General features: G+C 62.5%; 41 protein-coding genes. 23 read left to right on the forward strand and 18 right to left on the reverse strand.

Annotated features, from left to right (window positions below):
- Nucleotides 1-99: 99 nt before the first annotated feature.
- Complete coding sequence (rplM, locus tag ACOY6C_RS04320) at nucleotides 100-534, forward strand: 50S ribosomal protein L13 (RefSeq protein WP_420904265.1); 435 nt, start codon at nucleotides 100-102, stop codon at nucleotides 532-534.
- Between the two features lie 35 nt (nucleotides 535-569).
- Nucleotides 570-965, forward strand: a complete 396-nt coding sequence (rpsI, locus tag ACOY6C_RS04325; protein WP_420904266.1) for a 30S ribosomal protein S9 — start codon at nucleotides 570-572, stop codon at nucleotides 963-965.
- Between the two features lie 318 nt (nucleotides 966-1,283).
- Here rpsI and ACOY6C_RS04330 read toward each other — a convergent pair whose 3' ends face one another.
- Nucleotides 1,284-1,766: a hypothetical protein gene (locus ACOY6C_RS04330; protein WP_420904267.1), complete on the reverse strand. Its 483-nt coding sequence runs from the start codon at nucleotides 1,764-1,766 to the stop codon at nucleotides 1,284-1,286.
- A 113-nt stretch (nucleotides 1,767-1,879) separates the two neighbouring features.
- On the opposite strand from ACOY6C_RS04330, the gene argC reads away from it, so the two are divergent.
- From argC to ACOY6C_RS04375, 9 genes are all read left to right on the forward strand, one after another.
- Nucleotides 1,880-2,926, forward strand: a complete 1,047-nt coding sequence (argC, locus tag ACOY6C_RS04335; RefSeq protein ID WP_420904268.1) for an N-acetyl-gamma-glutamyl-phosphate reductase — start codon at nucleotides 1,880-1,882, stop codon at nucleotides 2,924-2,926.
- A gap of 121 nt (nucleotides 2,927-3,047) precedes the next feature.
- The gene (locus tag ACOY6C_RS04340) at nucleotides 3,048-3,308 is read left to right on the forward strand and encodes a YfhL family 4Fe-4S dicluster ferredoxin (protein ID WP_420904269.1); all 261 of its coding nucleotides are present in this window, start codon (nucleotides 3,048-3,050) and stop codon (nucleotides 3,306-3,308) included.
- 411 nt (nucleotides 3,309-3,719) lie between these two features.
- Nucleotides 3,720-4,607, forward strand: coding sequence for a YicC/YloC family endoribonuclease (locus ACOY6C_RS04345; protein WP_420904270.1), 888 nt, complete (start codon nucleotides 3,720-3,722; stop codon nucleotides 4,605-4,607).
- Complete coding sequence (gene gmk / locus ACOY6C_RS04350) at nucleotides 4,604-5,236, forward strand: guanylate kinase (protein WP_420904271.1); 633 nt, start codon at nucleotides 4,604-4,606, stop codon at nucleotides 5,234-5,236. The genes ACOY6C_RS04345 and gmk overlap by 4 nt, the downstream gene beginning before the upstream one ends.
- Nucleotides 5,237-5,270: 34 nt before the next feature.
- Nucleotides 5,271-5,792 carry a DNA-directed RNA polymerase subunit omega gene (rpoZ, locus tag ACOY6C_RS04355; RefSeq protein ID WP_420904272.1) on the forward strand — a complete coding sequence of 174 codons (522 nt, stop codon included), beginning with the start codon at nucleotides 5,271-5,273 and terminating at the stop codon, nucleotides 5,790-5,792.
- 91 nt (nucleotides 5,793-5,883) lie between these two features.
- A complete protein-coding gene (locus ACOY6C_RS04360; protein WP_420904273.1) occupies nucleotides 5,884-8,046 on the forward strand; it encodes a RelA/SpoT family protein in 2,163 nt (720 codons plus the stop codon).
- Nucleotides 8,047-8,366: 320 nt separating this feature from the next.
- Nucleotides 8,367-8,759, forward strand: coding sequence for a RidA family protein (locus ACOY6C_RS04365; protein ID WP_420904304.1), 393 nt, complete (start codon nucleotides 8,367-8,369; stop codon nucleotides 8,757-8,759).
- On the forward strand, nucleotides 8,756-9,181 hold the full coding sequence (locus tag ACOY6C_RS04370; protein WP_420904274.1) for a hypothetical protein: 426 nt from the start codon (nucleotides 8,756-8,758) through the stop codon (nucleotides 9,179-9,181). The genes ACOY6C_RS04365 and ACOY6C_RS04370 overlap by 4 nt, the downstream gene beginning before the upstream one ends.
- Before the next feature lie 113 nt (nucleotides 9,182-9,294).
- Entirely contained in the window at nucleotides 9,295-9,642 is a 348-nt protein-coding gene (locus tag ACOY6C_RS04375; RefSeq protein ID WP_420904275.1) for a hypothetical protein, read from the forward strand.
- Between the two features lie 303 nt (nucleotides 9,643-9,945).
- Here ACOY6C_RS04375 and ACOY6C_RS04380 read toward each other — a convergent pair whose 3' ends face one another.
- From ACOY6C_RS04380 to ACOY6C_RS04410, 7 genes are all read right to left on the reverse strand, one after another.
- The gene (locus ACOY6C_RS04380) at nucleotides 9,946-10,557 is read right to left on the reverse strand and encodes a DedA family protein (protein ID WP_420904276.1); all 612 of its coding nucleotides are present in this window, start codon (nucleotides 10,555-10,557) and stop codon (nucleotides 9,946-9,948) included.
- 349 nt (nucleotides 10,558-10,906) lie between these two features.
- A complete protein-coding gene (locus tag ACOY6C_RS04385; RefSeq protein WP_420904277.1) occupies nucleotides 10,907-11,812 on the reverse strand; it encodes a phosphate ABC transporter substrate-binding protein in 906 nt (301 codons plus the stop codon).
- Complete coding sequence (locus tag ACOY6C_RS04390; RefSeq protein WP_420904278.1) at nucleotides 11,809-14,064, reverse strand: AAA family ATPase; 2,256 nt, start codon at nucleotides 14,062-14,064, stop codon at nucleotides 11,809-11,811. Before ACOY6C_RS04390 ends, ACOY6C_RS04385 begins: the two co-directional genes overlap by 4 nt.
- Nucleotides 14,061-14,210 carry a hypothetical protein gene (locus ACOY6C_RS04395; protein WP_420904279.1) on the reverse strand — a complete coding sequence of 50 codons (150 nt, stop codon included), beginning with the start codon at nucleotides 14,208-14,210 and terminating at the stop codon, nucleotides 14,061-14,063. The genes ACOY6C_RS04390 and ACOY6C_RS04395 overlap by 4 nt, the downstream gene beginning before the upstream one ends.
- A 240-nt stretch (nucleotides 14,211-14,450) precedes the next feature.
- Complete coding sequence (locus ACOY6C_RS04400; protein ID WP_420904280.1) at nucleotides 14,451-15,557, reverse strand: hypothetical protein; 1,107 nt, start codon at nucleotides 15,555-15,557, stop codon at nucleotides 14,451-14,453.
- 9 nt (nucleotides 15,558-15,566) lie between these two features.
- Nucleotides 15,567-16,772, reverse strand: coding sequence for an MFS transporter (locus ACOY6C_RS04405; protein ID WP_420904281.1), 1,206 nt, complete (start codon nucleotides 16,770-16,772; stop codon nucleotides 15,567-15,569).
- A gap of 23 nt (nucleotides 16,773-16,795) precedes the next feature.
- Entirely contained in the window at nucleotides 16,796-17,215 is a 420-nt protein-coding gene (locus ACOY6C_RS04410) for a DUF2782 domain-containing protein (RefSeq protein ID WP_420904282.1), read from the reverse strand.
- Between ACOY6C_RS04410 and polA the strand changes: the two genes are divergently transcribed.
- The gene (polA, locus tag ACOY6C_RS04415) at nucleotides 17,187-20,030 is read left to right on the forward strand and encodes a DNA polymerase I (RefSeq protein ID WP_420904283.1); all 2,844 of its coding nucleotides are present in this window, start codon (nucleotides 17,187-17,189) and stop codon (nucleotides 20,028-20,030) included. The two genes, ACOY6C_RS04410 and polA, sit on opposite strands and share 29 nt — an antisense overlap.
- A gap of 4 nt (nucleotides 20,031-20,034) precedes the next feature.
- A complete protein-coding gene (aat, locus tag ACOY6C_RS04420; RefSeq protein ID WP_420904284.1) occupies nucleotides 20,035-20,724 on the forward strand; it encodes a leucyl/phenylalanyl-tRNA--protein transferase in 690 nt (229 codons plus the stop codon).
- A gap of 51 nt (nucleotides 20,725-20,775) precedes the next feature.
- Here aat and hemW read toward each other — a convergent pair whose 3' ends face one another.
- The 5 genes from hemW to ACOY6C_RS04445 all read right to left on the reverse strand — a co-directional run bounded on the left by hemW (nucleotide 20,776) and on the right by ACOY6C_RS04445 (nucleotide 25,529).
- The gene (gene hemW / locus ACOY6C_RS04425; protein WP_420904285.1) at nucleotides 20,776-21,930 is read right to left on the reverse strand and encodes a radical SAM family heme chaperone HemW; all 1,155 of its coding nucleotides are present in this window, start codon (nucleotides 21,928-21,930) and stop codon (nucleotides 20,776-20,778) included.
- Nucleotides 21,927-22,625, reverse strand: coding sequence for a ribonuclease PH (rph, locus tag ACOY6C_RS04430; protein WP_420904305.1), 699 nt, complete (start codon nucleotides 22,623-22,625; stop codon nucleotides 21,927-21,929). Before rph ends, hemW begins: the two co-directional genes overlap by 4 nt.
- A gap of 118 nt (nucleotides 22,626-22,743) precedes the next feature.
- Nucleotides 22,744-24,243: a sulfate reduction electron transfer complex DsrMKJOP subunit DsrK gene (dsrK, locus tag ACOY6C_RS04435; protein WP_420904286.1), complete on the reverse strand. Its 1,500-nt coding sequence runs from the start codon at nucleotides 24,241-24,243 to the stop codon at nucleotides 22,744-22,746.
- A gap of 70 nt (nucleotides 24,244-24,313) precedes the next feature.
- A complete protein-coding gene (locus ACOY6C_RS04440) occupies nucleotides 24,314-25,027 on the reverse strand; it encodes a respiratory nitrate reductase subunit gamma (RefSeq protein ID WP_420904287.1) in 714 nt (237 codons plus the stop codon).
- 166 nt (nucleotides 25,028-25,193) lie between these two features.
- Nucleotides 25,194-25,529, reverse strand: a complete 336-nt coding sequence (locus tag ACOY6C_RS04445; RefSeq protein ID WP_420904288.1) for a TusE/DsrC/DsvC family sulfur relay protein — start codon at nucleotides 25,527-25,529, stop codon at nucleotides 25,194-25,196.
- Between the two features lie 433 nt (nucleotides 25,530-25,962).
- Between ACOY6C_RS04445 and ACOY6C_RS04450 the strand changes: the two genes are divergently transcribed.
- From ACOY6C_RS04450 to wecB, 3 genes are all read left to right on the forward strand, one after another.
- Entirely contained in the window at nucleotides 25,963-26,271 is a 309-nt protein-coding gene (locus ACOY6C_RS04450; protein ID WP_420904289.1) for a (2Fe-2S) ferredoxin domain-containing protein, read from the forward strand.
- Between the two features lie 122 nt (nucleotides 26,272-26,393).
- Nucleotides 26,394-28,628, forward strand: a complete 2,235-nt coding sequence (locus ACOY6C_RS04455) for an AsmA family protein (RefSeq protein WP_420904290.1) — start codon at nucleotides 26,394-26,396, stop codon at nucleotides 28,626-28,628.
- 404 nt (nucleotides 28,629-29,032) lie between these two features.
- The gene (gene wecB, locus ACOY6C_RS04460; RefSeq protein WP_420904291.1) at nucleotides 29,033-30,145 is read left to right on the forward strand and encodes a non-hydrolyzing UDP-N-acetylglucosamine 2-epimerase; all 1,113 of its coding nucleotides are present in this window, start codon (nucleotides 29,033-29,035) and stop codon (nucleotides 30,143-30,145) included.
- Nucleotides 30,146-30,315: 170 nt separating this feature from the next.
- On the opposite strand, the gene yihA is transcribed toward wecB, so the two are convergent.
- Complete coding sequence (gene yihA / locus ACOY6C_RS04465; protein ID WP_420904292.1) at nucleotides 30,316-30,987, reverse strand: ribosome biogenesis GTP-binding protein YihA/YsxC; 672 nt, start codon at nucleotides 30,985-30,987, stop codon at nucleotides 30,316-30,318.
- 299 nt (nucleotides 30,988-31,286) lie between these two features.
- Here yihA and dusB point away from each other — a divergent pair, with 299 nt between their 5' ends.
- The 7 genes from dusB to atpF all read left to right on the forward strand — a co-directional run bounded on the left by dusB (nucleotide 31,287) and on the right by atpF (nucleotide 36,868).
- Nucleotides 31,287-32,291, forward strand: a complete 1,005-nt coding sequence (dusB, locus tag ACOY6C_RS04470) for a tRNA dihydrouridine synthase DusB (RefSeq protein WP_420904293.1) — start codon at nucleotides 31,287-31,289, stop codon at nucleotides 32,289-32,291.
- A complete protein-coding gene (locus ACOY6C_RS04475; protein WP_420904294.1) occupies nucleotides 32,288-33,367 on the forward strand; it encodes a two-component system sensor histidine kinase NtrB in 1,080 nt (359 codons plus the stop codon). The genes dusB and ACOY6C_RS04475 overlap by 4 nt, the downstream gene beginning before the upstream one ends.
- Nucleotides 33,364-34,881: a nitrogen regulation protein NR(I) gene (ntrC, locus tag ACOY6C_RS04480; protein ID WP_420904295.1), complete on the forward strand. Its 1,518-nt coding sequence runs from the start codon at nucleotides 33,364-33,366 to the stop codon at nucleotides 34,879-34,881. The genes ACOY6C_RS04475 and ntrC overlap by 4 nt, the downstream gene beginning before the upstream one ends.
- Nucleotides 34,878-35,198 (forward strand): AtpZ/AtpI family protein, encoded by a 321-nt coding sequence (locus ACOY6C_RS04485; protein ID WP_420904296.1) that lies wholly within the window; start codon nucleotides 34,878-34,880, stop codon nucleotides 35,196-35,198. The genes ntrC and ACOY6C_RS04485 overlap by 4 nt, the downstream gene beginning before the upstream one ends.
- A gap of 20 nt (nucleotides 35,199-35,218) precedes the next feature.
- Nucleotides 35,219-36,010 (forward strand): F0F1 ATP synthase subunit A, encoded by a 792-nt coding sequence (locus ACOY6C_RS04490; RefSeq protein ID WP_420904297.1) that lies wholly within the window; start codon nucleotides 35,219-35,221, stop codon nucleotides 36,008-36,010.
- 70 nt (nucleotides 36,011-36,080) lie between these two features.
- Complete coding sequence (gene atpE, locus ACOY6C_RS04495) at nucleotides 36,081-36,308, forward strand: ATP synthase F0 subunit C (protein WP_420904298.1); 228 nt, start codon at nucleotides 36,081-36,083, stop codon at nucleotides 36,306-36,308.
- Entirely contained in the window at nucleotides 36,308-36,868 is a 561-nt protein-coding gene (gene atpF, locus ACOY6C_RS04500) for a F0F1 ATP synthase subunit B (RefSeq protein WP_420904299.1), read from the forward strand. The genes atpE and atpF overlap by 1 nt, the downstream gene beginning before the upstream one ends.
- A 204-nt stretch (nucleotides 36,869-37,072) precedes the next feature.
- Here atpF and ACOY6C_RS04505 read toward each other — a convergent pair whose 3' ends face one another.
- From ACOY6C_RS04505 to ACOY6C_RS04520, 4 genes are all read right to left on the reverse strand, one after another.
- On the reverse strand, nucleotides 37,073-38,290 hold the full coding sequence (locus ACOY6C_RS04505) for a TIGR03087 family PEP-CTERM/XrtA system glycosyltransferase (protein ID WP_420904300.1): 1,218 nt from the start codon (nucleotides 38,288-38,290) through the stop codon (nucleotides 37,073-37,075).
- Entirely contained in the window at nucleotides 38,290-38,856 is a 567-nt protein-coding gene (locus ACOY6C_RS04510; protein ID WP_420904301.1) for an RDD family protein, read from the reverse strand. The genes ACOY6C_RS04505 and ACOY6C_RS04510 overlap by 1 nt, the downstream gene beginning before the upstream one ends.
- Before the next feature lie 109 nt (nucleotides 38,857-38,965).
- Nucleotides 38,966-40,321: a GGDEF domain-containing protein gene (locus ACOY6C_RS04515; RefSeq protein ID WP_420904302.1), complete on the reverse strand. Its 1,356-nt coding sequence runs from the start codon at nucleotides 40,319-40,321 to the stop codon at nucleotides 38,966-38,968.
- 231 nt (nucleotides 40,322-40,552) lie between these two features.
- Entirely contained in the window at nucleotides 40,553-41,836 is a 1,284-nt protein-coding gene (locus ACOY6C_RS04520) for a GGDEF domain-containing protein (protein ID WP_420904303.1), read from the reverse strand.
- Nucleotides 41,837-41,984: the final 148 nt, after the last annotated feature.

Below are 41,984 nucleotides of genomic sequence, written 5' to 3' on the forward strand. Positions count from 1 at the left end.
TTTTTTTATTCTGGTTTCCGATCGGGCGACATGTCCTTCAAGCTGACATGATGCCCGATCGGGGACTGAAAAAATCCTTTGAAGGAAGTTCTTGGTTCCATGAAAACCTTCACCCCCTCATCCAAAGAGATCGTCAACGATTGGATTCTCATCGACGCCACGGACAAGGTTCTGGGGCGTGTGGCCAGTCTGGCGGCGCATCGTCTGCGTGGCAAGCACAAGCCGACCTTCGCGCCTCATATGGACGTTGGCGATTTCGTGGTGATCATCAATGCCGACAAGGTACGTCTGACCGGTTCCAAGCTGGAGGACAAGCAGTATTATCGGCACAGCGGTTATCCTGGTGGACTCAAGACCACCAATGCGGCCACGGTGTTGAGTGGCCGGTATCCGGAGCGGGTGTTGCAGAATGCGATCATCGGCATGTTGCCCAAGAACACTTTGGGTCGTCAGTTGGGTCGCAAGTTGAAGATTTACGCGGGTGATGTGCATCCGCACGCTGGCCAGAAGCCGCAACCTCTCGCCCTGGATTGATGGGCGGTTAGACGTTACACGAGGATGGATCGGACATGTCTTTGACCAACGCCACGTATGCCACTGGAAGACGCAAGGAGGCGATTGCCCGGGTTTGGATTCAACCGGGTGATGGCAAGATGCTGATCAACAAAATTGGCATTGATGCTTATTTTGACCGTGCTGGTTTGCGTATCATTGCTCGGCAGCCATTTACGGTCACCCAGACCGATGAGCGTTTTGATGTCACGGTGAACATTGCCGGTGGTGGTGTGTCGGGGCAGGCGGGTGCGATCAAGCATGGTATTGCGCGTGCTTTGGTGGCGTATGATCCGGCTTATCGGGCGGTGTTGAAAAAGGGTGGATTTTTGACCCGTGACTCGCGTAGTGTCGAGCGTAAGAAGTACGGTCGTCACAAGGCCCGCAAGAGCACGCAATATTCGAAGCGTTGATATTGCGGTCGAAGAATCGGGAAGATCGGATGGGGGAGGCGTCGATACGCCTCCCTTTTTTATTGGTGGGGCGGGTTTGAGTTTCTTTGGCGGTTGGGAATCGAACCGTTGCGGGGGACGGGGGGCCGAAGGTCCCCGGCGGAGGTTCGGAGGCAGAGCCTCCGAGGTTTTGGTGGGACGGGTCTGAGTTTCTTTGGCGGTTGGGAATCAAACCGTTGCGGGGGGCGGGGGGCCGAAGGTCCCCGGCGGAGGTTCGGAGGCAGAGCCTCCGAGGTTTTGCTTTTGACTTTATATGATTTTGACTTTGTTTGAGTTCTGCTATTGCTTGTATTTTGATATTGTTTTAGGCGCGTCTTCGAAAGAAATTTTTTCACGGTTTTTGTGAAAAAATTCGCGCCAGCCTTGGCTGCGGTATCGGTTTGCGTCTTTTGCAAACCGATACCGCGAACATGGCCCAAAAAGCAGGCCGCCGGAGGCGGCATGTTTCCAGGCGGGCAATTCGCCATGAGTCGTTGCCCAAAATCGGCAACGACTCATGGCACATGAGACGGCGCGCGCTTGCGCCATTTTTCGCAAAAGGCGCGAAAAATGGCTTATCGTGAAAAGCGCGCGAAAAGCAAAGACAAGAGCAAAGACAAGAGCAAAGACAAGAGCAAAGACAAGAGCAAAGACAAGAGCAAAGACAAGAGCAAAGACAAGAGCAAAGACAAGAGCAAAGACAAGAGCAAAGACAAGAGCAAAAGTCGAAAAAACAAAGAAAAAGTCCCAAGGGCGTTGCCCTTGGATCCCACCAGGGGCCATTGGCCCCTGGACCCCGCCAGTTTGTTTGGGGCCCCGGACCTGCCATCGCAGACCTCTGGACTCCACAAATTGGGGTTCCACAGATCGGATACCTTGCACAAAGGAAGTTAACCATGACCATCGCTGTCGGCATTTTCGGGGCCAGCGGCTACACGGGAGGTGAACTGGTCCGCCTTCTGGCGCGCCATCCCAAGGTCCGCATCGCCTTCGTCACCTCGGAACGCCACGCCGGACGCCCCCTGGCGGAGGTCTTTCCCCACCTCGGCGCCTTGCCCGATCTGATCTGTCGTCCCTTGACCGACTTCAAATCCTCGACGGATTGCGATGTGGCTTTTTGCGCCCTGCCACACCTGACCTCCATGGATGCGGTGCCGGAACTGCTGCAACGGGGCACACGGGTGGTGGATCTCTCCGCAGATTTTCGTTTGCGCGACGAGGATATCTTTCACACCTGGTACGGCGAAGCCCACCGCGCACCCAATCTTTTGACCGAGGCGGTCTATGGCCTGCCCGAGATGACCGGACGCGAGGCGATCAAGAAAGCACGCCTGATCGCCAATCCGGGCTGCTATCCGACCTCGATTCTCCTGGCCTTGGCGCCCCTGCTTAAAGAAAAGGCGATTGAAACCGAAACCCTGATCCTCGATAGCAAGTCCGGGGTGAGCGGCGCGGGTCGGTCGGCCAAGCAGGATTCGCTCTACGCGGAGGTGGCCGAGGGATTCCGGGCCTACAAGACCATCGGTCATCGCCATACCCCGGAGATCGAACAGGAGTTGGGGCGCGTGGCGGGCACGACGCTCAAGGTGCGCTTTTCTCCCCACCTGATCCCGCAAAGCCGGGGAATTTTATCCACCTGCTATGTTCGGCCTCGTCTTCCCTTGACGCAACACGAATGGCGTGATTTGCTGGCTACCCACTACCAGGACGAACCGTTCGTGGAGGTGCTGCCGGTGGGTCAACATCCGTCCACGTTGCAGGTTCGTGGTTCGAACCATTGCGTGTTGGGTGTGGCGTTGGACGAACGAACCGGCTGGCTGGTGGTGATGTCGGTGATCGACAATCTGGTGAAGGGGGCGTCCGGTCAGGCGGTGCAAAACATGAACCTGATGATGGGCGTGGAAGAAACGGCGGGATTGGAGCAGTTGCCGCTCTATCCGTGACCGTGGTGATGCCGGAGCGGTTTTGCTTGCCATGCGGGGAAAAGTCTGCTAACAAGCTTTACTTTCCGGGAGATTTCCGGTGTAGTCTTGCGTTAAGAAACCAATCAAAGGAGTTGCAACCATGGCATTGATTATCACTGAGGATTGCACGAACTGCGACGTCTGCTTGCCCGAGTGCCCCAACGAGGCGATCAGCGACGGTTCGGACGTGAATCGGGACATCTATTTCATTCACTCGGACCTGTGCACCGAGTGCGTGGGCGCTTTTGACGAGCCGCAGTGCGTCGAGGTGTGTCCGGTGGAGTGCATCGAGCCGGACCCGGATCACGAAGAGTCCAAGGAAGCCCTGCAAGCCAAGTACGAAACCATTCACGCCAATTGATGGCGATGCACGATGGATGGCCTGCTGACGCCTGATACGTTCGGCACAGGCAGGCAGATGCGGCGGAAGAAGGGGCGTATCCGGGAGCGAGTGCGCCCCTTTTTTCTTGCGGAGCGGTCGCGGGGTGTGGGCTTGCCAACATGACGGGATGGAAGGCGTGTTGGCCTGACCACGCCCGCATGGCCCATCCAGGCGCGGGACGAACGGGATGGAAGGCCTGACCACGCCCGCATGGTCCATCCAGGCGCGGGACGAACGGGATGGAAGGCCTGACCACGCCCGCATGGCCCATCCAGACGCGGGACGAACGGGATGGAAGGCGTGTGCCCATCCAGGCGCGGGATGGCGTGGAAGGAGCTGCCGGTTCGGGGCGTTTCCGGAAGGGGATGGGAGCGGACGATGCCACGGGGCATGACGGGATTTGCGAGCGGGGAGCGGATGATCGGCGAGGCGCGTATCGCCTGGCGGGTCAAATCGGTGAATCATCGGTTCTTGGATTTGTCGATGCGGCTGCCCGAAGGGTGCGAGGCCCTGGAGATCGAGGCGGGCAAGCGGCTCAAGCAGCGGTTTGCGCGCGGTCATCTGGAGTGCGTGTTCACGGTGGGGGTTGATCCAGGCGCGACCCGGCGCATGGAGATGGATGAGACGTTGTTGAAAGCGCTGCTGGATCTGGAGCGGCGGATGACGGAGCTTGCGGCGCGACCGGGGGTGGAGCGGATGCCGCTGAGTCTGGATCGGCTGCTCTCCTGGCCGGGGATGACGAGCGAGCGGCGGTTGGCCGCGGAGTTGCTCGGCACGGCGGGACAGGAGGCGATTCTGGAGCTGCTGGAGTCGGTTTGCGATGATCTGGATCGGGCCCGCGCCGAGGAGGGACGGGCGCTGGTTGAGGTGTTGCGGCGGCTGATCGAGGCGTTGCAGGGGCGGATCGCGGAGGTGAAGGGGGCGATGCCCGGCGCGCGGGCCGTGGTGGAGCGGAAATTGCGTGAGCGTGTGGCAGAGTTCGTGGGCGGCGCGCGCGAGGGGATGGACGAAGGGTTGGCGCGGGAGTTGGCCTATCTGTTGAACCGCATGGAGATCGCCGAAGAGGTGGAGCGGTTGGGGGTGCATCTGCGTGAGATGGAGAGCCTGCTTGCCGGCGATCAGCCGGTGGGGTTGCGGTTGGATTTCCTGTGTCAGGAGCTGAATCGGGAGGGGAATACCCTGTGTTCCAAGGCGCAGGATCACGCGGTGTCGAAATTGGGGGTTGAGATCAAGGTTCTGGTCGAACAACTTCGTGAACAGGCGCGGAATCTGGAATGATGAAATATGGGGACAAGGGTTTCGTCTTGATTCTGTCCGCGCCGTCGGGCGCGGGGAAGAGTACGTTGGCACGCATTCTCAATGGGCGTCACGAAGGTTTGCTGACCTCGGTTTCGACGACCACGCGCCAGCCCAGACCCGGGGAACGCGAGGGCGAGGCCTATTTCTTCGTGGATGCGGAGAGTTTCCGGGAACGGATCGCTCGAGGTGCGTTTCTGGAGTGGGCCGAGGTGTTCGGCAACTACTATGGAACCTCGCGCGCCTTCGTGGAGGAGGCTTTGTCGCGTGGTCAGGTGGTGGTGCTGGACATCGATTGGCAGGGGGCGCGGCAGGTGCGCGCCAACATGGGAGGCGCGGATGTGGTGAGCGTCTTCATTCTGCCCCCTTCCCACCACCATCTGGTGGAGCGGTTGCGCGCGCGCGGTCAGGATGCTGTCGAGGTCATTGAACGGCGCATGGCCGAGGCCGCCGCCGAGGTATCGCATTGGAACGAGTACGATTACATCGTCATCAACGACGATCTGGATCGGGCCGGAGACGAACTGGCGGCGATCGTGACCGTGGAGCGGTTGCGCCGCGGTCGGGCCAAGGGCCGGATTCAGGATATTCTGGAGACCTTTGGTTTGTGATGTTGTCGTTGCATTGAAATAGAGGAGTGAGAGCATGGCTCGTGTAACGGTGGAGGATTGTCTGAATCACGTCAACAACCGCTTCGATCTGGTGATCATGGCGGCCAAGCGTGCGCGGCAGTTGACGGCGGGCGGTGAGTCGGCGCTGGCGCGGGAGAACGACAAGAATACAGTGCTGGCGTTGCGCGAGATCGCGGCTGGGGTTCTCGACCTGGAAAAACTGATGGCCGAGGAGGAGCGGTTGATGGTCAACGAGCCGGAGGAGGAGCTGATGCTTGTTCCCGAGGAGACCATGGCCATGGCCCGTTCCCTGGTGGGGGATGATCGCGACGAGGATTCGGACGACGAGGGGGATGAGGAGTTGGGCGAGGGCGAGGAGGATCTTGATCTGCTGGCCACGGCGCTGGATGTGCTGGGGGATGAGGATGATTTGGATCCGGACTCGGATGCCCGTGCCCTGATGGCCGAGGAGATGCGCATTCCTGGCGTGGACGAGGAGCGTTTTTCGGGTTTGGGATCCGATTCCGGTCTGATGATCGACGAAGAGGATGGTTGAGCCGCCAACCAGCCCCGATCTGGCTTAATCGGGGTTGGCGGGTGAGGTGGTTGTTTGACCCTTGAGCCTTGGCGGCGGAGGGCGTATTGAGGTGAACGGGGAACAGTGGACCGCGTTGGTGGACCGGATTCTGGGGTATCATCCGGGCGCTGATCAGGCGCTGTTGGAACGTTTGCGTCTTTTTCTGGTCGAACATGGGGATCGGGAGCCGGCGGGGTGTCGGATCGGCGAGCTGGACACTCCGTTCGAACCCTTGTCCGTGGCCGCGATTCTGGTGGAGTTGCGGTTGGATGTCGCCTCGATCGCTGCGGGGCTGCTGATTGACGCATTGACCGCGGGTTGGACCGATCTGCAGCGCATCCGCGATGAGTTCGGCGAGGATGTGGCTTTTCTGGTGGAGCGGGTATCGCGGATTTCGCTTTTGCCCGCGCGCCCCAAAAACACCCTCCAGGCGGAAGAGTTCCGCAAGATGATCCTTTCGATGGCCAAGGACGTCCGGGTGATCCTGGTACGTCTGGCCATCTGTCTGTGGCGCATGCGCCATCTCTCCGCGCGCGCTCCCGCGCCGTTGCCGGTTCCCCGTCAGGCCATCCAGGATATCGTCGAAATCCAGGCTCCGATCGCCCATCGGCTCGGCATCTACTGGATCAAGAACGAACTCGAGGATCACGCCTTCCGCCTGCTCGATTTCGATGCCTACGAGTCCCTCAAGAAGGAGGTCGCCAAACGCCGCAAGGGTGGCGCGGATATCGTTCAACAGGTGGTCACCCTTCTGAAGAAGCATCTGCGCAAGCACGGCATCTCTGGCCAGGTGCTTGGTCGCGAAAAACATCTCTGGTCGATTCACAACAAGCTGATCCAGAAAAGCATCACCCTGGACGAGATGTACGATGTTGTCGGCTATCGGATCATCGTCAAGAAGAAAGCCGATTGCTATCGGGTGTTGGGGATGATTCACGGCGAGTTTCCGCCGGTTCCGGGACGGTTCAAGGATTACATCGCCCTGCCCAAGAGCAACGGCTATCAATCGTTGCACACCGTGGTGATCGGTCCGTTCGGCGAGCGCATCGAGGTGCAGATTCGCAACGACAAGATGCATCAGGTGGCCGAAAGCGGGGTGGCCGCCCACTGGACCTACAAGGAACACGGCATCGTCGAGCGCAAGCACTCGGGTCCCACCGGCTACGAGTGGTTGCAGCGCATGCTGGAGAACCACAAGAAGGAAGACGATGTTGGCAAGTTCGTCGAGAACGTCAAAATCGATCTTTTTCCGAACGAGATTTACCTCTTCACCCCTGCCGGGGATGTGATCACCCTGCCGGTCGGGGCCACGCCGATCGATTTTGCCTATGCGGTTCACTCCGAGGTGGGGGATCACTGTCAGGGTGCCAAGGTGAACGGTCGCATGGTGCCGTTGCATACCATGTTGCACACCGGCGATCAGGTGGTGATCCTGACCGCCAAGACCCAGCGGCCCAATGCGGCCTGGTTGCGTTTTGTGGTGACGTCGCGCGCCAAGTATCGCATCAACCGTTGGATCAAGGTGCAGGAGCGCGAGCGTGATGTGGCGCTTGGTCGCAACATGCTGGAACGCGAGGTGCGCAAGGCCGGCAAGGGTGCGGTGCTGAACGACAAGCTGGTGCGCAGGGCCACCGAGCATTTCCGGTTGCCCAACGATGAGGAGTTGTTGGCCCGCATCGGGCGATCCCGGTTGTCGCCGGTGCAGGTGGCGCAGGCGCTCTTCCCGCCGACTTCCGAGGAGCGGGAGAAAGCGTTGGCCGAGGTTGATCCTCAGGGTGGTTCGGAGGTGCGTCTCAAGTCGCTGCCGACCCGCACCGAGGTGCGCACGGCCCGGTGTTGTGGACCGGTTCCGGGGGATTCCATCGTTGGGATCATCACCACCGGGCGTGGCATTGTGATTCATGCGCGGGGATGTCCGAATCTCACCCCTCTGATCGCGCAGCCGGAGCGGTGGATGGATGATCTGGACTGGCCTGCCGACCTGGAGCAGCGTTACCGGACCCGTTTGCGGGTGATGGCCAAGAACCGGAGAGAGATCATCACGTTGGTTTCCCAGGCGGTGACCGCGGCCAAGGCGGTCGTGGCCAGTGTGCATGTCTGGGATCGGGAGCGGGATCCGTGTGTGTTGATCGTGATGGTGGAGGTTTCCGGGGTGGAGGAGTTGAATCAGGCGCAGCATAATTTGCGTGCCCTGAAGGAGGTGTTCGGGGTGGATCGGATTCGAGGCGGGTAGGGGAAAGGTTGGGGAGACGGCGCGCGAGTCGGGATCTTCAACGTTTGCGTCCTTGCCCGCAAGGGAGGTCCACGGTCGGGGGTGAGGGGGGGTTGCCCGTCATCCCAGTTTGTGAAAATCGCGTGCGCGCAGCCTCGGCTGCTTGATCGTTTCACGTTTTTGGCGAAACGATCAAGCGAACAGAGCCCCATAAAGTCGAAGAGCGCTCACAAAGGCAACGTTCCAAGGGCTTTGCCCTTGGATTCCACCAGGGATCAATGGCCCCTGGATCCCGCAATGGGTGTGTTCTGATACCTTCGGAGGATCAAGGCATGAGCGGATTGAGTCAGGTGGAGAGTTCCCGCGCACCCGCAGCCATCGGACCTTACAGCCAGGCGGTACGGGTCGGGGAGTGGGTGTTCGTTTCCGGACAGATTCCGTTGGACCCGACAACCGGAATGCTGGTGGAAGGGGATCTTTCCCGACAGATGGAACGGGTGTTGGAGAACATCGGCGCCATCCTGGCCTCTGCCGGATCCGGATTCGAACAGGTGGTCAAATCCACGCTGTACCTGGTGGACATGAACGATTTCACCACGGTCAACGAAGTTTATGCCCGCTGTTTCAAGCCCCCTTATCCGGCACGCGCCACCGTGGGGGTTGCTGCCCTGCCCAAGGGGGCACGGGTGGAGATGGATGTGGTGGCCCATATCCAGTATGAGTCCGCGGGATGAAACACCTGCCCGGACTGCTGGTGATCCTTTTCTGGAGCGGATCGGCTTGGGCGGGTCTGTTCTGCGCCACCGATTTTTCCGGTCGGCACTGTGGATACGGAGATGTGGCGTCGTGTCTTCAGGCAGCGGGGAAACAGGGGGGATGCGAGCTGAATCAGGCCGAGATGATCCAACCCGTGGGTGGCGCCCCTTATTGCCTGGTGGAGAGTTGGCGTACCGAGTGCATCCATGCGGACGTGGCCGCCTGTCGCCGACGGGCCGAAGTGGTGCGGTCGGTTTGCATCGCCAATCCCAATGCGGTGGGTGGCCGGGTGGTGGTGGTGACCGGATTGGATGGTGAGCGTGGAGAGCCCTCCCCTGTGGGGCGTGATGGACGCCGCTATCTGCCGAGTCCGGGGTATGAGCCGGGCAAGGGGTGGTGAGGGGTGCGCATCGGGTTGGAAGCGGTCAGTCGCATGCTGGACCGGAGGGCATGGCCCCTGACGTGGAATTTTCGATGGTTTTGATACCGGTGACCTGGAATTTGGATCGTGACATGACCCGCATCAAACGCATGGCATTGTTGGTTGGCACGGTTGGATCGTTGTGCATGGCTGGTTGCGTGGCGCGTGCGGGTGGGGCGGGGGTGCCGGAGCATCAGGTGCTCCATGCCGGGCATTACAAAGGGCTTTCGGAATGTTTATACCGTCGGATGGTGGCGGATGGTTGGGTGGTGGATCTGTCGGTTTACACCTGCACGCGCAAGGCGGAGGTGGTGGGCAATGCCGAGGCGATTCAGGTATCGGCTGTCGCGGGTGGGGAGGGATCGACGGTGGCCGGTTCGCGGGTTGGGGTGGAGCGGATTGCCGGGTATTTGGAGCGGTGTGCGGTGGAGCGTGAGTGAGGGGGTAAAAGGGTAACGGGACGGGATCTTGCATGATGGGGGGAGCCCCCCTAACCCCCCTTGCCATGGACCTCCCTTCGGAAGTTCCATGGTAACTTGCATGATGGGGGGAGACCCCCCTAACCCCCCTAACCCCCCTAACCCCCCCTAACCCCCCTAACCCCCCTAACCCCCCCTGCCATGTTCCATGGCAAAATTCGCCGCCTTGGCTGCGGGATCATCTGGCGTCTTTGGCGACACGATCCCGCGAACATGGCCTGCAAACAGGCCGCCGGAGGCGGCTATCCCACCGTGGCCATTCACCTACGGCACGGAATTTTCGGCACGCTCTTCCATCACCGCCGGGGCCGCTTCACGCTTGAAAAACCGCTTCCTCGCCCAGATCCCAATCAGCACCACACCCACACCCCCGAAGAAATAGAACTGATAGTGTTTGATGTCGGCCAGAAATCCCTCCATGGCATGGCCGAAGATGTAGCCACCATAACCAAAACTGGTGGCCCAGATGAAAGCGGCCAGACAGTTGAGCAACATGAAACGAATCGCGGCGATCGGAGAGGCCCCCAGGGCGAATGGCGTGACGTTGCGAACCCCGTAGATGAAACGAAACCCCATGATGAACCAGGTGTTGTAACGATCCAATAAATACATCACCCGCTCGGTACGTCGCTTCCAACTTTCGCTGCTGGTCCGTTTGATCAACAGATGACCCCAGCGCCGACCGATGAAAAAGGCGGTCTGATCGCCCAGATAGGTTCCGGCAAACGAGGAGAGGATCACCCAGTTGAGATCCAATACCCCGGCCTTGGCCAGATAGCCGGCAATCAAGACCATGGTCTCCCCTTCGAGGAAGGTGCCGACGAACAGCACGATGTAACCATAATCCCGCAAAAAACCTTCCAGGGTCTCAATCATCTGTTTAACGTTCCTTGGTGATGCGGTACAGTGCGCGCGGCATGAAAAATCGCCGCCGGTCAGTTTTCAGGGTCATGTTCGCGGGGTCGTTTTGCAAACGGCGCAAAACGACCCGGCGGCCAAGGTGGCGCGCCAGCGATTTTCATTAACTTGCATGATGGGGGGAGTCCCCCCTCACCCCCCGACCAGGAAATTCCTGTCAGGGCGTTCCATGGTCAAGAGGTGAAAATCGTTTTTTGTGAAGAGCGCGCCAGAATCAAAACCAAAACCTTGGAGACTCCGTTTCCAACCCCCCTCTGTCGGGAATTTTTGCTCCCCCGTTCCCTGCAACCGTTGACATCGGCATGGATTACGGCGGCGGAATGTATCCGGATCGGGTGAGAATCTCCCTCCCCTCGGGTCCGCGCACCCACTCCAGGAACTTCGCCACCTCCGGTCGCGGCTCGCCAAGGGTGTACAAATAGAGGGATCGGGCCAACGGATAGGCCTGATCCATGGTGGATGCGGTGGTGGGAGGAACGCAAGGGGCATTGGCCTCCTGCTCCCTGGAGATGCACAGGGTCTTGACCGTATTGGTCACATAGGCCATGCCCACATAACCGATCGCACAGGGCATCTGACCCACCATGCTGACCAGACTCTCCGAAGCGTCCATGCTGAGTATCTGGGAATCGAAATGCTCACGTTTTTCGAAGATGGTCTGCTTGAAAAAGACATACGTGCCGGAGTTGTTCTTGCGGTTGATCGGTATGATCTTCTGATCCGGACACTCCGGCACCTTGACCCCGAAATCCCCCCAGGTGAGGGAACGGTTGACCTTGCTGTAGATATCGGTGAGCTGGTGCAAGGCCAGGCCGTTGATCGGATTGTCGGGGTGGACGATCACGGATACCGCGTCGCGTCCCACCACATGCGGAATCGGAATTTGTCCCACGCGCTTGCGCGACAACAGATTGAACTCCCGTTCGCGCAACAACCGACTGGCGGAGGCGATCTCCACATGGCCGTTGATGAGGGCGGCGATGCCGTTTCCGGAACCGCCACCGCTCACCTCGACGCGCATGCCTGGATTTTTCTCCGGATAGATGCGTGCCCACTCCTTGAGCGCCTTGATCAGGGTATCCGAACCCTTGATGCGAATCACCTTGCCCGCATCCTCGTGCTCGCCGGTCCAGGCCGGAAACGGCATGGCGCCGATCACGAGAAAGAGCAGGGCAAGGATAAGCCGGCGGAGAGAGGTGGGAACGATTGTCACGGGCCAGACCTCGCGGAAAGGGTCAGGGTGTCGGCATCCACGGAACAGGTGATAAGACGGGACGAGGCGATCGTCTCGTGCTCGAAGGTTTCGGCGGTGATCCACAGTTGCGGCAGCTGATCGGAGAAGTGGATCAAGGCCGTCAGGGTGGCGCGTGCCCGCTCCCGGTCGAAATAGGCGAACGGTTCATCCAGGGCGATAAAATGGACCGCCTGGGTGCGCGCGGCCAACGCCTGACACAACGCCAGACGCAACGCCAGGGTCAACTGACGTCGCACGCCGGTGGAAAGCTCCTCCATGTGCATGAAATCGTTCTTGACCACGGAGAAGATGGCCAGATTCAGCTCTCCGTCGAGACGCGGCTGGTGATACCGTCCACCCGTGAACAGGGGCGCGGCCCGTGCCACGAGCCGGTTGGTTTCGTGGAGAAAATCGCTTTTCAACTGGGTGGCGCAGCCGCTCAACAGGGATTCGGCGATGCGTCGCACCTCGATGGCGCGGCGATCGCGCTGATTTTCGTTTTCGAAGGAGGCCACCGCAGCCAGCAGACGGGCATGCTCGCGGCGTCTGCTCCGTTCGTTCTCCACCTCGCTCTCCAGGGTGGCCACCGCCGCCAGATGGGCGGCATGCTCCTCCTTGGCCATGCGCACGCGCGCTTGACTTTTTTCGCGCAACAGGGCGTGTTCGGCCTGGAAGAGCTTCAACCGCTCCCCAAGCTCGTTCAGCTCCTGTTCCATGAGCCCGGCATCCAACAACGGCTGGCCATCCGCCATGGACCAGCTTTTCAAGGCATCGGACCAGGGGGTACCCTCCATGCCCAACAGGATCTCCATCTGCTCCTTGACCGGGCGGTTGGCCGCGTCGCGCAGGGTTTCCAGGGTTTGACGGGCCTGGGCGGCGCGTGACTCGATGGTTTGTCCAGCCTGGGAGATGGCCTGCAGGCGACTGCCGGCGGAAAAGCGTTTGATGAGGTTCCAGATCGTCAGCAGCGCGAACAGCAGCGTCGGCGCTCCGAGAACCATGGGGGAGAGCGGCCAGGCGGGCAGCAGGCGGGTCAGCAGGGCATTCAAATCGGGCGCGAAGCCGGGATGATGGGTCATCTGCCAGGTCAGGGCGGTGCAGAGCCCGCCCACCAGCGACAGAATCAGAAACACCACCACCCCCCAACCACGATGGGTACGGGTTCGGCTGGCTTTTTGGCGCGCCTGCTCGAGTTCGGTATTCTCATGCGCCAGGGTCGGCGCTTCGACCGGATTGGAGGTGGGTTCGCCGAGCCAGCTGGCCAGCCGGTTCTGTTCGGAAACCACCGTGGCCAGAATCCCGCCCAGCGAATCGAGACGGGCACGGGATTTGGCATGCCATTGACGCACCGGACCGGCGGGAACCTCCACCTCGCTCAAGTGGCCACCCTGACAGATGCTTTCGATCTCCTTGAGGCTGTGATCGAGCTGTTGACAACGGCTCGTCCAGCTGGCCACGCCGATGTTCGGCGAGGTTTGGATCATCCGGTTGCAGGCCGCCTCGATGCGCCGACCCGCCTGGACCACGCCGGCATCGAATCCCAGCCACCGTTCGATGGCGGCCACCGCCACCGCCACCCGGTTGCGCGCCGCCTTCAGTCGGCCTTCCAGCTGACCGAGGGTCTCCTCGATCAGATTCAATCCGGTGATCTCGTTTTTCAGCTCATCCTGACGACGCACCCGGGCTTCGATCTTCTGACCGATGGCCATCCGCTCCTGGGTGAGGGTGGTGGCCAGGTTTTCCAGGGTGGTCATGCCGGAGAGCATCTTGACCGTGCCCAGGCCGCGGGCGTGGTGGGCATGGCGTCCCTGGGTGAGATACAGGGTATCGATGTAGGTTTCGAAGCCGAATCCCAGCAGGGTGGCCAGGGTGGCATCGACCGACTCCGCGCCGTGGGCCAGGGGGGTCTCTTCGCCGCTGCGCTTGAGCAGGGCATCCTGACCGCCCTGATTGTCGAAATGGCGGATCAGGGTATAGGCGGTGTGATCGTCCAGGCTGAAATCGAGCTGGATGGAGCCTTGTTCCGCGCCCCAGCGGACCGCCTTGGCCACCGCCTCGTCGGCGAGATTGGCACTGCGTCCGAACAGGGCGAGACACAGGATCTCCAGGAGGGCGGATTTCCCCGCCTCGTCGGGTCCGGTGATGAGAATCGGACCGGCGGCGGGCAGGTCGTCGAGGTCGAGTTTTTTGAAGCGGAGGATATTTTCGGATTGCAGACGGCGGATGATCATGCCACGCCCTCCATGGTGGGACGCGGGGCGTTCAAACGGGACATCAGCAGCTCCACGGCATCCTGATGGAGTGTCAGGTCCAGGGAGGGATTGGCGGCCTTGCGGCGCTGCAACTCCTCCTGGGCATGGATTTCAAGGAGTTGCACGGGGTCCTGGACTCGAAAGAGGACGTCGTTGGAGGAGGGATCAAGGGCAGGCATCGGTTCACCTCGCGGTGGGGTGTCATCGGTCGCGCGATTACGGGCTTGCGCATTCACATTGGAGCATGAATCATCCCCCGTACGGCGTGGATCGTCGAAAGCGTGATCCACGGTGGGGGTTGGGGGGTCCTCCCCCAGTTTGAAAGTTTACGGGTTTTATTCGGTCTGGTAAACCCTGCCAGACGATCAATCGATTCGAACCGGCAGAAAACCGTTGCCTGGTTCCCGGAAATTGGTCACCTGACCGCGATAGCCGCGCACGCCGATTCCCAGCAGTTGGTCCCGGTACATGAACAGGCGCACATCGCTCTTGAGAGGCGATGCACCCGCCACCGGGATCAAGGCCGGCGGAACATGACGTTGCACCAGCGTGGTGGCCGGATCCAGGGTCGCGAAGCGGGCTCGGCTGATCTTGTCGCCGATCAGCACCCCGCGTCCGCCGAAACCGCCGAAGCCGGGCTTGAAGACCCAGCGGGCGCGCTCCTTCCAGACCATCTCGGGATCCAGGGAGGCGAGCAGACGGGTCCGGGGCACCAGGGTGGCGATCCGGGCGACCTCCGTTTCGGAACAGCCGAGCGCGCGCAGATGATCCGGGTCCGACCAGCCGATCAGGCGTCGTTTGTCGGCCAGAAGGCCATAGGCGTGCGGATTGGGGGTGAGACAGACCTGACGGTTGAGCCAGGCTGTTCTCAGTCTGGCCAGGGTTGGGGTTTCGAGGTGGAAATCGCAGTGGCGGTTGTAGATCAGCTCCACCCGTTGCCCGTCGAGAAACACCCCGTCCGCGCGCGCGTCGAGCTGGTCGGGAGCGACGATCCGACACGGCATGCCGGCCTCGGCGAGCAGTCGGGCGGCGACCACCATCTCGGGGTAAAGGAATTGCGCCTCGGGTTGTTCGTCGAGGATCGCCATCAGACCGGGCACGCGCGTCGGACTCCCCGTGAACAGGGCCATTTCGGTACGAAAGGTGTCGATCAGGCGCGTCAGGCGCCGATCGTTCCGGGTGGTGGCGGGATCCCGGGCGGCGAAATCCGGATGGCGGGTTTCGTGGGCCATCAACAGGCCACCCGCATTGGTATTGATCTCGATCAGCCGCGGACCTTCCGGGGTGAGATGAAAATCGTAGCCCATCATCACCGCCTCGTGCCCCGGATCGAAGCGGGCGGTATCCGGGGCATCCGGGAGGGGATGCGGATGGGCGAGGGCGAGACGGCGCAGGGTGCGCGCCAGTCCGAGCATCGCTTTCAAGTCCGGCCTTGGGATCACGGCAACGGGAGGCGGAGGGATTGGGTTCATGTCCGGATCTCAAGGGTTCCAGGGAGGGTCGCGGGGATCGGGCGATTCGGATCCCGTGAGGGTGGGGATGGAGGCGGCGTGACCCGCCAGCAACCGTTCGGAGCGGCGCGAGGCGAGCGTGCCCACGCCGGCGGCCAGAGCCAGCATGCCGAACATGGCCGTGTGGCCGGCCTGTTCGAGGAGCACTCCGGAGAGGGCCATGCCCATGCCGCCCCCCACCCCGTAGGAGAGGGCCGCCAACCACCCCTGGGCCACGCCGCGCGCGGACTCGGGGGCGAAATCATGCACGCGCCGCACCGAGGCGACATGAAAGGCCCCGAAGGTGAAGGCATGCAGCAGTTGCGCGCCGACCAACCAGACCAGCTCCACGGTGGTGGCATAAACCGACCAGCGCAGCGTGGCCAACAGAAGGGAAAGGGTCAGCAGGCGCGCCACGCCGACCCGTTCGATCCAGGCGCGCGAATGGCGCATCAACATCACCTCGGCCAGCACCCCGATCGCCCACAACAGACCGATGGCGGTGCGCGAGAATCCCTGGTGTTGCAGATGCAGGGACATGAAACCATAATAGCCGCCGTGGGAGAACTGCATCATGGTGGCGCTGAAATAGAACCAGCGCACGTCGGTCCGCTCGAACAGGGTCCAGAAGCGGATGCCCGCGTCGTGGCGGATCGAGGTGCGCGGCAGCCAGGTGGTGCAGAGCGCGGTCAGAGCCAGCAGCAGGGCGATGAGCATCGGAATGGCGCCGAGCCCGAACTGGTCGCTCAACGGGCCGCCGCCCAGGGAACAGACGATGAACCCCCACGATCCCCACAGGCGCAGGCGTCCGTAATCCCAGTGGCGGGCGATGGATTGTTCCATGGCCGTGGCATCGACCAGGGCGAGCGGACCGGTGTGAAAGAGGCTGTAGAGGACCGTCACCCCGAAGATCCAGAGCAGGCTGGAGTCCATGAAAAACAGCGAAAACGCGGCCAGGGCGCCGAGGCTGGTGCCCAGGATCACCGGATGGCGACCGCCCCGGTCGGCCATGTGGCCCCAGAAGGGCGGGGCCGGGATGCGGATCCACTGGGTGAGGGCGGTCAACAGGCCGATGGTCTGGGCGCCATGGCCCAGATGGGCCAGATAGAGCGGCCAATAGGGGATCCAGACGCCCACCACGGCAAAGTAGCAGGCGTAGAAACCGGCGATCGGCCAGCGGCGAACGGAGGTGGTCAAAGGTGGCGGTCAGGCGGGATGGATCAATAGCGGAACAGAACCCATTGCGGAACCACGGTCAAGGGTTCATAACCGTTGCTGCGCGACTCGAACAGACCATCGCCGTCGGTGTCGATCAGATAGTAGGTCGGTCCGTTGGCGGGCACCACCTGGATCTGATAGACCGCGCCCTGGGAGCTGAATTCGCGCACCTGATTGCCCTGGGCATCCTCGTATTTGCGGATGATGGTGATGTGTCCGGGTTTGTCGGACTCCACCTCTTCGCGCAGCTCCGAGACCAGCGGTCCCTTGGCGGGGATGGGATGGCCCCCGGCGCGGACCTCGGCGGCCCGGGCGAGACCGGTGGTCGAGAGCGCCACGAGCAGGGCCACGAGCAGGGCCAGAAACGGCGAACGGGCGGTCAGGCGACCCTGAATGACGATGGAGGATGATCTGGACTTCATGACAACACCCCGGCTGTTTTTGATGGATGGCTCCGGATTTTTATACCGGGCCTTTTACGGCGTCAAGCAACTGGCCCGACGCGATGGTTTTCCCACGAATGCCATTTTCGGCTTCCTGAAGATGATTCGCAAGGTCGTGCATGATCACAAGCCGGAATACCTGGGCATGGTGTTCGATGCCGGGGGTCCGGTGTTCCGGCACGGGATCTATCCGGAGTACAAGGCGAACCGTCAGGCGATGCCCGATGATCTGAAGGCGCAGGTGCCGGTGATCCGGCGGCTGGTGAGCGCCTGGAACGTGCCGATCTTCGAGCGTGGGGGGCACGAGGCGGATGATCTGATCGCCACGTTGGCCCGCGCCGCCGAACGCGACGGGTGGGAGGTGGTGGTGGTGACCGGGGACAAGGATCTGTCGCAGATCGTCTCCGAGCGGATCCGGATTCTCGATCCCGGCAAGGAGCAGTGGATCGGACCCGCCGAAGTCCAGGAGAAATGGGGCGTGCCGGTGGAGCGGCTCACCCAGGCCATGGCGCTGATCGGCGATACCTCGGACAACATTCCCGGCGTGCCGGGGGTGGGACCGAAACTGGCCGCCGGTCTGATCGGGCAGTTCGGCGATCTGGAAACCCTGTTCGCCCGCGTGGCCGAGGTGAGCCGACCGGCGTTGCGTCAGACCCTGAGCGATCCCGAGGTGGCCCGTCTGGCGTGGTTGTCGCTGCGGCTGGTGACGGTCGATGACGCCATGGAACTGCCTTTCGAGCCCGAGGCGCTCAAGCGTCGCCCGCCGGATCGGGAGGCGTTGCGGGCGTTGTTGACCGAGATGGAGTTTCTCTCCGAATTGCGGGATCTGGATCGCTGGGCGCCGGCAGGCGCGGAGCGCGTCACCCCGCCCGGGCGGACCGACCCGTGTCAAGTCCCAGGCGATCAGTCAGCCGGTGGCATCACCCCGCCCGGGCGGACCGACCCGCCATCCGACCCGCTGGAGCCGACGGGCGAACTCCCTGGCAGCGGTTATCGGGCGATCACCGATGCCGCCACCTGGGCGGGGTTTCTCGAGCGGTTGCGTCTGCGTCCGGCTTTTGCCCTGGACACCGAAACCACCGGTCTGGACCCCTCCCAAGCCGAGCTGGTGGGCTTGTCGATCGCCTGGCGGGCCGGGGAGGCGTGGTACATCCCGGTCGGACACGTTCCCGAGGCGGCGCCGGATGGTCAGTTGGCCCGCGAGCGGGTGCTGGCGGATCTCAAGCCGATTCTCGAGGATCCGCGCATCGCCAAGCACGGCCAGAACAGCCAGTTCGAATACGCCATCCTGCGCCGGTACGGGATCACCCTGACCGGGATCGGCAGCGATACCATGCTGCTTTCCGGCTTGTTGCACGGCCAGACGCGGCGGCACAATCTCGATGCCCTGGCCCTGGCCGAGCTGGGACGCCAGACCATCTCCTTCAAGGAGGTTGCCGGCGTCGGCAAGAAGCAGGTCACCTTCGATCGGGTGGCCCTGTCCGAGGCGGTCCCGTATGCCTGCGAGGATGCGGAGGTGGCCTGGCTTCTGACCGAAAGAATGGCCCCGCGCCTGGCCGAGGTGCCCTCCCTGACGCGGCTGTATGAAACCGTCGAACGGCCCTTGATCCCGGTGCTGGGCGAGATGGAGCTGGCCGGCGCCCTGGTGGATCGGGCCGCGTTGGAGCGGCTCTCCGAGGATTTTTCCGTGCGCCGCGCTGCCCTGACCCGTCAGATCCACGACAAGGCCGGTCTGGAGTTCAACATCAACTCCACTCAGCAGCTCGGGGAGATCCTGTTCAACCGCATGGGGATCAAGGGGGGCAAGCGCACCAAGACCGGCTTTTCGACCGATGTCGAGGTGTTGACCCGGCTCTCCGAGGAGGGACATGAACTGCCCGGTCTGGTGTTGGAGTATCGGGGGCTGACCAAGCTGCAATCCACCTATACCGATGCCCTGACCGCCCAGCTCGATCCGCGCACCGGACGCATCCACACCCGTTACAACCAGGCCGCCACCCTGACCGGTCGGCTCTCCTCCTCGGATCCCAACCTGCAGAACATCCCGGTGCGTCGTCCCGAGGGCAAGGCGATTCGCGCCGCCTTCATCGCGCCGCCCGGTTCGGTGCTGCTTTCCGCGGATTACAGCCAGATCGAGTTGCGGCTGTTGGCCCATCTGGGCGACATCCCGCGTTTGAAGGCCGCCTTCGAGCAGGGGCTGGACATCCACGCCGCCACCGCCGCCGAGCTGTTCGGTTCCGCGCCGGATCAGGTGGACGCCGAGGCGCGGCGCCTGGCCAAGACCATCAATTTCGGGTTGATCTACGGCATGAGTCCCTATGGTCTGGCCAAGCGGTTGGGGATTTCGGTGGGCGAGGCCTTCAACTACATGGACCTCTATTTCAGCCGCTACAACGGCGTGAAGGCGCACATGGAGCGGACCATCCGCTTCGCCCGCGAGCATGGCTATGTCGAGACCCTGGGCGGACGGCGCTGTTTTGTCGCGGATATCGATCACACCAACCGCAATTTGCGCGAACTGGCCGAGCGCACGGCGATCAACGCGCCGTTGCAGGGGTCTGCCGCGGATCTGATCAAACTGGCGATGATCCGGTTGCAGCGTGCCTTGCGGGATGCGGGCTTGAAGAGCCGCCTGATTCTCCAGGTCCATGACGAGCTGGTGCTGGAGGTTCCCGAAACCGAGCTGGAGCAGGTCCGGTCGGTGACCCGCGACGCCATGGAGCAGGCCATGAACCTGTCGGTCCCCTTGCGGGTGGACATGGGGGTGGGCGCCAACTGGGCCGAGGCGCATTGAGGTCATGCCCATCTTTCGTTTACAGCCCGAGCCTTATTTCCCGGATCCGAGTCTGGCCGAGCCCGAGGGGGTGCTGGCCGTGGGTGGGGATCTGTCGCCCCGGCGGTTGGTGGCCGCCTATGCCGAGGGGATTTTTCCGTGGTATTCCAAGGGGGAGCCGATTTTGTGGTGGAGTCCGGATCCGCGGGTGGTGTTGGAGCCGGGTGATTTCCACATTTCGCGCAGTCTTCAGAAGACCATCAGGCGGGGAACGTATACCGTCACGTTCGACTGTGCCTTTGACCAGGTGATTCGTGGTTGTGCCGCCGCGCGGGAGGCGAGTGGCACCTGGATCACCCATGAGATGGAGCGTGCCTTCATTCGCCTGCACCGGTTGCGGTTGGCCCATTCGGCGGAGGCGTGGCTCCTGGACGAGGAGAGCGGGTTGCCCCTGTTGGCGGGTGGGGTGTATGGCGTGGCATTGGGAGCGGTTTTTTTTGGTGAATCGATGTTTTCGGTACGGACGGATGCTTCCAAGGTGGCTTTTGTGTTTCTGATGCGGCGGTTGGTGGAGATGGGGTTTGAGTTGATCGACTGTCAGGTGGCCACGGATCATCTGTTGCGGTTCGGGGCCCGTCCGATTCCGAGGGATCGGTTTCTGGCGCGGTTGCGGCGGGCGGTCGCCAGGCCGATTCCGGCGGGAATGTGGCGGTGAGAAAAACGTTTGCGGGCGGATCTTCCCTGATGACGGGAATCCATCCCGCCGTCACCCGGTCAACCGCTCCACGATCGCATCCAAACAGGCCACGCCAGCCTCCGTCACCCGCACCCGCGCCTCATCCACCTCCAACAACCCCGCCTCGACCAACTCCCACACCCGCGCGCCACGCGCCTCCACCAAATCCACCCCCGTGAGCGCCCGATACCCCGCACGATCCACCCCAACCGCCATCCGCAACCCCATCATCACGCACTCCATCCCCACCTCCCGCCTGGACAAAGGCTCGGGCGTGGCAAACGATCCGTGTAAATAACCCGTCAGATCCGTTGAATTGGCCCAGCGCCAGGTCACACCCGCCTCGTCGCGCCACTTGCCATGCGCGCCGGACCCGATGCCCAGATAATCTCCATAGGCCCAATAGTTCCGATTGTGACGACACGCCTGCCCAGGTTTGGCGAAATTGCTGACCTCATACGGATCATAGCCGTGCCCGGCCAGAAAGCGCCGCGTGAACCCAAGGAACTCGAGCGCCAACCCCTCATCCGGCATCACCATGCGTCCGGCATCGTAACGACGCTGAAACGCGGTGCCCTCCTCCAGCGTCAACGCATAGCCGGAGAGATGACCCAACCCCAAACCAACCGCCTCGCGCAACTCCGCTTCCCAAGCCTCCAAGGTCTGGCCCGGCGTGGCATAAATCAGGTCCGCGTTGAGATGGCTGAAACCAGCCTCCAACAACCCCTGCACCGCATCCAGGGCACGTTCCCGATCGTGGGGCCGCCCCAACAGCCGCAACCGCTCGTCATCCAGGGCCTGAATCCCCAGACTCACCCGGTTGATGCCGGCTTCGCGCCAGATGGGCATCTTCTCGCGCGGACACGACTCCGGATTGGCCTCCAACGTGATTTCGCATCCGGGTTCCAGGGGCCACAGGGTTCGCACCGCGTCCAGGATCGTCTGGATGGCCGCCGGGTTGAGCAGGGAAGGGGTGCCTCCCCCGAAAAAGATCGCGTGCAGGGGTCGCCCATCCCCATGGGCGAAGGAGCGCCAATGGCGCAACTCCTCGATCAGACGCGCCACATAGGCCGACTCGTCCCCGAGTCGGTCGGGGAGCGAGTGGAAATCGCAATAGGGGCATTTGCGGATGCAGAAGGGGAGATGAAGGTAGAGCGTGATCGGGATGCCGGCCTGTCCGGTCACGCGGACAGCTCACCCAGAAAGGTTTTGCGTTGCAGAGCGATCAGTTCGCCGATTCCCTTGCTGGCCAGGTTGGCCATGGCGTTGAATTCGTTGAGGGTGAAGGGGGTGGTTTCGGCGGTGCCCTGGATTTCGATGAATTTGCCGCTACCGGTCATCACGAAATTCATGTCGGTTTCGCAGTCGGAATCCTCCTTGTAGTTCAGATCCAGCAGAGGGGTTCCCTTGACCATGCCGCAACTGACCGCGGCCACGAAATCGGTGATGGGCAGGGATTTGATCAGGCCCTGTTTTTCCAGCCAGCGGCAGGCGTCCATGAAGGCGATGAAGCCCCCGGTGATCGAGGCGGTTCGGGTGCCGCCGTCGGCCTGCACCACGTCGCAGTCGATCCAGATGGTGCGTTTACCCAGTTTGGTCAGGTCGGTGACCGCGCGCAGCGAGCGACCGATCAGCCGTTGGATCTCCAGGGTGCGTCCGCCCTGACGGCCCTGGCTCGCCTCGCGGGTGGTGCGGTCGTGGGTGGCGCGGGGGATCATGCCGTATTCGGCGGTCACCCAGCCGCGATTCTGGTTTTTCATCCAGCGTGGTTGTTGTTCTTCGACCGAGGCGGTACAGATGACTCGGGTTTGGCCAAAGCCGATCAGGCAGGAGCCTTCGGCGCGGTGGTTGAAAGGGCGGGTGATGGTCACGGGCCGCATTTCGTCTGGTTGGCGTCCGTCGTTTCGGCTCATGTGTCGGGCTTTCGGCGGTGAGAACCGCGTTGGAAGGTTGAGAATTCCTGCAAGAGTGGGGAGCCTGAATCGTTACGCTGTTTTGCTACACCACACCCTTTTTGGCACCCAACTGAATCGCATTGCTCACCAATTGATGCACCCCACCCACCATCTCCATGGGAATTCCATACATGGGCAACACCTTGGTGAACTGGGCTTTGCAGATGGCACAGATCAACGCCATGAAGTTAACCTTGTCGCTCTCCATCACCCGCTTCAAGGCGGTGACGCGCGGTTGCACCCCGCGAATGCGCAGATCCATCAACTCGTCGGTCAACAATCCCCCACCACCGCCGCAACAGAAGGTCTTCTCGCGAATGGTGTCTTCGTCCATGTCCACGAAATGGTTGCAACTGGCGCGAATCAGATCACGCGGAATCTCGAACTGCCCGCCCGCCTTTGGTCCCATGCGGGTGGCGCGCGCCACGTTGCACGAATCGTGGAAGGTGACCCGGTATGGATCGTTGGCCTCCTTGTCGAGAGTCAGGGCGCCCCGGCCGAGCAGATCGTGGGTGAACTCGCAAATGTGCTGCGGAGCCGGATAACGGGGATCCAGGAAATCGAACGGACCGTTCAGGGTGTTCCAGAAAGCGTAGGCCACACGCCAGGCGTGTCCGCATTCGCCCACCACCAGGCGCTTGACCTTCAAGGCGCGGGCCTGCTCGACCACCCTCTTGGCGATCTTTCTTTGCTGCTCATACGAGCCGATGAACATGCCGAAGTTGGCCGCTTCCGAGGCATAGGAGCTGATCGTGAAGGAGATGCCGGCTTGATGGAACACCTTGGCATAGCCCATCAGGGACTGGATGTGCGGCTCGCTGAAGAAGTCGGCGGAAGGAGCGACCAACAGCACGTCGGCGCCCTCCTGATCCAGGGGGATGCGCACGTCGTGACCGGTGGTGTCCAGGATCTCCTCTTCGAGGAACTCGAGGGTTCCCTTCAAGGCCGGTTTCGGGATGCCGAGGTTGTTGCCGATCTGATGGACCTTGCCGATGATTTCCACCGAATACTTGTGGCCCACGCCGATGGCGTTCATGATTTCGCGAGCGGCCATGGTGATCTCGGCGGTGTCGATCCCGAACGGACAGAAGACCGAACAACGCCGACACTGGGAACACTGGTGGAAATAGGTGAACCACTTGTTGAGGGTCTCTTCGTCGAAATCGACCGCATTCACCAGCCCCGGAAACATCTTGCCCGCCGGGGTGAAGTAGCGGCGATAGACGCTGCGCATCAACTCCGCGCGCTGCACCGGCATGTTGTTGGCGTCCTGGGTGCCCAGATAGTAGTGGCACTTGTCGGTGCAGGCGCCGCACTTGACGCAGATGTCCAGATAGACCTGCAAGGAGCGGTACTTCTTGAGCAATTCACCGAGCTTCTCGATGCCCTTTTGCTGCCAGTTTTCCACCCGTTCGCCAGGAAAACCCATGGGATCCATATGTTTGGCCGTGGCCGGATAAGGGGCCAGATGCGCCATGGTGCCGGTTTTCAGATCAGGCGTCTTGATGTCATCCCCGACAACGGGAACATGATAGTCAGCCACGCGAGAACTCCTGAAAAAAGGTTGCGATCATCCAAATCATGAAGACGAGCCGTTGCGATCCCGAATCAGGTCACGGTTCCGCCCAGGGGTTGACGTGTTTCTTTTCCCGGGGGTTGTCCACCTGGTTGCGCGTCGGGCTGAAGAAGATCCCGCCGGCATGCATCAGCTTGCTGAAGGGGAAGACCACCAGAAGCAGGCCGACCAGCAGCAGATGCAACAGGAACATCACATCCCCCGCGGAGTTGAGCGGCGGCAGACCGGTCACGGAACTCCACATGGTCAGCAGGTGGCTTTTGATGGCCACGATGTTGGGACGCAATGCGAAATCCATCAGCAGGCCGGATCCGGCGATGGCCAGAAGCAGCGCCAGGAAGAGATAATCGGCCTTGGAAGAGATGTGCTTGACCCGCTGGAAGACCAGACGGCGCAACAGCAGGAAGGCCAGGGCCCCCGCCATGACGATGCCGGCCACGATGCCGAAGATCTGCAACGGCCCGACGAAGGCCGGCAGGGGATCGACGAAATAGCGCAGATGCCGGATCAGCACCACGGCCATGGCTCCGTGAAAGGCCAAGCCACCGGCCCAGGCCAGTTTGTCGCTCTTGAAGAGGCTGTTGAAGAAAAAGACCTCGGTGCAGAGCCGCCAGGCGACACCCGGCAGGGTGGTCGGAGCCGGCGTGGTGGCGATTTTGAGCGGCGCGGGGGAGCGGGCGTAAACGAAAATCCGGCTTGCGAAACCGAGAACGAAGATGGCCAGAACAATATAGGCGAGGAAGGTCAACATCCGGCTTTCCCCATGTCAAGAAAAGGGATGAGGCTTGGAAATGGGTTGCCGATCCAATCCGTGATCCATGGATCGGCAACCATCTCGACGCCGTCCGAATGGTGCTTGAAAAAAAAAGCGCCCGGACGGTTGATGATCTTTTTTGGGGTGTGGCCCGATCCTGGGATTACACGCAGCCGGTCGGCTTCGGGAGTCCAGCGATTTTGCAGGCCTGCTTGGCGGGTCCGCCCGGATAGAGGTCGTACAGGTATTTGGTGTTGCCTTTTTCCTTGCCGAGTTTCTTGCCGATGGCCTTGGTGAGGATGCGGATCATCGGGGCGATTTTGTACTCGTCATAGTACTCGCGCAGGAAATTGACCACTTCCCAGTGGGACTCGGACATATCCACGCCTTCGGTCTTGGCGAGATAACCGGCGACATCCTGACTCCAGTCGGTCAGGTTGGCCAGGTAACCGTCCTCGTCGGTCTCGTAGGTGCGGCCGTTCAGTTCAAAACTCGGCATGATGACATCTCCTCAAACGTGCGATGAAAGGGGGCGAAACATTTCGCGGACAAAGAATATCTGAACCATTCTGGATCCAGTCGGGGGAGTCGTGACCCGGTTGGATCGATAACGCCGCGTCGCGCCGTGGTCTGGGACCAAAGGCGATTCGCGGCGGATACGGTTGAAAAATTTAAAAAAGTTATATTTATCGCTTTCGCGTCTTGCGTATGATCGATTCGAACATTAGCATATCATGATTCTCCAAAACAGCAAGTCCCAATCCACGCACCGCCATTTTCGCTCCGGTTGGGGAGTCGCTCCTGGAATCCATTGGGAACGCCCACGCGCTTGGACAAAATCTCTTTTGATTGACTTTCAGGGATTTGGCACCCAAAATCAACCCCCATTGAACATGAACCGTTTTTTTTTACCCAGAGAGGAAATTGACGCGATGAAACTCAAGCATCATCTCTTCGTGTGCATGAATCAGCGTCCGCCGGGCCATCCGCGCGGCTCGTGCGGCGGCGCCGGGGCAGGTTCGGTCTACGAGGCGATCGCCGGCGAGATCGAGAAGCGCGGTCTGTTCGAACAGATCATGGTGACCGGCACCTTCTGCATGGGGCCGTGCGACAAGGGACCGACCGTGGTGGTCTATCCGGACGGGGTCTGGTATGGCGGGGTGAAGCCCAAGGATGTCGCGGAGATCTTCGACACCCATCTTGTGAGCGGCGAACCGGTGAAACGGTTGCGGATCATGTAGGGCGAACCGGTGAAACGGTTGCGGATCATGTAGGGCGAACCGGCGAACCGGTGAAACGGTTGCGGATCATGTAGGCGAACCGGGCGGCCATCCGGGTGAGCATGTCGGGCGGGGGTGAGGGGATGAATCCAACCCTGAAACGTGTTTTTCGGGTGACGGCGGGCCTGGCGGGTCTGGTGATGATCCTGCTTGTCGCCGTGCCGGTGCTGGTGCATCCCAACCAGCTCCGGGCGCCGATCGGCGCGCTGGTCAAGAACGCCACCGGTCGGACGCTGACCATTCACGGCGAGGTCGGCCTGGCCTTTTTCCCGAGCCTGGAACTGATTCTGCGCGACCTCTCCCTGGAGGAGGATCCGGCGTTCGGCGTCGAGCCGATGGCCGAGGCGCGCAGCCTGGCGATGGGGGTGAAATTCATGCCGTTGCTCTCCGGTCGGGTGGAGATGGATCGCGCGGAACTGACCGGTCTGCGGTTGCGCCTCTCCACCTTGGCGGATGGACGCTCCAACTGGTCGGCACTCCTGGCCTCTCCGCATCCGGGGGGAAAGACCGGCGACACGGAACCGGCGGCCCATCCCGCCTCCCTGCTCGACCGTCTGCTGGGGATGTCCATCGGCGGCATCGAAATCGCCCAGGCCACGCTCTTTTGGCATGATCGGCAGGCCGGCCTGGATCTCAAGCTCGAACCGTGGGCCTTCAAGACCGGGCCGATCCATCCGGGCCGACCGGTCACCGTGACCGGTTCGAGCCGTTTTCTGGAGGCCGGGCATGGCAGCAACGGTCGCCTGGAGATGAAAGCCCAGCTGCGTCCTCTCTCCCAAGGCCGGATCGGCATCGAGGGGTTGACCCTTCAGCTTGCTTCCGGGGTGGTCAACGGCATGGTCAAGGAGGTCAAGGCCGGACTCCAGGCCGAATTGATCCTGGATCCGCAGGCCCGGCAGGCGGTCTGGTCGCGGGTGGAACTCAACGCCAACCTTTGGTCGGATGCCGAGTGGATGCGCGAGTTGACCCTGGGTTTCCAGGGCGGCATGGAGATGGATCTGAGCTCCGGTCGTCTGGCCGCGCCCCAGGCGCGGCTCAACCTGCTCCTGAAGGCCAATTCCCTCCCACCCGCCGGGGTGCGGGCGCTGGTCCGAGCCGATCTGAGCGCCGATCCCTCGCGCCACGTTCTGGATCTGGACAACCTGGAGATCGAAGGGCCGGCGGGTTTGAAGGTGAACGGCGACATGCGCGCCGCGGCGCGACCCCTGCTGATCGAGGGGAGCCTGGAGGCGCGACGTTTCGATTTTCGGGCGCTGTTGATCGCCCTGGGACGGACGATACCCGCCCCCGCGGATGGCAAGGTGTGCGCCGGCGCCGAGGCCGAGATGGCTTTTGAAATCAAGGACGGAACCTGGCGGATCCCGCGCCTGGAGGTGGGTGTGGATGACAGCCATCTGACCGGCTCTGCGGCGTGGTCGGTGGATGAAACACGGCTGCGCTTCGATGGACGGGTGGACAGTCTGGATTTGACCCGCTTCGTGCCGCTGCTCTCCGGCGGGGTCAAGGCCGAGAGCGGCGCGGAGGGGTGGCCCATGCCGGCGCGTGACTGGCGGGTGGAGGGTCGATTCCTGGCCGGTCGTCTGATCACCCCCAAGGGGGAGTTGACCGATCTGGATCTGCTTCTCGCGGCCAGCGATGGGGTGATGCGCATCGATCCCGTTACGTTTGGCGCGCATGAAGGCCGGATGCGCACGGTGGTCGAGATCGATCAACGCGGTGAGGAGCCGGTGATCCGGATCGAGCAGCAGGCCGAGGGGATTCGCGTCGGACCGCTGCTGAAAGAGGGGTTCGGTTGGAGCGGTATCGATGGCAAGGGGGGCTGGCGGGCCCGCCTGGCCACCCGTGGCCGGGAGCGGCCGGCGATGTGGCGTGCCCTGGAGGGCGAGATCGGCCTGGAGGTGGCGGAAGGGGTGGTCACCGGGCTGGATCTGGTCGGCAAGGCGCGTCAGGCCCATGCCCAGTTCATCCGGCAAAGGGCTCCGGCCTCCGGGGCCGACGAGACCGCTTTCAGCGGTTTGGACGCGACGGTTCGCCTCGGCGACGGCAAGGCGCGCATCACCGATCTCAAGGTCACCGGCCCGGATCTGTTGGCGACCGGCTCCGGCGAGGTGGATTGCGCCAAACGGCAGGTGGAAGCCGCCTTGAACGTCGATGTGACCACCGCCGTGCGCGGGGTGGCGATCGATGTCGAACGGTATCAGGGTCTGACCCAGCCGTGGACGCTGCGCGGCCCGTTCGACGCCATCAAACGGTTCGAGCCGGGCACGGTCGATTTCTCCCGCGTGAGTCCGCCGACCGGTACGCCCACCAAGGAGTGAGAGGCTGTTTGGCACATGCCAGACAGCCGACGCGGGCCATTCATGGCCTGCCAAATTGCGCAGCAATTTGAGAAGCACGAATCGATTTTGTAACCATTCAGGTCCCCCTCTGTTACGGGGGGCCGGGGGCGATTATCGCCCCCGGCGGGGTTCGGGGCGAAGCCCTGAGGTTTGGCTTTTATGACGTTGACTTGGCCTTTCGCGCGCTTTTACGATAAGCATTTTTCGCGGTTTTTGCGAAAAGTGCGCAAGCGCGCACCGTCCTTTGTACATTCCCCCGTTGACCGCAGGGAAACGGGGGAATGTGAATTTGCATGAAGGGGTGGTGAATAGTTACCCATGGACTTCCCTTGGGAGTTCCGTGGTAAGTGATTTTTCGTGTTGAAAGCCTGGATGCCTTTGCCATGATCCCGCCCCTGATCGACATCATCGCCGGCGCGCGACCCAATTTCATGAAGATCGCGCCGATCCTGCACGCCCTGCTGAACCGGGCGCCGGGCGAAGCGCGTCTGCGGCACCGGTTGGTGCATACCGGTCAGCACTACGACGCGCGCATGTCCGGGGAGTTCTTCACCCAGCTGAACATCCCGGCCCCGGATGTCAACCTGGAGGTGGGTTCCGGCACCCAGGCCGAACAGACCGCGGCGATCATGACCCGTTACGAGCGGCTGCTGTTGGAAGCGCCGAGCGTGTTGTGCGTGGTGGTTGGGGATGTCACCTCCACCATGGCCTGCGCGATTGCCGCCCAGAAGCTCCGCATTCCGGTGGCCCACGTCGAGGGGGGGATCCGTTCCGGGGATTGGACCATGCCCGAGGAGATCAACCGCATGGTCACGGACGCGATCACCAACCACTTTTTCACCACCAGCGGCGTGGCCAACGACAATCTGCGCCGCATGGGTGTTCCCGAGGAGCGGATTTTCTTCGTGGGCAACACCATGATCGATACCTTGCTGGCCAATCTGTCCCGCCTGCGCCCGCCACCGTTCTGGGATGAACATCGCCTTGAGGCCGGCGGTTATCTGTTGTTGACCCTGCACCGTCCGGCCAATGTGGATGGGGAGGCGTCGCTCTCTGCCCTGCTTGCGGCCATCGGCGCGGGGGCGCGGGGGTTGCCGGTGATCTTTCCGGTCCATCCCCGCACCGATCGGACCTTGCGCGGGTTGGCCGGGCTTCCGGAAAACCTCATCCTGGTCGAGCCGCAACCCTATCTGGAGTTCAATCATCTGGCGCGTCACGCCAAGGCGGTGATCACCGATTCCGGCGGCATCACCGAGGAGACCACGGTGATGGGGGTGCCGTGTCTGACCCTGCGCAACACCACCGAGCGCCCGGAGACCGTGACCATGGGTACCAACGAGCTGTTGGGCACCGATCCACGGGCGATACCGCCGGCCTTGGAGCGCTTGTTCGCTGGAAAGTGGAAAAAAGGGGCGATCCCGGAGTTGTGGGACGGACGCACGGGTGCGCGCATCGTGGCGATTCTGGAGCGGCTTTATGGGGAACCGGATTGTTGAAGGATCGGGAACGTGCATGATGGAGGGTGAGGGGGTTCTCCCCCCATCATGCACGTTTACCGTGGAACCTCCCGTCAGGAGGTCCACGGTACGGGGGGTGAGGGGGTTCTCCCCCCATCATGCACGTTTAAGAATGCAGATACAGGAGCGCTCTGGAATAAGGGATTGGGTCACGCCGCAGCCAGGATCCGTTCCAGCTGTTCCCAGAGGGTGGGGATGCCGGTGCCGTCCAGGGAGGAGACCGCCAGGGGTGGGGCCATGGCCAGTTTGGTTTGCTCCTTGAGGCTTTTTTCCAGGGTGACGAGGGACTGGCGGCGTGGATTGGCGTTGAGTTTGTCGATCTTGGTGGCAACCGGCAGAAAACCGATGCCGCGCGTTTCCAGGTAGGCGATCAGCTCCAGGTCCGACTCCAGCAGACCCCGGCGCAGGTCGATCAGCAGGATCACCCCGCGCAGGCAGCGTCGTTCCTTGAAATAGGACTCGGCGACCCGATCCCAGACCAGGCGTTGATCGCGTCCCACGGCGGCATAGCCGTATCCGGGCAGATCGACGAAGCGGGCCTGTTCGCGGATGGCGAAGAAGTTGATCTCGCGGGTGCGGCCTGGCGTGCGGCTGACCCGTGCCAGGTTGCGGCGGTTGAGCAGGCGGTTCAAGAGCGAGGATTTGCCGACGTTGGAGCGGCCCGCGAAGGCCACCTCGGGCAGGTCGTCGGGGGGGAACTGGTGACGCGATACGGCGCCGACGAGAAATTGGGCCGGGTGACCGGCCAGGGGGGTGGGTGCTGGGCTGGTGATGGTGGGATCGGAGCCGGTGATGATGTGTGTGGGGTCGGGTGTGTTCATGGGGGAGATGGTATCATTCGGCCCAGGTGGTTGACAAAGTGTCATGGGAGACTGGGGGAGATTATCTCCCCCGGCGGAGGTCAGAGCCGCCGGGATTTTGGTTTTGAGTTGTTCGTTGACTGTGCAACGATTCAGGCCCCCTGCATTCGGGATGCTTTGTCTCCGCACTTAAGCCGGGGATCTTGCGGTTCTCCGTCCCCTGCAACTTGTGCATGGAGAACCCCCTAACCCTCCTGCAACTTGCATGATGGGGGGGCTGACATGGTTACGATATTCTTTGAAGGGAGCACGTTTTCGGAATGACCCTCTCCGATCCCGTGGAACGACTTTTCGCACCCCGCACCAACGGCACGCCACCCCTTTTGCTGGCGCCCATGGCCGGCGTGACCGATGCGCCGTTTCGCGCCCTGGCCACCCGTTACGGCGCGGATCTGACCGTCTCGGAGATGATCGCCTCCCAGGCGATGATCCGCGGCATCGCCAAATGTCTGAGAATGTCGCAAGGGGCCACCCCGGATGCCACCCTGGCGGTGCAGATCGCCGGGGCCGATCCGGTGGCCATGGCCGAGGCGGCACGCATGCAGGAAGATCTGGGCGCGGAGATCATCGACATCAACATGGGTTGCCCGGTGAAAAAGATCGTCGGAACCGGCGCGGGGGCCGCCCTGCTGCGCGACGAACGGCTCGCCGCGCGGATCATGGAGGCGGTGGTCACGGCGGTCAAGGTGCCGGTGACGGTCAAGATCCGCCTGGGGTGGGACGACAACAGCCGCAATGGCCAGACCATGGCCCGCATCGCCCAGGAATCGGGCATGCGCATGCTCACCGTGCATGGCCGCACCCGCGCGCAGATGTACTCCGGCATGGCCGATTGGGAGGCGATCGGCGCGATCAAGACCACGGTGTCGATCCCGGTGGTCGGCAACGGGGATGTGACATCCCCGGAGTTGGCATTAAAATGGTGGAAAAATACGGGCGTGGATGGCATCATGATCGGACGTGCCGCGCTTGGACGTCCCTGGCTGTTTGAACAGGTCGCCCGGTATCTGGCTTGTGGCGCGCCGGGCGCGCCGCCTTCGCTGACGGAACGGGGTGCCGTGATCATCGATCATTTTCATGCGATGATCGCCCACCATGGCCCGAGAAGCGGACACTTGTTGGCACGCAAGCACCTGGGATGGTTCACGCGCGGGTATCCGGACGGAGCCGCGTTTCGGGATCGGATCAATCACGCACCTCATCCGGAGGCAGTCTTGACCATGTTGCGGGAATTTCTCGATCAGGCGGCGGAACGGGCGGCATGAGAACCCCCCCGGATCGCGAAGGATTCTTCACGCCCGTGTCGCTCTGGGATCAGATGACCCTGGGCGTGGTGGGCGTGGATGCCGCCGGCGTGGTGCGCGCGGTCAACGACGCCGCGGAAAAACTGTTGGGCAAACCACGCGGTCGGCTGATCGGCGTGCGGCTGGAGGCCCTGCTTCCCGGTCATCCGGTGGCCATGGATCTTCTGACCCGCGCCCGCGCCCTCAACACCCCCTGCCGGATTCGCGACGCGCGCCTCAACCCCTCTCCGGAACGGACCGTGGCCGTGGCCCTGACGGCGGTTCCGCTGCACACCCCGGATGGAGCCTGGATGGGGGCGATGTTGCAGATGGAGGAGGTGGGCGCCACCGAGCGCATCGAAGAGGGCAAACGGATTCACGATGCCCTCGACTCCCTGGGCGATCTGGCCATGACCGTGGCCCACGAGGTGAAAAATCCCCTGGCCGGGATCCGCGGCGCCGCCCAGTTGCTGGAAGGACGGGCCAGCGGAGCGGATGCCGCCTGCGTGGAGCTGATCCGCTCCGAGGTGGATCGGGTGAGCCGTCTGCTGGACGATCTGTTGGGGCTGGCCGAAAAACAGCTGGTGCGCGAAAAGGATCTGAACATCCACGAAATCCTCGATCATGTGGGACGGGTGTGCATCAGCTCCGGTGAACGCCCGGCGCCGATCGCCGATTACGATCCGTCGCTGCCCCCGGTGCGCGGGGATCGGGATCAGTTGATCCAGCTGTTCCTGAATCTGGTCAAGAACGGCATGCAGGCCGCCGGACCCGATGGCAAGGTGCGCATCCTGACCCGCTTTTCACAACGCACCCGCATGGAACAGGGACGCCGGCGCCGCCACATCGAGGTCGAGGTGCGTGATAACGGTCCGGGCATCCCCGAGGAGATGCGTCAACGGATCTTTCTGCCGTTCGTCTCCACCAAGGCGAGCGGCACGGGATTGGGACTGTCGATCAGCCAGAAGATCATCCAGGCCCATGGCGGTCAGATGGAGATGGAGAGCATGCCCGGAAATACCATTTTTCGCGTATTGCTGCCGGTTGGGTCGCCATGAGCGGCATACGTACCATTCTCGTGGCCGATGACGACCGCGCGGTACGCTTTGTGCTGGAACAGGCCCTGACCCGCGCCGGCTTCACGGTGCGTGCCTTTGAGTCGGGTCGGGCGCTGCTCGACTTCGCGGCCAACGGGGCCGGGGATCTGGTGATCACCGACATCATGATGCCCGGCGGATCGGGCCTGGACGTGATGAAAACCTTAAAGGCCAGTCGCCCGTGGCTGCCGGTGATCGTCATCACCGCCCAGAGCACTTTGCGTCACGCGGTGCAGGCCTTCGAGGGGGGCGCGTTCGAGTATCTGGCCAAGCCGTTCGACATCCATCAGGTGGTGGAGCTGGTGCAGCGCGCCTTGGAACAGACCCAACGGGCCGCGCCGCGGGATCCGGCCCGCGAAATGGACCGTTTCGGCGGGGTGATCGGCGCCTCGCGGGCCATGCAGGAGCTGTTCCGCACCATCGGTCGTCTGGCCAACTCGGAGATGACCGTGCTGATCCACGGCGAATCGGGCACCGGCAAGGAGCTGATCGCCCGCGCGGTCCACGCCAACAGTCCGCGCCGCAACGGCCCGTTCATTGCCGTGAACATGGCGGCGATTCCGGCCAATCTCATCGAAAGCGAACTGTTCGGTCACGAGAAGGGGGCCTTCACCGGCGCCATCGCCCGTCATGTCGGTCATTTCGAACGGGCCCGCGAGGGGGCTTTGCTGCTCGACGAGATCGGCGACATGCCGCTGGAGGCCCAGACCCGGCTGCTGCGGGTGTTGCAGAACGGTGCCTTCACCCGCGTCGGCGGCTCGGAGACCTTGCGCGCCGACGTGCGCATCATCGCCGCCACCCATCAGGATCTGCCGGCGGCCATCGCCGCGGGACGGTTTCGCGAGGATCTCTACCACCGCCTGAACGTCACCCCGCTGCATGTCCCGTCGCTGCGCTCCCGTCTGGAGGATATTCCGGTGCTGGCCGAGTTCTTCCTGGCCCGCGCCGCCCGGCAGATGAACCTCCCGCCCAAGCGGTTCACCCCGCAGAGCCTGGAGAGGCTCATGGCCTACGACTGGCCGGGAAACGTGCGCGAGCTGGAGAACCTGATCTACCGGCTGATGGCCCTCACGCCCGGGGTGCTGATCCATCCGGAGTACCTGCAACTGCCCAATTCAGCCGGCAAGCGGGTCGGCTCTCCCGGCGGCGCGCCTCCTGGCGCGACGCCTGCGGTCACCGGCGGCGAAAGCGAACCGGTCACCCTGGAAACGGCGGTGGAACAGGCGATCACCCAGTATCTGGCCGTCCATCCCGGTCGGGAACCCGATGATCTCCACGACGCCATCATGGGACGGGTGGAACGGGTGCTGCTGGAACGGGTGCTGCGCGAAACCCGCGGTAATCAGGTCAAGGCCGCGCGCATGCTCGGCATCAACCGGAATACGTTGCGCAAAAAAATTCAGGAATCCCGAATGGAAAACGTGTCTGGCGCCGAGTCAGACCTTGACACGGAAAACGGGTCTTTACTAGTATGATGCACCGCACACCACCGGAGATCCCCAAGCGCGATACCGGGCGTGGCGCGCCGCAAGGCTTGGGCTTGGGCATGGGCATGCGCATGAGCACCGAACTGGTATCTGCGGTGTTCGTAGGTGGGGGTATCGGGTATCTGCTTGACTACTGGTTCAACACCAGGCCGTGGCTGACCGTTCTCTTCTTCATGTTCGGTCTGGCCGCCGGCTTCCGGAATATGTATCGCATTGCCACGCAGGATCCTCCCGGTAGGGAGGGAATAGGCCGGGGGGAGACGATCCGCGACGCGAATCGCCCGGAGGAACCACCCAGATCGTAGACAATGGAGGCCAAGCGTCCATGGATTTATCGCTCATCGCCGCCGCGCATGCCGGGGCTGCCCAAGAAGTGGCAAACACCGCCCCGAAAATGGATCCGCTGCACCATTTCCAGGTGGTCAACTACCTCAACATCACCCCGCTCGGATTGGACATCTCCATCTCCAATTCGGTCCTGTGGATGTGGATCGTCGTGGGCGTGGTCATCGGACTCTTCCACCTGGCGCTGAAAAATCCCACCCTGGTCCCCGGACGTCTCCAGAGCGTGGCCGAAGCCGCCTATCTGTTCGTGGATACCATGATCAACGAGATCATCGGCCACGAAGGAAAAAAATTCTTCCCGATCATCTTCACCCTCTTCTTCTTCGTCCTGTTCTGCAACTGGACCGGCCTGATCCCCGGTTCGTTCACCGTGACCTCGCAACTGATCGTCACCGGTACCCTGGCATTGGGGATCTTCGGTTTCTGCATCTTCCTCGGCGCCCTGCATCACGGCTGGCATTTCTTGAGCTTCTTCGTGCCTCATGGCCTGCCGCCGGCCCTGCTCCCCCTGATGGTTCCCATCGAGATCATCTCCTTTCTCGCCCGTCCGGTCTCCCTGTCGGTGCGTCTGTTCGCCAACATGACCGCCGGTCACACGGTATTGGGCGTGTTGTTCTTCTTCACCGCCACCCTGGAGTGGTTCGGCGCCTGGCTGCCGTTCGGCTTCACGGTGGTCTTCACGGGCATGGAGATCTTCATCGGATTCATCCAGGCCTACATCTTCACCATCCTGACGTGTGTCTACATCAACGATTCTCTGCACATGCACTGAATCGGCGATGTGAGGTTATTTTGTCCCTTGGATCCGTTTTTTTTGCGTTGGCATGAGGAGAGATAAAATCATGGAAAGCCTTCCCGCTTCTTTTATCGGAATGGGTTTGGCCGCCACGGGGTTGGGTGGCGCGGGTATCGGACTGGGTTACATGTTCGGCAAGGCCATCGAAGCCTTCGCGCGGCAGCCGAGCGCGGAGGGTCAGCTCTCCAAGTATGTCTGGATCGGTGCCGCGTTCGTCGAAGCCATCGCCCTCTATGGTCTGGTTCTGGCCTTCATCATCATGGGTAAAGGCTGATGATTGCCTCGGCGCATGCCTCGGCGGGGGGCGCCGCCGCGTCGTCGGGCTTGCCGCAATTCGAGCCCAGTGTGTTCGAGTCCCAGATCTTCTGGACCGTGGTGTCGTTCTTCTTGCTGATGTTTCTGCTCAAGAAGTACGTGCTGCCGCCGATCATCACCATTCTGGACAGCCGCGCCAGTCGCATCGCCGATGACTTGCAAAAGGCCGAAGCCTCGCGCAAGGAGGGGGAGCGGTTGTTGTTGAACTATCAGGGTCAGTTGGTGGCGGCCCGTCAGGTGGCGGCCCAAACCCTGGACGAGGCGCGTCAGGAGGCCAATCGCTATCGCGAGCAGGCGTTGGAGGAGCTTAACAAGGAGCTTGCCAAAAAGAAGAACGCCGCCCTGCTGGAGATCGAACAGGCCAAACAGAAGGCGATGGAAGAGGTGCGCGACGCCGCGGTGGATCTGTCGATGTTGGCCGCAGAGAAGCTGATCGCCAAATCGATCAACGCCAAGGATGCCAATCGCATGGTTCAGGAGGCGGTGACGCAGCTCGGGAAACAGTCTCAGTTGCACTGATCCGTTCTCTTTAGAGCTTTTCCCAGCGGGAGGTTACGATCTGCCCGTCCTCGGGGCGGTCAGTCGTCTCCCGTTTGGGGAAAGGAAAAAAAGCCTGGTGGATGCGTTCCACCAGGCTTTTTTTGATCAGGTCGGTCTGATGAATCCAGAGCGAACCGGTCTGATGAATCCAGAGGTCGCCACGGATGTCCCCGGCGACCGTGATCAGCCGCCATCCGTCTGTCCACCCGCCACCACCGCCAGGGCACGGGCCAGATTGTCCGTCCAACGATATTGTCGTTCCACCATCTCCCGACCCAACCGCCCACACTCCCCACCGTCCGCGTTCGCCAACAACGCCAACCCCTTGTCGATCATCTCCTCCGGAGAGTCCGCCACCCAACGCCGCAACCGGGCGTCATGCCGAATCCCCTCCATGGCCTGCGAGGTGGCCAACACCGGACGTGCCATGGCCATGGCCTCCAGCACCTTGTTCTGAACCCCGCGGGCAATGCGCAACGGCGCCACCGCCGCCTTGGACCAGACGATCCAAGGCCGCACATCCGGAACATGACCGGTCACCGTGACCCCGGACACCCCCTGAAGGCGCACAACCTCCGGCACGGGCCGACCTCCCACGATCACGAAACGGGCGCGCGGCTCCCGCGACCGAATCGCGCCGAACACCTCGCGGGCAAACCAGGTCACGGCATCCACGTTCGGCCAGTAGTCCATGGCACCGGTGAAGACCAGGGGCAGGTCGTCCGGCTGATAGGGGTTCGGATAGTCGCGGACGGGTGAGAAATGGTCCAGATCCACCCCATTTTCCCAATAGCCGGTCTTGCCGGCGCACTCGGGCGCCAACTGCCCGAATAACGCCGCTTCCGGGGCGCTGACGAACAACGCCGCATCGCACCGCATGGCCATGGCGCGCTCGGCCTCGAGAAGCAGTCGCGCCTCGCGCCGGTAAAGCCAGCGGGTCCAGCCACGTCGCTGTTCGGCATAGGCGGCCCACTTGGCGGAATCCACATCCACGAAGTCGATCACCCGTCGGATCGCCGGGTCGCAATCGAGGATGAACTGGGCCGGGGCTGCCGAATAGACCACCACCCGGCGAATCGGATGGCGTTTCAGGAGGGATGCGACCCAGGCGCGCATGTGCGGATGGTCGTAATAGGGGAGGGTGAGCGCCTGACCGGTGAGCAGCCCTTTCAAGGCGCGCAGTTTGGTGGTGAGGGGATCGAGCCGGACCAGACAGGTCTCGCCGCCACACAGGCCGGCCACGGTTCCGGCGTGCTCCCGGTCCGCCTCATCGTCGATGAAGGCCCCCAGATGGACCCGATACCGGGTCGTCAGGGCGCGCAACAGGTGATAAGAGCGGATTTTGTCTCCCTTGCGCGGCGGGTAGGGGATGCGGTGGGCGAGAAAGAGCAGCTCGTCCATCAAGAGGCCGGACGGTGAATGACCAGGGTGTCGGCAATCTTGTCGTGCAGCCCCTGCTTTCTCTTCGTGAAGGCCACCATGATGAAACCGATGAACAACAACAGCACAGAAAGGATCTTGGACCAGTAACGCGCGTTCGCGCGGCCAAAACCGATGCGTTGCCCCTGTTCATCGGTAACCTGCAGACCGAACATTTTTTTGCCGAGGGATGCCTGCCAGTGGGAGGACTCCCCCACCGTGAACCACAGCCAGTTCACCAGGATTCCCAACAGATAGCCACTCACTCCGGCGATGGAGATGATTTCGTCCTGCGTATGGCTTTCGGCCAGGGATGCGCCCAGGGCAAAGCCCAGAGGAAAGGCGAGCGCGATGGTCACGATCTGGGAAAGCAGCGTATCGACCAGGGATGCCAGTACCCGAAACCAGAAACCGGCATAACGGATCGTGGGGATCTCCGTGGTTGGGGATGTCACGGAGGAGGTCGCGGGTGCGACCATCAAGCCGCCGCATTGAGTACAGAATTTGGCATCCGACTCGTTTTTGGTTCCACAATGGGTGCAAAACATGATGTTACGGGCTCGTCAAAAAGGGGGGATCCGATCGGGCTCACGGAGCGTGTCGATCGACAACGCTTCCTTGCCGATGTTACCATCTGCCATCAGGAAGTCAAACCGCTCATCCCTTCGGATCAGCCAGCCGCACCGGCAGGGAACCATCGACAAGTGCCGTTTTGGCCTCCAGCTCCGCCAGGGCCAGCAGACGCTCCTCGGTCAGACCCAGACCCGCCTGCCAGGCGACCACCCCCACCCCCAGACGCAAGGTGACCAACGCATCGATCAGCTCATAGCGCTCACGGGCCAGGGAGGCATGGATCGCCTTGGCCGTTGCCAGGGCGACGGGTCCGTCGGCACCGGGACTCAAAATGACAAAGCTCTCTTCGTTCCAGCGGGCCAGATAATCCTCCGGGCCAGGCAGAAGGGCCAGCCTGGTCGCCAGAGCGGTGAGTACGCGCGCTGCCCGGTCGCGACCCAAAGACTGGGTAAGCTCCACATGCTCATCCACCTGGATGAAGATCACCGAAAAGGGATCTCGCGCGCTCTTTTCGCCCGGTGCGGACTCCATCTCCCGCGCCAACCGGGCCAGAAAGGCAAAACGGTTCGGCAGCCCGGTGGCCGTATCGACGAAGGTCTCATCCCGTGAGGCCATCAAGGCATTCTCGGCGCGCCGCAACAGGTTCTGGAACTGGCCGACCACCGCCTGACTGCGCGCCAACGCCTCTTCGAGTTCCGTCACCCGTTCCCAGTAACCCTGCTCTTCGGCCAGCAACGCCTCCATCACCGCCTCGGGCCGCGTCAACACCTCGTCGCTCAGACCGTGTGCCCAACTTGTGGTGGCGCCATCCTTGCGACCGATCAACGCCGAAGCCTCCACCAGATCGGCGCCCAATGTGGCCACCGCCTCGGTGATCGTCTTGCGCTCTCGCGCCCAGGAGGATCTTCCCCGGTGTTCGGTGGTGATGATCCGGCCCAGGCGTCGATAGAGGTCGTGCCAGCGCATGTTGAGCGGCGTTTCGGCGCCCCCGGAGGAGAGGACCAGGTTCGGTGGGGGTTCGTCCGGATCGTCGCCGTTCTCCCAGGCGTCCAGGGCACGCAACGCCTCGGTGATCAATTCGGGTTCGAAGTTCGGCAACGGCTCGCGTCGTCCACCCCGCAAAGCCGCCTCGGCGATCCAGGGAGCGATCTCCTCGATCATCGGCAGCAGGGTTTCCGAGTCGAGTCGATCCACGCGACGGATCGCCCGGATCAGGCGACTCACCTGCACCTGGCGGTCGCGTTCGCTGTTCAGGGCGGAAAGGGTGAGTTTTTCCAGGATCAGGATGGCCGCCTCGCGGATCTCTTCCAGCTCTCGTTGACAGGGACCGCGCGTCAGAAGTTCGCGGGTGGCCATGAAGGCGCCGCGCAGGTCGGGACGCGGCTCTTCGAGCAGGGAGCGGATGCGGGTCAACTCGGTGGTCAACCGTTCGGATTTCATGGTTTCGTCCCCAGTCTGGCGACAATGTAACGATTCAGAACCCCCACGGTGCCCTTGGGTTGCTGTAACGATTCAGGACTCCGATAGATTGGCGGGGTCCAAGGGCCCATGGCCCCTGGTGGGATCCAAGGGCGAAGCCCTTGGGACTCTTCTTTATGCCTTTTGCGCGCTTTTACGAGAAGCGATTTTTCGCGTTTTTTTGCGAAAAATCGCTCTACAACGCCTCACCACCTAACACGGACAAACCCGCATCGGCTCCAGCTTTGGCTCCCGCGCCACACCTTCGCGCCGCGATACCACCGCCACCCGATCGGTCAACTCCAACATCTCCTGACCGCTCATGCCCGGATCCAACGCCACGGTGCCACAATGGACCTCCAGCTCGATGCCGCGTTCGTCCAACAGGAACTGGGTCCGTCCCACCATCCCCTCGATATCCCGCACCGCCACATCGGCGCGACTTTGATCCGAACGCGGAAACAGGATCACCAACCGCTCGACGCTCAACCGGGCCAAGTACTCCTCATCGCGCAGATGACGACGGATCTCCCGCACCAGACCATCCATCAACCGGGTCTCCCCCTCGTGACCCAGCTTGGCCACGAGCGGCGCGAACGCATGCAGATGCAACAACGCCAACGAGAACGGCTCGTTCAGATGCACGGCGCGCTCCAGATGCCGCTTCAATTGCGCGGTGAAGGCAAACCGGTCCGGCAGGCCGGTCAAGGGATCCATGAACCCCTCGATGCGCGCCTGACCCACGGCCTCTTCCAACTGCCGCAACCGACTCTTGAGCCGCTCGGCCATCGCCTTGCTGTCCGCCATGCGCCCGGCCAGGGAACGGGCCTTCTGCCGCGCCTCCTTGCCGCGCTGTCGCAACAGGGCAGCCAGATCCGATTGTTGTCCTTCCGGTTCTTCGGTGTGGGAGGGATGCACCGCGCGCAGCGCCTCCAGACCCTGGACGATCTCTTGCCGCAAACCCTTGCGTTCCCGCGCGAGCGGCGTGGGGGGGAAAGGTTCGCGATTGGCCGCCACCCGCCGCAACAACAGCTCGATCTCGGGCCACGGATCCGCGACCGCCGGACGGTCGGCGAGACGGTTCGCCTCGCCGGCCACCTCGGCGAGGGCCTCGCCGTGCAGCCGCAACGCGGTCAACAGTCGCCCGGAGAGGGTCGCGGGCAACGCCTCGCGGGACTCGTCCAGCGGCGGGGGACGGAGGATCCAACCGGCGGCTTTTTCCAGAGGGGATTTGGCGCCGCTCAACGAACCGCTCTGGTTCAACCGCTCGCGCAACCCCTCGGCCACCAGCCGGGTCTCCGGATGCCCTTCGAGCACCGGCAGGGCCAGCCGGTCGAAAAGATGCACCACCGCCTTGCGCGCGCCGCTGCTCTCCTCGGAGCAGGGGGGCAGGGCGATCAGATCATCCAGTTGCTTGCGGGCCGTGGCCAGATGGGGCGGCTTGGCGCCCAGCAGCACCAGAACCCGTTCGAGAACCCGTGCGGTGTGTGCGTTCACGCTCTTGCCTCCGGGCGTCAGGGATGTCGGTCCACCGGCAGCACGTATTCGTTGGATTCGTGCTGGGCAGGGGGAGGCGCCGATGGATCGTCCGGATCCAGGGGCACCGGTTTGGGTTTTGGCGCGACCGGTGCCGGCGCGGCGGCGG

The sequence above is a fragment of the Candidatus Magnetaquiglobus chichijimensis genome, assembly GCF_045865675.1.
GTDB classification, from domain to species: Bacteria; Pseudomonadota; Magnetococcia; order Magnetococcales; family Magnetaquicoccaceae; genus Magnetaquiglobus; species Magnetaquiglobus chichijimensis.

What these genes read in the sequence shown, in the direction of transcription:
- rplM (WP_420904265.1), top strand. Translation starts at nt 100, where the DNA reads ATGAAAACCTTCACCCCCTCATCCAAAGAGATCGTCAACGATTGGATT.
- rpsI (WP_420904266.1), top strand. Translation starts at nt 570, where the DNA reads ATGTCTTTGACCAACGCCACGTATGCCACTGGAAGACGCAAGGAGGCG.
- ACOY6C_RS04330 (WP_420904267.1), bottom strand. Translation starts at nt 1,766, where the DNA reads ATGGCCCCTGGTGGGATCCAAGGGCAACGCCCTTGGGACTTTTTCTTT.
- argC (WP_420904268.1), top strand. Translation starts at nt 1,880, where the DNA reads ATGACCATCGCTGTCGGCATTTTCGGGGCCAGCGGCTACACGGGAGGT.
- ACOY6C_RS04340 (WP_420904269.1), top strand. Translation starts at nt 3,048, where the DNA reads ATGGCATTGATTATCACTGAGGATTGCACGAACTGCGACGTCTGCTTG.
- ACOY6C_RS04345 (WP_420904270.1), top strand. Translation starts at nt 3,720, where the DNA reads ATGACGGGATTTGCGAGCGGGGAGCGGATGATCGGCGAGGCGCGTATC.
- gmk (WP_420904271.1), top strand. Translation starts at nt 4,604, where the DNA reads ATGATGAAATATGGGGACAAGGGTTTCGTCTTGATTCTGTCCGCGCCG.
- rpoZ (WP_420904272.1), top strand. Translation starts at nt 5,271, where the DNA reads ATGGCTCGTGTAACGGTGGAGGATTGTCTGAATCACGTCAACAACCGC.
- ACOY6C_RS04370 (WP_420904274.1), top strand. Translation starts at nt 8,756, where the DNA reads ATGAAACACCTGCCCGGACTGCTGGTGATCCTTTTCTGGAGCGGATCG.
- ACOY6C_RS04375 (WP_420904275.1), top strand. Translation starts at nt 9,295, where the DNA reads ATGACCCGCATCAAACGCATGGCATTGTTGGTTGGCACGGTTGGATCG.
- ACOY6C_RS04380 (WP_420904276.1), bottom strand. Translation starts at nt 10,557, where the DNA reads ATGATTGAGACCCTGGAAGGTTTTTTGCGGGATTATGGTTACATCGTG.
- ACOY6C_RS04390 (WP_420904278.1), bottom strand. Translation starts at nt 14,064, where the DNA reads ATGATCATCCGCCGTCTGCAATCCGAAAATATCCTCCGCTTCAAAAAA.
- ACOY6C_RS04400 (WP_420904280.1), bottom strand. Translation starts at nt 15,557, where the DNA reads ATGAACCCAATCCCTCCGCCTCCCGTTGCCGTGATCCCAAGGCCGGAC.
- polA (WP_420904283.1), top strand. Translation starts at nt 17,187, where the DNA reads ATGACGATGGAGGATGATCTGGACTTCATGACAACACCCCGGCTGTTT.
- ACOY6C_RS04410 (WP_420904282.1), bottom strand. Translation starts at nt 17,215, where the DNA reads ATGAAGTCCAGATCATCCTCCATCGTCATTCAGGGTCGCCTGACCGCC.
- aat (WP_420904284.1), top strand. Translation starts at nt 20,035, where the DNA reads ATGCCCATCTTTCGTTTACAGCCCGAGCCTTATTTCCCGGATCCGAGT.
- rph (WP_420904305.1), bottom strand. Translation starts at nt 22,625, where the DNA reads ATGCGGCCCGTGACCATCACCCGCCCTTTCAACCACCGCGCCGAAGGC.
- ACOY6C_RS04440 (WP_420904287.1), bottom strand. Translation starts at nt 25,027, where the DNA reads ATGTTGACCTTCCTCGCCTATATTGTTCTGGCCATCTTCGTTCTCGGT.
- ACOY6C_RS04445 (WP_420904288.1), bottom strand. Translation starts at nt 25,529, where the DNA reads ATGCCGAGTTTTGAACTGAACGGCCGCACCTACGAGACCGACGAGGAC.
- ACOY6C_RS04450 (WP_420904289.1), top strand. Translation starts at nt 25,963, where the DNA reads ATGAAACTCAAGCATCATCTCTTCGTGTGCATGAATCAGCGTCCGCCG.
- ACOY6C_RS04455 (WP_420904290.1), top strand. Translation starts at nt 26,394, where the DNA reads ATGAATCCAACCCTGAAACGTGTTTTTCGGGTGACGGCGGGCCTGGCG.
- wecB (WP_420904291.1), top strand. Translation starts at nt 29,033, where the DNA reads ATGATCCCGCCCCTGATCGACATCATCGCCGGCGCGCGACCCAATTTC.
- yihA (WP_420904292.1), bottom strand. Translation starts at nt 30,987, where the DNA reads ATGAACACACCCGACCCCACACACATCATCACCGGCTCCGATCCCACC.
- dusB (WP_420904293.1), top strand. Translation starts at nt 31,287, where the DNA reads ATGACCCTCTCCGATCCCGTGGAACGACTTTTCGCACCCCGCACCAAC.
- ACOY6C_RS04475 (WP_420904294.1), top strand. Translation starts at nt 32,288, where the DNA reads ATGAGAACCCCCCCGGATCGCGAAGGATTCTTCACGCCCGTGTCGCTC.
- ntrC (WP_420904295.1), top strand. Translation starts at nt 33,364, where the DNA reads ATGAGCGGCATACGTACCATTCTCGTGGCCGATGACGACCGCGCGGTA.
- ACOY6C_RS04485 (WP_420904296.1), top strand. Translation starts at nt 34,878, where the DNA reads ATGATGCACCGCACACCACCGGAGATCCCCAAGCGCGATACCGGGCGT.
- ACOY6C_RS04490 (WP_420904297.1), top strand. Translation starts at nt 35,219, where the DNA reads ATGGATTTATCGCTCATCGCCGCCGCGCATGCCGGGGCTGCCCAAGAA.
- atpE (WP_420904298.1), top strand. Translation starts at nt 36,081, where the DNA reads ATGGAAAGCCTTCCCGCTTCTTTTATCGGAATGGGTTTGGCCGCCACG.
- atpF (WP_420904299.1), top strand. Translation starts at nt 36,308, where the DNA reads ATGATTGCCTCGGCGCATGCCTCGGCGGGGGGCGCCGCCGCGTCGTCG.
- ACOY6C_RS04505 (WP_420904300.1), bottom strand. Translation starts at nt 38,290, where the DNA reads ATGGACGAGCTGCTCTTTCTCGCCCACCGCATCCCCTACCCGCCGCGC.
- ACOY6C_RS04510 (WP_420904301.1), bottom strand. Translation starts at nt 38,856, where the DNA reads ATGTTTTGCACCCATTGTGGAACCAAAAACGAGTCGGATGCCAAATTC.
- ACOY6C_RS04515 (WP_420904302.1), bottom strand. Translation starts at nt 40,321, where the DNA reads ATGAAATCCGAACGGTTGACCACCGAGTTGACCCGCATCCGCTCCCTG.